At 69.7% G+C, this 54236-nt stretch carries 58 protein-coding genes and 1 tRNA gene (2 of these 59 cut by a window edge); 26 read left to right on the forward strand and 33 right to left on the reverse strand.

What is annotated here, in order from left to right; genetic code table 11:
- A protein-coding gene (locus ACYVO7_RS10575) for a motility protein A (protein WP_460449791.1) crosses the window boundary here: on the forward strand, positions 1-116 show its 3' portion. 652 nt of this gene lie to the left of the window's left edge; 116 of the gene's 768 nt are visible here — the last part of the coding sequence; its start codon lies beyond the left edge, outside the window; it ends in the stop codon at positions 114-116.
- Between the two features lie 22 nt (positions 117-138).
- Positions 139-960 carry an OmpA/MotB family protein gene (locus ACYVO7_RS10580; RefSeq protein WP_460449792.1) on the forward strand — a complete coding sequence of 274 codons (822 nt, stop codon included), beginning with the start codon at positions 139-141 and terminating at the stop codon, positions 958-960.
- A gap of 21 nt (positions 961-981) precedes the next feature.
- On the opposite strand, the gene ACYVO7_RS10585 is transcribed toward ACYVO7_RS10580, so the two are convergent.
- The 4 genes from ACYVO7_RS10585 to ACYVO7_RS10600 all read right to left on the reverse strand — a co-directional run bounded on the left by ACYVO7_RS10585 (position 982) and on the right by ACYVO7_RS10600 (position 5353).
- Positions 982-1491: a CAP domain-containing protein gene (locus ACYVO7_RS10585; RefSeq protein WP_460449793.1), complete on the reverse strand. Its 510-nt coding sequence runs from the start codon at positions 1489-1491 to the stop codon at positions 982-984.
- Entirely contained in the window at positions 1491-4073 is a 2583-nt protein-coding gene (locus ACYVO7_RS10590; protein ID WP_460449794.1) for a DUF3772 domain-containing protein, read from the reverse strand. The genes ACYVO7_RS10585 and ACYVO7_RS10590 overlap by 1 nt, the downstream gene beginning before the upstream one ends.
- A gap of 115 nt (positions 4074-4188) precedes the next feature.
- Positions 4189-4725: an inorganic diphosphatase gene (gene ppa / locus ACYVO7_RS10595; RefSeq protein WP_460449795.1), complete on the reverse strand. Its 537-nt coding sequence runs from the start codon at positions 4723-4725 to the stop codon at positions 4189-4191.
- A gap of 121 nt (positions 4726-4846) precedes the next feature.
- Positions 4847-5353 carry a GNAT family N-acetyltransferase gene (locus tag ACYVO7_RS10600; protein WP_406855523.1) on the reverse strand — a complete coding sequence of 169 codons (507 nt, stop codon included), beginning with the start codon at positions 5351-5353 and terminating at the stop codon, positions 4847-4849.
- Between the two features lie 205 nt (positions 5354-5558).
- Here ACYVO7_RS10600 and ACYVO7_RS10605 point away from each other — a divergent pair, with 205 nt between their 5' ends.
- Positions 5559-6281, forward strand: a complete 723-nt coding sequence (locus ACYVO7_RS10605; protein WP_460449972.1) for a protein tyrosine phosphatase family protein — start codon at positions 5559-5561, stop codon at positions 6279-6281.
- Here ACYVO7_RS10605 and ACYVO7_RS10610 read toward each other — a convergent pair.
- The 5 genes from ACYVO7_RS10610 to ACYVO7_RS10630 all read right to left on the reverse strand — a co-directional run bounded on the left by ACYVO7_RS10610 (position 6268) and on the right by ACYVO7_RS10630 (position 11960).
- A complete protein-coding gene (locus tag ACYVO7_RS10610; RefSeq protein ID WP_460449796.1) occupies positions 6268-8100 on the reverse strand; it encodes an ABC transporter ATP-binding protein in 1833 nt (610 codons plus the stop codon). The two genes, ACYVO7_RS10605 and ACYVO7_RS10610, sit on opposite strands and share 14 nt — an antisense overlap.
- Positions 8101-8229: 129 nt before the next feature.
- On the reverse strand, positions 8230-8865 hold the full coding sequence (locus ACYVO7_RS10615) for a 2OG-Fe(II) oxygenase family protein (protein ID WP_460449797.1): 636 nt from the start codon (positions 8863-8865) through the stop codon (positions 8230-8232).
- Positions 8866-8983: 118 nt separating this feature from the next.
- Entirely contained in the window at positions 8984-9274 is a 291-nt protein-coding gene (locus ACYVO7_RS10620; protein WP_460449798.1) for a hypothetical protein, read from the reverse strand.
- A 50-nt stretch (positions 9275-9324) separates the two neighbouring features.
- Positions 9325-11007 carry an acyl-CoA dehydrogenase family protein gene (locus ACYVO7_RS10625; protein WP_460449799.1) on the reverse strand — a complete coding sequence of 561 codons (1683 nt, stop codon included), beginning with the start codon at positions 11005-11007 and terminating at the stop codon, positions 9325-9327.
- 101 nt (positions 11008-11108) lie between these two features.
- Positions 11109-11960 (reverse strand): DMT family transporter, encoded by an 852-nt coding sequence (locus ACYVO7_RS10630; protein ID WP_460449800.1) that lies wholly within the window; start codon positions 11958-11960, stop codon positions 11109-11111.
- 238 nt (positions 11961-12198) lie between these two features.
- Between ACYVO7_RS10630 and ACYVO7_RS10635 the strand changes: the two genes are divergently transcribed.
- A complete protein-coding gene (locus ACYVO7_RS10635; RefSeq protein ID WP_460449801.1) occupies positions 12199-13089 on the forward strand; it encodes a YihY/virulence factor BrkB family protein in 891 nt (296 codons plus the stop codon).
- An 18-nt stretch (positions 13090-13107) separates the two neighbouring features.
- Here the strand turns inward: ACYVO7_RS10635 and ccrA are convergent, their stop codons facing one another.
- Positions 13108-14397, reverse strand: coding sequence for a crotonyl-CoA carboxylase/reductase (ccrA, locus tag ACYVO7_RS10640; protein WP_460449802.1), 1290 nt, complete (start codon positions 14395-14397; stop codon positions 13108-13110).
- 183 nt (positions 14398-14580) lie between these two features.
- Between ccrA and ACYVO7_RS10645 the strand changes: the two genes are divergently transcribed.
- Both ACYVO7_RS10645 and ACYVO7_RS10650 read left to right on the forward strand, forming a co-directional pair.
- Positions 14581-14883: a hypothetical protein gene (locus ACYVO7_RS10645; RefSeq protein ID WP_460449803.1), complete on the forward strand. Its 303-nt coding sequence runs from the start codon at positions 14581-14583 to the stop codon at positions 14881-14883.
- Between the two features lie 133 nt (positions 14884-15016).
- The gene (locus ACYVO7_RS10650) at positions 15017-17059 is read left to right on the forward strand and encodes a protein meaA (protein ID WP_460449804.1); all 2043 of its coding nucleotides are present in this window, start codon (positions 15017-15019) and stop codon (positions 17057-17059) included.
- 24 nt (positions 17060-17083) lie between these two features.
- Here the strand turns inward: ACYVO7_RS10650 and ACYVO7_RS10655 are convergent, their stop codons facing one another.
- Positions 17084-17983 carry an HpcH/HpaI aldolase/citrate lyase family protein gene (locus ACYVO7_RS10655; protein ID WP_460449805.1) on the reverse strand — a complete coding sequence of 300 codons (900 nt, stop codon included), beginning with the start codon at positions 17981-17983 and terminating at the stop codon, positions 17084-17086.
- Positions 17984-18087: 104 nt separating this feature from the next.
- On the opposite strand from ACYVO7_RS10655, the gene ACYVO7_RS10660 reads away from it, so the two are divergent.
- The gene (locus ACYVO7_RS10660) at positions 18088-18819 is read left to right on the forward strand and encodes a DUF429 domain-containing protein (protein WP_460449806.1); all 732 of its coding nucleotides are present in this window, start codon (positions 18088-18090) and stop codon (positions 18817-18819) included.
- Between the two features lie 4 nt (positions 18820-18823).
- Here ACYVO7_RS10660 and ACYVO7_RS10665 read toward each other — a convergent pair whose 3' ends face one another.
- On the reverse strand, positions 18824-19888 hold the full coding sequence (locus ACYVO7_RS10665; RefSeq protein ID WP_460449807.1) for an aspartate-semialdehyde dehydrogenase: 1065 nt from the start codon (positions 19886-19888) through the stop codon (positions 18824-18826).
- Positions 19889-20488: 600 nt separating this feature from the next.
- On the opposite strand from ACYVO7_RS10665, the gene ACYVO7_RS10670 reads away from it, so the two are divergent.
- From ACYVO7_RS10670 to ACYVO7_RS10680, 3 genes are all read left to right on the forward strand, one after another.
- Positions 20489-21217 carry a hypothetical protein gene (locus ACYVO7_RS10670; RefSeq protein ID WP_460449808.1) on the forward strand — a complete coding sequence of 243 codons (729 nt, stop codon included), beginning with the start codon at positions 20489-20491 and terminating at the stop codon, positions 21215-21217.
- Positions 21218-21320: 103 nt separating this feature from the next.
- Positions 21321-21617, forward strand: coding sequence for a hypothetical protein (locus ACYVO7_RS10675; protein ID WP_460449809.1), 297 nt, complete (start codon positions 21321-21323; stop codon positions 21615-21617).
- Positions 21618-21683: 66 nt separating this feature from the next.
- A complete protein-coding gene (locus ACYVO7_RS10680; RefSeq protein WP_460449810.1) occupies positions 21684-22886 on the forward strand; it encodes a lytic murein transglycosylase in 1203 nt (400 codons plus the stop codon).
- A 1-nt stretch (position 22887) separates the two neighbouring features.
- On the opposite strand, the gene ACYVO7_RS10685 is transcribed toward ACYVO7_RS10680, so the two are convergent.
- Positions 22888-23385, reverse strand: coding sequence for a DsrE family protein (locus ACYVO7_RS10685; protein WP_460449811.1), 498 nt, complete (start codon positions 23383-23385; stop codon positions 22888-22890).
- A gap of 155 nt (positions 23386-23540) precedes the next feature.
- On the opposite strand from ACYVO7_RS10685, the gene leuB reads away from it, so the two are divergent.
- Positions 23541-24653, forward strand: coding sequence for a 3-isopropylmalate dehydrogenase (gene leuB / locus ACYVO7_RS10690; RefSeq protein ID WP_460449812.1), 1113 nt, complete (start codon positions 23541-23543; stop codon positions 24651-24653).
- A 72-nt stretch (positions 24654-24725) separates the two neighbouring features.
- Here leuB and leuD read toward each other — a convergent pair whose 3' ends face one another.
- The 3 genes from leuD to ACYVO7_RS10705 all read right to left on the reverse strand — a co-directional run bounded on the left by leuD (position 24726) and on the right by ACYVO7_RS10705 (position 26172).
- Complete coding sequence (gene leuD / locus ACYVO7_RS10695; protein ID WP_460449813.1) at positions 24726-25331, reverse strand: 3-isopropylmalate dehydratase small subunit; 606 nt, start codon at positions 25329-25331, stop codon at positions 24726-24728.
- A 73-nt stretch (positions 25332-25404) separates the two neighbouring features.
- Positions 25405-25857 (reverse strand): metallopeptidase family protein, encoded by a 453-nt coding sequence (locus tag ACYVO7_RS10700; RefSeq protein WP_460449814.1) that lies wholly within the window; start codon positions 25855-25857, stop codon positions 25405-25407.
- A gap of 69 nt (positions 25858-25926) precedes the next feature.
- Positions 25927-26172: a hypothetical protein gene (locus tag ACYVO7_RS10705; protein ID WP_460449815.1), complete on the reverse strand. Its 246-nt coding sequence runs from the start codon at positions 26170-26172 to the stop codon at positions 25927-25929.
- A gap of 172 nt (positions 26173-26344) precedes the next feature.
- Between ACYVO7_RS10705 and ACYVO7_RS10710 the strand changes: the two genes are divergently transcribed.
- Positions 26345-26668: a hypothetical protein gene (locus tag ACYVO7_RS10710; RefSeq protein ID WP_460449816.1), complete on the forward strand. Its 324-nt coding sequence runs from the start codon at positions 26345-26347 to the stop codon at positions 26666-26668.
- Positions 26669-26758: 90 nt separating this feature from the next.
- Here ACYVO7_RS10710 and leuC read toward each other — a convergent pair whose 3' ends face one another.
- The 12 genes from leuC to ftsE form a co-directional block, all read right to left on the reverse strand.
- On the reverse strand, positions 26759-28162 hold the full coding sequence (leuC, locus tag ACYVO7_RS10715) for a 3-isopropylmalate dehydratase large subunit (protein WP_460449817.1): 1404 nt from the start codon (positions 28160-28162) through the stop codon (positions 26759-26761).
- A gap of 195 nt (positions 28163-28357) precedes the next feature.
- Positions 28358-28756 carry a 50S ribosomal protein L19 gene (rplS, locus tag ACYVO7_RS10720; RefSeq protein ID WP_460449818.1) on the reverse strand — a complete coding sequence of 133 codons (399 nt, stop codon included), beginning with the start codon at positions 28754-28756 and terminating at the stop codon, positions 28358-28360.
- Between the two features lie 252 nt (positions 28757-29008).
- A complete protein-coding gene (trmD, locus tag ACYVO7_RS10725) occupies positions 29009-29704 on the reverse strand; it encodes a tRNA (guanosine(37)-N1)-methyltransferase TrmD (protein WP_460449819.1) in 696 nt (231 codons plus the stop codon).
- Position 29705: 1 nt separating this feature from the next.
- Entirely contained in the window at positions 29706-30653 is a 948-nt protein-coding gene (locus ACYVO7_RS10730; protein ID WP_460449820.1) for a threonine/serine dehydratase, read from the reverse strand.
- Positions 30654-30658: 5 nt separating this feature from the next.
- The gene (locus ACYVO7_RS10735) at positions 30659-31366 is read right to left on the reverse strand and encodes a carbonic anhydrase (RefSeq protein WP_460449821.1); all 708 of its coding nucleotides are present in this window, start codon (positions 31364-31366) and stop codon (positions 30659-30661) included.
- Complete coding sequence (rimM, locus tag ACYVO7_RS10740) at positions 31363-31905, reverse strand: ribosome maturation factor RimM (RefSeq protein WP_460449822.1); 543 nt, start codon at positions 31903-31905, stop codon at positions 31363-31365. Before rimM ends, ACYVO7_RS10735 begins: the two co-directional genes overlap by 4 nt.
- Before the next feature lie 59 nt (positions 31906-31964).
- Positions 31965-32315, reverse strand: coding sequence for a 30S ribosomal protein S16 (gene rpsP / locus ACYVO7_RS10745; RefSeq protein WP_460449823.1), 351 nt, complete (start codon positions 32313-32315; stop codon positions 31965-31967).
- An 81-nt stretch (positions 32316-32396) separates the two neighbouring features.
- The gene (gene ffh, locus ACYVO7_RS10750) at positions 32397-33968 is read right to left on the reverse strand and encodes a signal recognition particle protein (RefSeq protein ID WP_460449824.1); all 1572 of its coding nucleotides are present in this window, start codon (positions 33966-33968) and stop codon (positions 32397-32399) included.
- Positions 33969-34198: 230 nt separating this feature from the next.
- Positions 34199-34966: a lysophospholipid acyltransferase family protein gene (locus ACYVO7_RS10755; RefSeq protein ID WP_460449825.1), complete on the reverse strand. Its 768-nt coding sequence runs from the start codon at positions 34964-34966 to the stop codon at positions 34199-34201.
- Positions 34967-35039: 73 nt separating this feature from the next.
- Positions 35040-35684 carry a YdcF family protein gene (locus ACYVO7_RS10760; protein ID WP_460449826.1) on the reverse strand — a complete coding sequence of 215 codons (645 nt, stop codon included), beginning with the start codon at positions 35682-35684 and terminating at the stop codon, positions 35040-35042.
- 145 nt (positions 35685-35829) lie between these two features.
- Entirely contained in the window at positions 35830-36846 is a 1017-nt protein-coding gene (locus tag ACYVO7_RS10765) for a cell division protein FtsX (protein WP_460449827.1), read from the reverse strand.
- Positions 36847-36855: 9 nt separating this feature from the next.
- Positions 36856-37518 carry a cell division ATP-binding protein FtsE gene (gene ftsE, locus ACYVO7_RS10770; RefSeq protein ID WP_460449828.1) on the reverse strand — a complete coding sequence of 221 codons (663 nt, stop codon included), beginning with the start codon at positions 37516-37518 and terminating at the stop codon, positions 36856-36858.
- 137 nt (positions 37519-37655) lie between these two features.
- Here ftsE and ACYVO7_RS10775 point away from each other — a divergent pair, with 137 nt between their 5' ends.
- From ACYVO7_RS10775 to ACYVO7_RS10785, 3 genes are all read left to right on the forward strand, one after another.
- Complete coding sequence (locus ACYVO7_RS10775; protein ID WP_460449829.1) at positions 37656-38426, forward strand: zinc-ribbon domain-containing protein; 771 nt, start codon at positions 37656-37658, stop codon at positions 38424-38426.
- Positions 38427-38504: 78 nt separating this feature from the next.
- Entirely contained in the window at positions 38505-39044 is a 540-nt protein-coding gene (gene hpt, locus ACYVO7_RS10780) for a hypoxanthine phosphoribosyltransferase (protein WP_460449830.1), read from the forward strand.
- A gap of 64 nt (positions 39045-39108) precedes the next feature.
- Entirely contained in the window at positions 39109-39483 is a 375-nt protein-coding gene (locus ACYVO7_RS10785) for a response regulator (RefSeq protein ID WP_460449831.1), read from the forward strand.
- Here ACYVO7_RS10785 and ACYVO7_RS10790 read toward each other — a convergent pair.
- Positions 39473-39979 carry a TspO/MBR family protein gene (locus ACYVO7_RS10790; protein ID WP_460449832.1) on the reverse strand — a complete coding sequence of 169 codons (507 nt, stop codon included), beginning with the start codon at positions 39977-39979 and terminating at the stop codon, positions 39473-39475. The genes ACYVO7_RS10785 and ACYVO7_RS10790 overlap by 11 nt on opposite strands.
- Positions 39980-40158: 179 nt before the next feature.
- On the opposite strand from ACYVO7_RS10790, the gene ACYVO7_RS10795 reads away from it, so the two are divergent.
- Positions 40159-41334: a trans-sulfuration enzyme family protein gene (locus ACYVO7_RS10795; RefSeq protein WP_460449833.1), complete on the forward strand. Its 1176-nt coding sequence runs from the start codon at positions 40159-40161 to the stop codon at positions 41332-41334.
- Between the two features lie 15 nt (positions 41335-41349).
- Here the strand turns inward: ACYVO7_RS10795 and ACYVO7_RS10800 are convergent, their stop codons facing one another.
- Positions 41350-42603 (reverse strand): class I SAM-dependent methyltransferase, encoded by a 1254-nt coding sequence (locus ACYVO7_RS10800; RefSeq protein ID WP_460449834.1) that lies wholly within the window; start codon positions 42601-42603, stop codon positions 41350-41352.
- A 314-nt stretch (positions 42604-42917) separates the two neighbouring features.
- Between ACYVO7_RS10800 and ACYVO7_RS10805 the strand changes: the two genes are divergently transcribed.
- Both ACYVO7_RS10805 and ACYVO7_RS10810 read left to right on the forward strand, forming a co-directional pair.
- Complete coding sequence (locus tag ACYVO7_RS10805; RefSeq protein ID WP_460449835.1) at positions 42918-43130, forward strand: hypothetical protein; 213 nt, start codon at positions 42918-42920, stop codon at positions 43128-43130.
- 236 nt (positions 43131-43366) lie between these two features.
- On the forward strand, positions 43367-44089 hold the full coding sequence (locus ACYVO7_RS10810) for a cyclic nucleotide-binding domain-containing protein (protein WP_460449836.1): 723 nt from the start codon (positions 43367-43369) through the stop codon (positions 44087-44089).
- 22 nt (positions 44090-44111) lie between these two features.
- Here ACYVO7_RS10810 and ACYVO7_RS10815 read toward each other — a convergent pair whose 3' ends face one another.
- Together ACYVO7_RS10815 and ACYVO7_RS10820 are read right to left on the reverse strand one after the other, a co-directional pair.
- The gene (locus ACYVO7_RS10815; RefSeq protein ID WP_460449837.1) at positions 44112-45320 is read right to left on the reverse strand and encodes an ABC transporter substrate-binding protein; all 1209 of its coding nucleotides are present in this window, start codon (positions 45318-45320) and stop codon (positions 44112-44114) included.
- 198 nt (positions 45321-45518) lie between these two features.
- Positions 45519-45593 (reverse strand) — tRNA-Gly (locus ACYVO7_RS10820).
- Between the two features lie 192 nt (positions 45594-45785).
- Between ACYVO7_RS10820 and ACYVO7_RS10825 the strand changes: the two genes are divergently transcribed.
- The 4 genes from ACYVO7_RS10825 to ACYVO7_RS10840 all read left to right on the forward strand — a co-directional run bounded on the left by ACYVO7_RS10825 (position 45786) and on the right by ACYVO7_RS10840 (position 48326).
- Positions 45786-46301 carry a prolyl-tRNA synthetase associated domain-containing protein gene (locus ACYVO7_RS10825; RefSeq protein ID WP_460449838.1) on the forward strand — a complete coding sequence of 172 codons (516 nt, stop codon included), beginning with the start codon at positions 45786-45788 and terminating at the stop codon, positions 46299-46301.
- Between the two features lie 107 nt (positions 46302-46408).
- Positions 46409-47317, forward strand: coding sequence for a thioredoxin (trxA, locus tag ACYVO7_RS10830; protein WP_460449839.1), 909 nt, complete (start codon positions 46409-46411; stop codon positions 47315-47317).
- A 109-nt stretch (positions 47318-47426) separates the two neighbouring features.
- Positions 47427-48098, forward strand: a complete 672-nt coding sequence (locus tag ACYVO7_RS10835) for an LON peptidase substrate-binding domain-containing protein (protein ID WP_460449840.1) — start codon at positions 47427-47429, stop codon at positions 48096-48098.
- Between the two features lie 12 nt (positions 48099-48110).
- Positions 48111-48326, forward strand: coding sequence for a Trm112 family protein (locus ACYVO7_RS10840; protein WP_406855568.1), 216 nt, complete (start codon positions 48111-48113; stop codon positions 48324-48326).
- A gap of 3 nt (positions 48327-48329) precedes the next feature.
- Here ACYVO7_RS10840 and ACYVO7_RS10845 read toward each other — a convergent pair whose 3' ends face one another.
- Positions 48330-49589 (reverse strand): FAD-dependent monooxygenase, encoded by a 1260-nt coding sequence (locus ACYVO7_RS10845; RefSeq protein WP_460449841.1) that lies wholly within the window; start codon positions 49587-49589, stop codon positions 48330-48332.
- Positions 49590-49743: 154 nt separating this feature from the next.
- Between ACYVO7_RS10845 and tesB the strand changes: the two genes are divergently transcribed.
- The 4 genes from tesB to ACYVO7_RS10865 form a co-directional block, all read left to right on the forward strand.
- Positions 49744-50604, forward strand: a complete 861-nt coding sequence (gene tesB, locus ACYVO7_RS10850; RefSeq protein ID WP_460449842.1) for an acyl-CoA thioesterase II — start codon at positions 49744-49746, stop codon at positions 50602-50604.
- A gap of 237 nt (positions 50605-50841) precedes the next feature.
- Positions 50842-51180, forward strand: a complete 339-nt coding sequence (locus tag ACYVO7_RS10855) for a P-II family nitrogen regulator (RefSeq protein WP_406855571.1) — start codon at positions 50842-50844, stop codon at positions 51178-51180.
- Positions 51181-51205: 25 nt separating this feature from the next.
- Positions 51206-52678 (forward strand): ammonium transporter, encoded by a 1473-nt coding sequence (locus ACYVO7_RS10860; protein ID WP_460449843.1) that lies wholly within the window; start codon positions 51206-51208, stop codon positions 52676-52678.
- 217 nt (positions 52679-52895) lie between these two features.
- A protein-coding gene (locus ACYVO7_RS10865) for a DNA translocase FtsK (protein ID WP_460449844.1) crosses the window boundary here: on the forward strand, positions 52896-54236 show its 5' portion. 1332 nt of this gene lie beyond the right edge of the window; 1341 of the gene's 2673 nt are visible here — the first part of the coding sequence; its start codon is at positions 52896-52898; its stop codon lies off the right edge, out of view.

Here is a 54236-nt window from a genome sequence, read left to right on the forward strand (position 1 = left end):
TCATCATCGACGGAATCCTGCAGATCCGCGACGCCAAGAGCCCGACGATCGTGCGCGAGATGCTGCTCGCCTATCTGCCCGACCACACACGCCACGACCTGGCCGAAGCGGCCTGACGGGCGACGAGGGGGCGAGGGGATGGCGCGCAAGAAGGCGGCCCACGGCGGCGGTCACGGGTGGTTCGTCACCTTCGCGGACCTGATGGCGCTGCTGATGAGCTTCTTCGTCATGCTCACCGCCATGTCGACCCAGGACCAAAAGAAGATGCAGGCGGTCGCGGGCTCGATGCGCGACGCCTTCGGCGTGCAGCGCGAATCGCGCTTCGCCGGCGTGATCGAGTCCGACGGCATCCCGACGCGGCCCAACCTGAAGAACATCAAGCAGGCCCCGCCCGAGCAGGGCTCCGACTTCACCGCGCCGAGCCAGTTCGACCGCCCCGACGACGGCATCGCGGTGACGTCCTTCGACCGGGCCTTCGCGCTCGCCGCGGCCTCGCTGCGCCAGGCGCTGCAGGACATGCCCGAGATCACCGAGGTCTCCAAGAACATCATCATCGAGGAGACCCGCGAGGGCCTCAACGTGTCCCTGGTGGACCAGGACGGCCGGGCGATGTTCCCGGACGGCTCGAAGGAGCCCTTCGAGCGCACCCGGCGGGTGCTGGCCGCCATCACGCCCGCCATCCGCAAGCTGCCGAACCGCCTCGCCATCAGCGGGCACACCTCCGCGTCGCGGCCCGGATCGCGGCCGGGCTGGACCGCGTGGGAACTCTCCGTCGGCCGGGCCGCGATCGTGCGCGAGATCCTGGCGGGATCGGGCCTGCCGGAGAACCGGTTCTCGTCCGTGGCCGGCAAGGCCGACACGGAGCCGATGTTCCCGGACAACCCCTATCTGCCGGCCAATCGGCGCGTCACCATCACGCTGCTGAAGGAAGCGCCGCCGCTCCCCGCCGGCCGGTTCTGACGCAAGAGCGCCCGCCGGCGCTCAGGACGGGCCGCTGCTGACGATGATGTCCCAGTAGACGCGGTACTTCGCCCCGGGCCGATCCACCGCCGCGATCCCCAGCCGTGCGCCGGACGGCGCGAGCAGCACCCTGTTGTGGGGCGGCGAGTCCCGCCAGCCCGAGAAGGCCTCGGCCAGCGTCCGATAGCCCGCCGAGACCCGCTCCGAGCGGCCCCCGACCGACGCCTTCTGCACACCGACATTCGGGGTTTCTCCCCAGGTCGAGGTGTCGTTGTCGGCCACCGTGGCGGCCTGGCGCCGGGCCTCCGCGACGAGGCCGGGGTCGAGCGCCAGCGGTCCGAGCCCGTTCTTGGCCCGGTAGGCGTTGATCATTGAGACCGCGGCCTCCTCGTCCAGCCGTCCGCCCTGGTCCAGGCGCTGGTAGAAGGTCGGCGTCGCCGAAGGCGCAGGACTTTCGGACGTCGTGCAGCCCGCCAGGCCCAGGGCGGCGAGAGCCGCCACGAGCCGGCGGGTCTTCTGAATGCGGTCCATCACGCCTGGGGGTCCTCTTCCTTGCGCGGTTCGCTTTCGGCGCGCCCGGCCCCGTTCGGCCCGGCCTCCTGGGTCCGCCGGGGGCGCGGCTGGCCGAAGGTGAGGCGCAGCGCCTCCACCTCGGCGCGAAGGTCGGAGATGCCCTCGATCTCGAATTTGGGCGGCCCGGGCGGCGTCCCGATGCCGAACTCGCGCAGCCGCCGGAACACCGCGAAGGTCAGGTCGCTCGACACGCGCGAGACCAGGTCGACGTCGCCCACGAAGCAGATGAGATCGAAGCTGAGTTCGTCGCCCTTGATGGTCTTGAACAGGACGCGCGGCGGCGGATCCTCCAGCACATCCTCATGCTCGCCGGCGACGCTGCGCAGCATCGCGGCGATCTGGTCCGCGTCGGCGTGCCGGGGCGCCGGAACCGAGATCAGCACGCGGCCGATCCGGTCGGAATGGACCCAGTTCTTGACCACGCCCGACACCAGATTGGAGTTGGGCACGATGAGGGTTCCGCGATCGAAGGTCTCGATCTGGGTCGCCCTGACATTGATCTTGCGCACGTGCCCCTGCTCGCCGCTGACCACGATCCAGTCGCCGACCCGGATGCTGCGCTCGGCCAGGATGATCAGGCCGGAGACGAAGTTGTTGACGATGGACTGGAGCCCGAAGCCGATGCCGACGGACAGCGCGCCGGCCACGATGGTCAGCTTGTCGAGGCTCAGCCCGAGATAGCTCACCGACACGGCCGACGTCAGCACGACGCCCAGATAGCCGATGCCCATCGTGATGGAGTTGCGCAGGCCCGCGTCGAGCGTGGTGTGCGGCAGGTACTTCGTCCGAAGCCAGCGCTGCACGGCCCGGGTGGCGAAGATGCCGATCCCGAAGAACACCACCGCCAGCAGGATGGTGGAGAGCGACAGGGTCACGCCGCCGACCGTCACGCCGAAGAACAGCGCGCGGACCGACGAGAACACATCGCCGGACTCCACCCCCCAGGGCGCGAGCAGCAGCAGCGCCGCGAGCCCGATCAGGGCGACGCGCCCCAGGCCCGACGACAGGATGCCGATCTGCTCGAGCGACCCGCGCGACAGCCCGACCGTGGACTGCATCAGCCGCGACGTCCGCCCCCGGTCCGAGAAGGCGCCCAGGACGAACTCGTCCAGCAGGGTCATCGACAGCATCAGTACCGCGGCGACGATGCCCACCCAGGCGATCTGCTCCGCCAGGAACCAGGCGAAGGAGACATAGCCCAGCAGCACCGCGACGGCGACCACCGACACCAGGAGCCAGCCCACCATCCTGAACGGGCCGGTGAGATCGGGCTCGGTCGACACATGCGGCCCGAACGCGGCCTCGTCGCAGGAATCGACGCTGCGGATGAGCTGCAGCGTCCGCGCGATCACGCCCGCCACCGCGATGGCGAACAGCCCCTTGGTGGCGACGGTGAGCTTCAGGCCGGCCGCGATGCTGGCGTACACCGTCTCCAGCACGCGGCTGGCGACCAGCAGCACCGCCACGATCGTGGCGAGGCGCGTCAGCCAGGTCGCGCGGTCGTCCGAGATGTTGTAGAGGCGCCAGTTCATCCGCCCCGGCGCCAGCAGTCCGTCGGCGAGGCCCTGCACGAAGCTGATGAAGGCCACGCCGCCCACCAGCGAGGCGAACACGGGTTCGAGCCGGTCGGGCAGCAGCTGCAGCGACCGCACGATCTGGAACAGCAGATAGGCCGCCAGCACCGGGGCCACCGCGCTGACCAGCGTGATGGTGGCGGCCGCCAGCGCCTTCTGGAACCGGTTGGGCTGGCCGGCGAGCCGGTCGCGCTTGACGAAGGCGAGCGAGAACCGCCGGACCGGCAGGATCAGGACGAGCGCGAGGGCGAGCGCGCCCGCAAAGGCCGCGGCGCCGGCCGGCGACAGACGCCGCCTCGCCCGCTCCATGGCGTCGCCCGCCACGATCGAGATCGCGCGGAAGTCGTGCGGGGCCGTCCGGAACACGTCGCTCCACAGCCCGGGCGAGACGATGCTCTCCGAGCCCTGGAACAGCCGCTTGGCGAAAAGTTCGCGGCGGCGGTCCACCACCTCCTTGTCGATCTGGTCCGACTGCACCAGCAGCGCGCGGGCGAGGCGGATGGTCTCGTCGACGTCGGCCAGGGCCGCCATGCGCTCGTCCCGCTCGCGCGAGACGTCGGCGCTCTCCGGCGCGGCCTTGTCGTCCGGTTTGGGGCCGAGCTCCTTCAGGCGGGACCGGATCGCGTCCGCCCGAGGGGTCAGGTCCGCCACCACCGCCCTCGCCGCATTGGCGAGCGGCTCGAGCGCCGGCCGAACGGCCTGGAGGGCCTCGTCGGTCTCCCGGCGGGAGACGCCCGCCTCCAGCTGATCGAGCTGCAGGCGGATCCCGTCGAGCTTGGCCCGCTGGGCCGTCGCGGTCGGGGGCGCCTGCTGGGGCGGCGCGGGATCGCCCTGGACGGCGGGCGCCGGTTCGTCCTGGGCGAACAGCCATTGCGCCCGCCCGTCGCGCGCCGACAACGCGAGCCCGCCGAGGGCGAGGGCGGCCATGATGGCGAGGAGCCGGACGGCCCGCAGGCTCAGCAGCATGTCGTCCTTTCGGTCGATGGGGCGGGAGGCCGCGATTCGAAGCTCCGACTGATCGTCGACGGATGCGACGCGAGCAAGGCGCGGCCGGAGGAAGCTCCGACGCCGGCCCGGCCGCTCAGTCCTTCTGGGCCTTGTAGCGCTCGACGCCCTCGAGGATCAGCCTGCGCGCCTCTTCGGCGTCTCCCCAGCGGACCACCTTGACCCACTTGTTGGTCTCCAGATCCTTGTAGTGCTCGAAGAAGTGCTTGATCTGGTCGATCGTGATCGCCGGGAGGTCCGTGTAGTTCTCGACGTTCTCGTAGCGGCGGGTCAGCTTGGGAGACGGGACCGCCACGATCTTCTCGTCGCCGCCGGCCTCGTCCTCCATGAACAGCACGCCGACCGGGCGCACGCTCATCACCGCGCCCGGCACGATGGCGCGGGTGTTGGCCACGATGACGTCGCAGGGATCGCCGTCGTCCGACAGCGTATGCGGGATGAAGCCGTAATTCCCGGGATAGCGCATCGACGTGTAGAGGAAGCGGTCCACCACCAGCGCGCCGGAGGCCTTGTCCATCTCGTATTTGATGGGCTCGCCGCCGATCGGCACCTCGATGATGACGTTGATCTCGTGAGGCGGGTTCTTGCCGATCGACACCGCGTCTATGCGCATCAGGTTTCTCCGGAAGGCCGGCTCTCGCGCCGGCGGCATGTGCAAGGTCCGCGGTATCTAGACGGAGGCCCGGGACGCGGCAAGGACGACTTTCCGGGCATGGACGGGTTCGAACCGAGCCTCAGCTCCACCCGAAGGCGTAGCGCTGACGCACCTCGGAGCCGAAATGCTCCTCCATTTCGCGGACCTTGATGCCCCCGAGATGGCGGTAGAACCCGATCGCGCGGTCGTTGTCGGCGAGCGACCAGACAATCAGCCCGCCCATGCGGTGGCCGATCAGGTCGCGGCGGGCTGCGTCGAACAGCCGCCGTCCGAACCCCAGCCCCTGGAACTCGGGCGAGAGATAGAGCTCGAAGATCTCGCCCCGGTACGGGGACACCGCCAGACGGTTGCGGCCGTAGCTCGCATAGCCGCGGACCTTGTCGTCGAATTCGAGCACCGCGATCCGCCCGCCCCGGGCGATGATGCGGCTCCACCATTGCGGGCCGCGCCGCTGCACCATGCGCTCCAGGTCCCGTCCCGGGATGATGCCGCGATAGGCTTCGCGCCACGCCGCGTCGTGCACGGCCGCGACCCCCGCGGCGTCGTCGGGCCTTGCGAGACGAATGGAGATGGCGGCCTGGGTCACATGGGAAGAATAGGCCCGCCGGGTTCGCGTCGTAAAGCCCGATCCGCGAGCCGGCCCGCCAAGCTCCAGCCCCGGCGCGGGGTGGGGATTGCGGCGGGCGCCGGCGGCTGGTATGGCGCGCAGCCATGACCTGCGGCGCGCCGGACCGCGCCGCGACGCCGGACAGACACCGCCGGACCGAAACCTCGCCGGAGCCGTGGCCGACTTGCTCAAGCGCTCGATGAAGCCGGAGGACCGCTATGCCCGCCGCATGGCGCGCATCGAACGCTGGGATCGCCCGATCGCCGGCCTGTGGGATCGTGTCCGAGCCTGGACCAACATGCTGGCGTCGGACCACGGCGTGTTCCGGCTGGCCTATCTCAACCGACATCAGGTGACGCCGAAATTCTGGCGCGCCGCCCAGCCGGCCCCGGCCGACATCCGCGCCGCCGCCAAGGCCGGCGTGCGCACGGTGGTGAATCTGCGCGGCGGTCGCCAGCACGGCTCCTGGCCGCTCGAGAAGGAAGCCTGCGAGCGCGAGGGGCTTGCTTTGGTCGACTTCGTCGTCCGCTCGCGCGGCGCCCCGGACCGCGAGTCGGTGCTGGCCGCCAAAGCGTTCTTCGACACGCTCGATTATCCGGCGCTGGTGCATTGCAAGTCAGGAGCCGACCGCGCCGGCTTCATGTCGGCGCTCTATCTGCTGATCCACGAGAACCGTCCGCTGGACGAGGCCGTGGCGCAGCTCGGCCTGCGCTATGGCCACTTCAGGTTCGCCAAGACCGGGATCCTCGACGCGTTCTTCGAAAAGTACCGCACCGAGGGGCTCGCGCGGGGCGTGCCGTTCCTGCAATGGGTCGAGACCATCTACGACCCGGAGGCGCTGGAGCGCGAGTTTCGTCCGAGCTTCTGGTCCGACGTCGTGGTCGACGGGCTACTCAGACGCGAGTGAGGCCGAATTCAGCGAATTCGGACGTCTCGCCCGCCTGGAGGCGGTGCAGCTTGGCGTAGATGCCGCCCTTGGCCAGCAGCCCGTCATGCGTGCCGGTCTCGGCGACGCGGCCGCGATCCAGCACGACGATGAGGTCGGCCTGCCGGATGGTGGAGAGCCGATGCGCGATGACCAGCGAGGTCCGGCCCCGCGTCAGAACCGCCAGCGCGTCCTGCACCAGGCGCTCGGACTCGGCGTCGAGCGCGCTGGTGGCCTCGTCCAGCACGAGGATCGGCGCGTCCTTCAGCAGCGCGCGGGCCAGCGCCAGCCTCTGGCGCTCGCCGCCCGACAGGCGCGAGCCGCGGTCGCCCACTCTCGTGTCGTAGCCCTGCGGCAGCGCCGCGATGAAGTCGTGGGCGGCCGCGGCCCTGGCGGCCGCCTCGATCTCCTGATCGGTCGCGCCGGGCCGCCCGAAGGCGATGTTCGCCTTGACGGTGTCGTCGAACAGCACGGCCTCCTGGGTGACCACCGCCACCTTGGACCGCAGGCTGGCCAGCGACACGTCGCGCACGTCGACCCCGTCGATGCGCACGGCGCCGTCCGACGCCTCGAAGAGGCGCGGCACGAGCGAGATCAGGGTCGACTTGCCGGACCCCGAGCGCCCCACCAGCGCCGTCATCTTCCCCCCCGGGGCGACGAGGTCGATGCCGTCGAGGGCGGCCGCGCCGGCCGCCGCCGGCTCGCGCCCGGCGAATTCATGGCCCGCATAGCGGAAGAAGACGTTCTCGAAGCGGATCTCGCCGTGCGGGACCTGGATCGGCGCCGCGCCGGGCCGGTCCACGATGGTGGGCCGCTCGTCCATCAGGGCGAAGACGCGCGACAGCGAGGCCACGGCCTCCTGCATGATGGCGTTCAGGTTCCCCAGCGTGCGCATCGACTGCGCGGCCAGCAGCAGCGCCGTGATGAAGCCGGTGAAGTCGCCGATCGTGGTCTGGCCCTTGATGATGCGCCAGCCGATGAACACCAGCACGCCCGCGACCGCGAAGCCGCCGCCGATCTCCAGGATGGGATCGAGCCGGGAGCGCTGGTTGGCGGACTTCATCTTGAGGCGCCGGATCTGCTCGAAGAACGCGCTGGCGCGGTCCTTCAGGTAGCCCTCGAGCCCATAGGTCTTGGCGGTGCGGATGCTGGAGAGGCTCTCCGACACCATGCTGGCCATCAGGGCCGTCTGCTCCTGGGTGGAGAGCGCCGTCCGGCGAAGCTTCTTGCCGATGCGCGCGATCGCGGGCGCGAGCAGCGGCAGGACCACGAGGGCGATGAGGGTCACCTCCCAGTCGATCCAGAACATGACGCCCACCACCGCGATCGCGGTGGCGACGTCGCGCAGGAACACCGTCGAGAGGCGGGTCAGGGCCTCGCGGATGAAGGCGAAGTCGGTGGTGAAGCGCTGCGTCAGCGCCGCCGGCGCCTCGCGGCCCAGCTGCGCCACGTCGGCGTCGATCAGGCTGGCGTAGAGGGCCGACTGCATGTCGGCCTCGATGCGGGTCACCACGCGGTTGGTCAGCACCGACTGGGCCAGCATGGCGAAGCCCTTCACGGCCGTCACCAGGATGACCACGAAAGGCACGATCTGGACGAAGCGCTTGTTCTGCTGGTCGAAGGCGTCGAAGGCCCGCTTGATGACCACCGGATAGAGGCTGCTCGCCCCGGCCAGGACGATCACGGTCAGCAGGATGAGCGACAGAGTGCGCCAGTGCGGCAGCATCCAGTCGACCCAGAGCCGGCGGAGATAGGGCAGGGCGTCCTGGCTGACGATGGAGCGAGCCGGCTTGTTGGCCATCGATTCCGTTGCTTGAACCTGAAATGAAAACCGCCGCGGGCTGCGCGGCGGTTCGGGATCCACGCAGGGCTCAGCCCTGCTCATAATCCATTTTCGCCCGGGGCGCGAACCCGCCGGGCGCGGCCGGCGTCAGCGGCCGAAGATGCCCTTGAAGAGCTTGGCCAGGCTGTTGCGCTTCTTCTTGCGCTCAAGCTCCGCCTCATCCTTCACCCAGGCGACCTGGACCACGCGGCGCTCGCCCGCGAAGGGCGGATGCCCGTGCCAGGAATTGTCCGCCCGCAGGAAGGCGAACAGCGTTCCCATGGTCGGCGGCACCTCCAGCACCATGTCGTCGAAATTCTCCGGCCCGCGCAGGACGCGCAGGCGGCCGGCTCCGCCGTCGTCCCAGTCGTCGTTCATGTAGACCAGCAGCGTCATGACCTTGCTGGGCCCGTCGGTGTGCGGGCGGCCGTCCTTGGCCTGGGAGATCTTTCGGATCGTCGTCAGGCGCGGATAGGGGCTGAGGTCGAGGCCGAACTTCTCCGACAGCAGCGCCGTGAGGGTCGGACCCTCCAGCTCGTCGATGAGCTGCCGGAAAGCCCCCTTCACCTCCACGTCGTCGACGGTCAGGAAGCCCGGCTTCGTGATGTTCGGGAATTCCTCCCGAAGCTGCGCAACCTTCTCGGGCTTCAGCGCCCCGGACGCGAGGAAGAAACTGTAGGGCTCACGCGATACGGGCGCCGTCCGGATCGCATCGAGATTGAGGATTTGGGTGTCCGCCGCCATGGTCACTCCCGAGGCTCAACCGATTTCAACCATGAGTGGTGTAGTCGGTGTGGGAGTGGCGCGCAAATCGCCATCGCATTGAAAAGTCGCAATCGCACGCCGGGGTGCGGAGGACCGGTCAATGGGCCTTGCAGCGCACCCAGACGGCGTGCGGATGCTGGTCCGGCGCCTGGAGGACGTCGGAACAGCGGCGGCCCTCGACGATGCGCTCGCTCTCCTGGCCGATGCGCCGCGGCGTGATCGCGCCGGTGGCGTCCGCCGGATCCTTGCGAATCGGGGCCGCGGCCGGCTGCGCGCCCTGCTGCGCCGGCGTCGGCGCCAGGCCGGCGGGACGGTCCTGCGCCGGGGCGGCGCCGGGGGCCGCGATCGCCAGCGCAGAGACAAGAACGATGTTGAGACGTGTCCGCATGGAGGCCTCCATGCGGGTTCAACGCATCATCGCCGGATGCGGTTCGACCGCTAGTTGGCCCCGTCCAGCAGGCGTCTCGCGATCACCTGGGCCTGGATCTCGGCCGCGCCCTCGAAGATGTTGAGGATGCGGGCGTCGCACAGCACGCGCGAGATCTCATACTCGAGCGCGAATCCGTTTCCGCCATGGATCTGCAGCGCGTTGTCGGCCGCCGCCCAGGCCACGCGGGCGCCGAGCAGCTTGGCCATGCCGGCCTCCACGTCGCAGCGCTTGCCGTCGTCCTTGGCCCGCCCGGCGAAATAGGTGAGCTGGCGCGCGATGTTCACCTCGACCGCCATCATGGCGATCTTGTCGGACACCCGCGGGAACGAGATCAGCGGCTTGCCGAACTGCACGCGCTCCTCGGCGTAGCGCAGCCCGATGTCGAGCGCCGACTGCGCCACCCCGACGGCGCGCGCGGCCGTTTGGATTCGCGCCGACTCGAAGGTCTGCATCAGCTGCTTGAAGCCCTGCCCTTCCACGCCGCCCAGCAGATTGGCGGCCGGGACCTCGAACCCGTCGAAGGCGAGCTCGTATTCCTTCATGCCGCGGTAGCCGAGCACCTCGATCTCGCCGCCGGTCATGCCCTTGGCCGGGAACGGGTCCTCGTCCGTGCCGCGCGGCTTCTCCCCGAGCAGGATCGACAGGCCCTTGTAGCCCGCCTCGTCCGGGTTGGTGCGCACCAGCATCGTCATCACGTCGGCGCGGACCGGGTGGGTGATCCAGGTCTTGTTTCCGGTCACCTTGTAGACGTCGCCCTCGCGCACGGCGCGGGTCTTCAGCGAGGCGAGGTCAGAGCCCGTGTTGGGCTCGGTGAACACCGCCGTGGGCAGCACCTCGCCGGAGGCGATGCGCGGCAGCCACTGGGCCTTCTGCTCCTCCGTGCCGCCGCCGATGATCAGCTCCGCGGCGATCTCCGAGCGGGTGCCCAGCGATCCGACGCCGATATAGGCCCGGGACAGCTCCTCCGACACGACGCACATGGAGACCTTGCTCAGCCCCAGGCCGCCATGCTCCTCGGGCAGGGTCAGCCCGAACACGCCGAGCTCGGCCAGCTTCTCGACCACCGAGAGCGGGATGTACTCATTCTTCAGATGCCATTGATGGGCGTGGGGAAGCACCTCGCTCTCGGCGAATTTGCGCATCTCCGCCCGGATCGCCTCGAGCGTCTCGTCGAGGCCCGCGTCGCCCATCGTGGCCGCGCCCTGGGCCTCCCGGATCCGCGCCACCAGCAGGGCGCGCTGGGCCGGCGTGGAGCCCTCCTGGATGACGGTCTCGATCGCCGCCGTCCGCCGCGCGGCGATCTGCGAGGCCGTCAGGCCGAGGGCAGGCAGACGCACGATCTCGCCCTGGCTCATCGGAATGCCGCCGAAGACCTGGGCGCAGTATTCGCCGACGCCGATCGCCACGAGCAGCTCCTCGGTCTCTCCGAACCGCGCTTCGGCCTGGAGCAGGCGGCCATAGGCGGCCAATTCGCGCACCGCCTCCGCATAGGTGGCCAGCCAGGCCAGTCCGTGGGCGGCGTGCTGCTCGCGTTCGAGCAGCGCCGCGGAGATCCGCCCGTCGTCCGTGACCCGCGCCCGGACGGCGTTGACCGCGTCCGCGGTCAGCCCGGCCAAGGCCGAAGCGGCGTCCTCGGCGAGCGACAGCCAGTCTCGGACATCCGGATCGGCGGCGGTGGCGAGGCGGGTCATCAGGGCTCCTCCGAGCGGTCTTGCCGTGCGGCGTGGATCGTACCGCAATGCAACATGGAGCGGGACCCCCTGTCCAGCAATGCCCCTTTCGGCGGACCCGCTCAGGCCTTGCGGGTCGCCAGGGCCACTCCGGCCGCGGTCGCCGCCATGCCGAGCGCCTGGATCGGGGCGAGCGTCTCGCCGAACAGCAGATAGGCCTCGATGGCGACCGCCGGCGGCACCAGATAGATGAGCGCCGCGGCGCGCGAGACCGCGCCGTGGCGGATGAGCAGGAGCAGGAGCCCGATCGCCCCGATGGAGAGGGCCAGGACCGACCACGCCATGGTGAGGACGACGGTGAGGTTCCACTCCACCCTGAGCGGCTCCAGCCATAGCGCCGCCGGCGCCACCACCAGGAACGCGCCCGCATATTGGAGGGCCGTGACGGTGCGCAGGTCGCCGGTGGGCACGAACCGCTTCTGGTAGAACGAGCCGAGCGTCACGCCCAGCATGCCGACGAGATTGACCCCGATCGGGCCGGCGACCGTGGCCAGTTCGCCGGGGCCGAGGCCGGAGAGCTTCGGCAGCAGCACGAGGCCGATCCCCACGAAGCCCAGCCCGATGCCGAGCCATTGGCGGGCCGAGATCCGCTCATGGACCAGCGTCGGCGCCAGGATGGCGGTGAGGATCGGCTGCACCGCCGCGATCAGGCCGGAGACTCCCGCCGGGAGCCCGCGCGCGATCGCCCACCACACGCCGCCGAGATAGACCGCGTGCAGCAGCGCCCCGGACGTCATGGCGTGGGCCACGTCGCGGCGCGTCGCCGGCCAGGCGGCGCCGGCCGCCCACGCCAGCAAGGCGACGACGACGCCAGCCAGCGCGAACCGGATCGACAGGAAGGTCAGCGGGTCGGCGTAGGGCGCGCCGAAACGCGCCGCGATCCAGCCCGTCGACCAGATGAGCACGAAGGCCATCGGGGCCGCGCGCAATAAGGCCGGAGAGGCGGGAGCAGGCGATGGGCGCGGAAAATCGGATATGACACAGAACTCCGGGCCGCGCTTCCCCGTATGGTGTTGGAGCATGCGCGTGAGGGCGTCGCTGGCGCCGAGCCGGGGTGGCCCTACACTGCAGGCGGGCAGCGGGCCTTCGATAGGTCAGGACGTGCGTTCGGTCGAGTCCCGGCGCCGGCGCGGGACGGAGTGAAAGGTTCAGATGCGGCGTTTGCCACGCATCATCTATGACGCTTACTGGCGCTTCGTCGAGGACGACGGGTGGGCCATCGCGTCCCATATCGCCCTGTCGGGGCTCATGTCGCTGTTCCCGTTCCTGATCTTCGTGACCTCTCTGGCCGGCTTCTTCGGATCGAAGCAGCTCGCCGACGAGGTCGTGGGGCTGCTGCTCGAGGCCTGGCCCTCGCGCGTCGCGGATCCGCTCAGCAGCGAGATCCACAACGTCATGAACAAGGCCCGCGGCGACGTCCTGACCGTGGGCGTGCTGCTGGCGATCTACTTCTCGTCCAACGGCGTCGAGAGCCTGAGGATCGGCCTCAACCGCGCCTATCGGCTCAAAGAGCATCGCGCCTGGTGGTTGCTGCGGCTGGAATCCATCGCCTATGTGCTGGTCGGCGCGGCGGCGCTTCTGTCGCTGGCTTTCCTGGTCGTGCTCGCCCCGGTCCTCTGGCAGACCGCGATCCTCTACGTCCCGCAGCTCCAGCCCTATTCCTACGTGATCACGGTCGGCCGCTTCGGCGTCGCGACGCTGATCATCGTTTCGGCGCTGATCATCCTGCACCTGTGGCTGCCCTGCGGCCGCCGCGCTTTTCGCGAGATCATCCCGGGCGTGGCCCTCACGGTTGCCCTGGCGCTCTCGTCCGGCCACGCTTTCGGCATCTATCTCGCGAAGGCGGCGAGCAACTACGCGTCGACCTATGCGGGTCTGGCGTCGGTCATGGTGGCGCTCGTGTTCCTCTACACGATCGCCTCCATCTTCGTGTACGGAGGCGAGTTCAACGCCGAACTCGCCCGGGTTCGGGAGCGCTATGCGGCCCAGCAGAAGAAGAGCTGGCTCCAGCGCGGCCGGGTCTTCATGCAGCGCAACCGCTGAGGCGGCGGCCGCGGCCGCTCAGCCCGGCTGGGCTTCGAGGACGTCGTCGAAGGTCCGCAGCCCGGTGCGCTGGGCGTTCACCAGCACGGCCATGTTGCCGGGCGCGTGCTGGTTCTTCCACATTTTGGTGTGCGCCAGCGGGATCTTGTCCCACGGGAACACCTCGCTCATGCACGGATCGATCCGCCGGTCGATGACGAACTGGTTCGCCGCCGCCGCCTGCTTGAGATGGGCGAAGTGGGACCCCTGGATGCGCTTCTGCCTCATCCAGACGAAACGCGCGTCGAAGGTGATGTTGAAGCCGGTCGTGCCCGCGCAGAACACCACCATGCCGCCGCGCTTCACCACGAAGGTGGAGACCGGAAAGGTCTGCTCGCCGGGGTGCTCGAAGACGATGTCGACGTCCTTGCGGCCGGTGATGTCCCAGATCGCCTTTCCGAACTTGCGCGACTCGCCCATGAAGGCGTTGAACTCCGGCGAGTTCACCTTGGGCAGCTGGCCCCAGCAGTTGAAGTCCTTGCGGTTGAGCACGCCCTTGGCGCCGAGGCCGAGCACGTAGTCGCGCTTGGATTCGTCCGAGATCACCCCGATCGCGTTGGCGCCGGACGCCGCGCAGAGCTGCACGCCGAACACCCCGAGGCCGCCCGACGCGCCCCAGACCAGCACGTTGTCGCCAGGCCGGATCGTATGCGGCGCATGGCCGAACAGCATCCGGTAGGCGGTCGCGAGGGTCAGCGTGTAGCAGGCGCTCTCCTCCCAGGTCAGGTGCTTCGGCCGCTGCATCAGCTGGCGCGACTGCACGCGGCAGAACTGCCCGAAGGAGCCGTCCGGAGTCTCGTAGCCCCAGATGCGCTGGCTCGTGGAGAACATCGGGTCGCCGCCATTGCACTCCTCGTCGTCCCCGTCGTCCTGGTTGCAGTGGACGATGACCTCGTCGCCCACCTTCCAGCGCTTCACCTTGCGGCCGACGGCCCAGACGATGCCGGACGCGTCCGACCCGGCGACGTGCACCGGCTGCTTGTGGCCGTCGAAGGGGGAGATGGGCTGGCCCAGCGCCGCCCAGACGCCGTTGTAGTTGACGCCGGCCGCCATCACGAGGACGAGCACCTCGTCGTCGCCGATCGCCCAGGTGGGGATGACCTCCAGCTGCATGGCGTCCTCAGGCGGGCCATGCCGGTCCTTGCGGATGGCCCAGGCCCACATCTTCGCAGGCACATGGCCCAGAGGCGGGATCTCGCCGATGTCGTAGAGGTCCTTGGGAGCGCCCCTCGACGGAGCGACGGACGGGGCGTTCGACGTTGCGGCCACGGCTGGGTTCTCCTCGCGTTTGCGGCGATCATGCCCGCGGTTGCTGCACTGCGCCATAGTGCGATCGGACAATTCGGCGGAAGGAAGGCCCGTCGTTAACCTCAAGTTCGTCAGCCTGGGCGCAACCTGGAGGTGTAGTTCACCCAGCGGCGATCCCGCCGCGTCTGGGACGGATGTCGCGGAATGGTTCGGCAACTCGGGTTCGTCAACATCCCCACCGAAGCCGTCTATTGGTTCGTCGGCCTCGTCGTCGTGGTCTCGCTCGTCATCGCCTGGGTGGTCGACGACATCATGCACGAATTCGCCTTCGGGGTGGTCGGCAACACCGTGCTTCTCACTGTCGGGGCGATCGGCGGCCTCGCTCTGTGGAACGAGTACGGCCTGCCGGTGAAGCAGACCGACCCCATGGTCATCGCGGCGGTGTGCATCGGCTCCGCCTTCGGCCTGATCCTGAGCCTGGCGCTCACCAGGCGCGCCGTGACCTGAACCGACCGGGGTCTCCGACCATTAGACGGGTGGCGCCGGGGTGGGCCTTGCCGCATCTTGCCGCATTGCACCATGATAGGCCGGCGACGCTCTCCCCCGTTCCGTGAGGGCGCCGGCTCCGGAGACCGCCCGCATGACCCCGGCCCGCCCCACTCAGGACCTCGGCCGCCCCGAGCGCGACAAGCCCTGGATCTTCCGCACCTATGCGGGGCACTCGACGGCCTCGGACTCCAACAAGCTCTACCGCGGCAACCTGGCGAAGGGGCAGACCGGGCTGTCGGTCGCCTTCGACCTCCCCACCCAGACCGGCTACGACCCGGACCACGCGCTGGCGCGCGGCGAGGTCGGGAAGGTCGGCGTCTCGATCGCCCATCTGGGCGACATGAGGGCGCTGTTCGACCAGATCCCGGTCGCCGAGATGAACACGTCGATGACCATCAACGCGACCGCGCCCTGGCTGCTGGCGCTCTATGTGGCGGTCGCGGACGAGCAGGGCGCCCCTCGGGCCGCCCTGCAGGGCACCACCCAGAACGACCTGATCAAGGAATACCTGTCGCGCGGCACCTATGTGTTCCCGCCCGCGCCGTCCATGCGGCTGGTGAAGGACGTGATCCTCTTCACCACGAGCGAGATGCCGAAGTGGAACCCCACCAATGTCTGCAGCTACCACCTGCAGGAGGCCGGGGCGACGCCGACGCAGGAGCTCGCCTATGCGCTCGCCACCGCCATCGCGGTGCTGGACACCGTCAAGGCGTCCGGCGAGGTCGACCAGAAGACCTTCTCGGAGGTGGTCGGCCGCATCTCGTTCTTCGTCAACGCCGGCATGCGCTTCGTCACCGAGCTGTGCAAGATGCGGGCTTTCGCCGAGCTCTGGGACGAGATCGCCCGGGACCGCTACGGCGTCGCCGACGAGCGCCACCGGCGTTTCCGCTACGGCGTGCAGGTGAATTCGCTGGGCCTGACCGAGCAGCAGCCCGAGAACAACGTCTACCGCATCCTCATCGAGATGCTGGCCGTCGTGCTGTCGAAAGGCGCCCGGGCTCGCGCCGTCCAGCTTCCGGCCTGGAACGAGGCGCTCGGTCTGCCGCGGTCGTGGGACCAGCAATGGTCGCTGCGCATGCAGCAGGTGATGGCCTACGAGACCGATCTTCTGGAATATGGCGACATCCTGGACGGCTCGGTCGAGATCGCCCGCAAGGTGGCCGAGCTGAAGGAGGCCGCCCTGGCGGAACTCGCCGAGATCGACCGCATGGGCGGCGCGATCGCGGCGGTCGAGACGGGCTACATGAAGCGCATGCTGGTCGAATCGAACGCCCGGCGCATCGCCGGGATCGAGGCGGGCGACCAGATCGTCGTGGGCGTGAACCGCTGGCGCGAGACGGAGCCGTCTCCGCTCACCGCGGGCGAAGGCTCCGTGCTCACCGTCCCCGAACAGGTCGAGATCGAGGCCATTGCGCGCATCCGCTCCTGGCGGAGCGGCCGTGACGCCCGGGCCGCCGAGGCCGCGATCGAGGAGCTGCGATCCGCCGCCCGGGAGGGGCGCAACGTCATGGAGCCGTCCATCGCCTGCGCCAAGGCGGGCGTGACCACGGGCGAGTGGGGCGAGGCCCTGCGCGAGATCTTCGGCCAGTACCGCGCCCCCACGGGCGTCACCACGGAGACCCGGACCTCCGCGGCCGAACGCGAGGTGCGCGTCATGGTGTCGGAGCTGGCCGCCGAGCTGGGCGAGACGCCCCGGCTCGTCGTCGGCAAGCCCGGCCTGGACGGCCACTCCAACGGCGCCGAGCAGATCGCCCTGCGGGGCCGCGACGTCGGGTTCGACGTGACCTATGACGGCATCCGCCAGACCCCCGCCGAGATCGTCGCCAAGGCGCGCGAGACGGACGCGCATGTGATCGGCTTGTCGATCCTGTCGGGATCGCACGTCCCGCTCGTCCGCGACGTGATGGCCCGCCTGCGCAACGAGGGGCTGGGCCATATCCCGGTCGTGGTCGGCGGGATCGTGCCGCCCGACGACGAGCTGGTCCTCAAGAACATCGGCGTGACCGCGGTCTACACGCCGAAGAACTACGTGATGGACGAGATCATGAAGGACATCGTCCGGATCGTCGCCAAGGCGCCCCGCTCCGCGCCGGAGGACGGCCGGAGCGCCGCAAGGCGGGCCGCCGGCCGCTGACGCCCCGAGACGCGGCGCGCGCTCTCAGCCGCGCGCCGCGATCGCGTCCGCGATGGCCACCACGCGCCGGCCGATCTCGGCGTGCATGCGCTCGACCATCTTGCCGTCGAGCTGCAGCGCGCCCTTGTCGCGGTTCGCGGGCTCCTGGAAGGCGGCGATGATCTTGCGCGACCAGGCCACCTCGTCCGCCGACGGCGCAAAGATCGCGTTGGCGGGCTCGATCTGGCTCGGATGGATCAGGGTCTTGCCGTCGAAGCCGAAATCGCGGCCCTGCTCGCACTCGGCCCGGAACCCGGCCTCGTCCGAGATCGCGTTGTAGACGCCGTCCAGGATGTCCAGCCCATAGGCCCGGGCGGCCGTCACCGCCGTCGAGAGCCATTGCCCGAAGGGCGCGCGATCCGGCGTGAACCGGGCGCGCGTCTCCTTGGCGAGGTCGTTGGTGCCCATCACGAAGCAGGCGAGCCGGTTGCTCGGATCCTGCGCGGCGGACGCGATCGCGCCCGCGTTGAGGATGGCGAGCGGCGTCTCCACCATCGCCCAGAGGCGCAGGGACGAGGGTGCGCCGGCGCTCGCAAGCAGGGAGGCGAGCCGGACGATCTGCGACGGCGACGAGATCTTGGGCGCCAGCACCGCGTCCGGACCGGCCGCCGCCGCGGCGCGCAGGTCGGCCTCGCCCCAGGGCGTGTCGAGGCCGTTGATCCGGATCACGACCTCCCGGCCGCCGAACCCGCCGGCCTTGACGGCCTCGGCCACCTGCGTCCGCGCCGCCGCCTTCGCGTCGGGCGCGACGGCGTCCTCGAGGTCGAGGATCACGCCGTCGACGGCCAGCGTGCGCGCCTTCTCGATGGCGCGGGCGTTGGACCCCGGCATGTAGAGCACGCTGCGGCGGGGACGGATCGGGGCGGCGGTGGGGGAGGCTGGCATGGAACGAGACCTGACAGGCTGCGACAAACACGGTTGCGCTGCAGCATAGACGCCGGAGGCAGGGCGCGCCATCGTCCTTCCGGCGAGTCGCCAAAGGGGGCGCCATGACGACATGGGTGGCGGGCGTGGATGGTTGCCCGGGCGGCTGGGTGGCCGTGACCTTGGCGCTGGACGGCGCGGCCGAGCCGCTGCTGACGGTCCATCCGACCTTCGGGGGCGTGCTGGACAGTCAGCCCGGGGCCGCCATCGTGGCCGTCGACATGCCGATCGAACTGCCGGACCAGGTCGGCCCCGGCGGGCGCGGCCCCGAGACGCTGCTCCGGCCCTTATTGGGCGCGCGCCAATCCTCGGTGTTCTCGGTGCCGTCGCGCGCCGCCGTGGAGGCGCTCGACTACCGCGACGCCTGCGCGGCCGCGCTGCGGACCTCCGTTCCGCCCCGCGCCGTCTCCAAGCAGTGCTACTTCCTCTTTCCCAAGATCCGCGACGTCGACGCCCTTCTGCGGGCCGACCCCGGCTTGCGCGACCGCGTCCGGGAGACGCATCCCGAAGGCGCGTTCATGCGCCTCAATGGCGGCGCGCCGCTGTCCCAGCCCAAGAAGGTGAAATCCAGCCCCTACGGGCCGGGCTTGGAGGAGAGGCGGGCCCTGCTCGAAAGGGCGGGGTTCGCGCGCGCCTTCCTGGAGGCGCGGCCGCCGCGCGGGGCGGCGTTCGACGACGTGCTGGACGCCTGCGCGTGCGCCGTCTCGGCGCTCCGCATCGCCCGCGGCGAGGCGCAGAGCTTCCCCTCGCCGCCGGGCCGGGACGCGCATGGCGTCCCGGTGGCGATCTGGATCTAGCCGATCAGGCGGCGAGCGCCCGGGGACGGAGCAGCTTGCGGTTGATGATCGCCTCGGCGATCTGCACCGCGTTCAGGGCCGCGCCCTTGCGCAGATTGTCCGACACGCACCAGAACGCGAGGCCGTTCTCGACCGTGGAGTCCTCGCGGATGCGCGAGATGTAGGTGGCGTCCTCGCCCGCCGCCTCGTGCGGGGTGATGTATCCGCCGTCCTCGTGCTTGTCGATCACGAGGCAGCCAGGCGCGGAGCGCAGGATGTCGCGCGCCTCGTCGGCCGAGAGCGGGGTCTCGAACTCGACGTTCACCGACTCCGAATGGGAGATGAACACCGGCACGCGCACGCAGGTCGCCGTCAGCTTGATCTTGGGGTCGAGGATCTTCTTGGTCTCGACCATCATCTTCCACTCTTCCTTCGTGAACCCGTCCTCCATGAAGACGTCGATATGGGGGATCAGGTTGAAGGCGATCCGCTTGGTGAACTTCTTGGCCGCGACCTCCTGGAGCGAGTAGAGCGCCTTGGTCTGGCGGTCGAGCTCCTCCATGCCTTCCTTGCCGGCGCCGGACACCGACTGGTAGGTCGACACCACGACGCGCCGGATCCTGGCGCGGTCATGCAGCGGCTTCAGCGCGACGACGAGCTGCGCGGTCGAGCAGTTCGGATTGGCGATGATGTTGAGCTTGTCCTTCTGGCCCATATAGTCGGCCAGCACATGGGCGTTGACCTCGGGCACGACCAGCGGGACGCGCTCGTCGTAGCGCCAGCACGACGAGTTGTCGATGACGAGGCAGCCGGCCGCGCCGATGCGCGGGGACCACTCCTTCGACACCGCCGAGCCCGCCGACATGAGGCAGATATCCGTGTTGGCGAAGTCGTGCCGCTCCAGAACCTGGACCTTCAGCACGCTGTCTCCGAACGAGACCTCCGTGCCCTGGCTGCGGCTGGAGGCCAGCGCGACCACTTCCGACACCGGGAACGCGCGCTCTTCCAGAATGGAGAGCATCTCGCGACCCACATTGCCCGTGGCGCCCACGACCGCCACGCGAAATCCATCGGCGACCTTCAAAACCATGGCGAGATATCCTGTTTCGTCTTGCGGTTTGGTCTCCCCCGGAGGTTCAGCCGCAGATCTTGCGGTCCCTCTTCCCCCGCCGGGGGAGTCTCCGGAGCGAGGAATAGCTCAGCGCGACGCGCCGCCTTTGGCGGCCGTCGTTTTGCCCGTCGTTTTGGTCGACATCGCAAAGCGCATGGCGTGAAGCTGTTCCCCGGCGAAATCGCCGATGCGGGAGCAGAAACACGGGCGGCGCCGTAAAGTCAATCTCTCCTGAAGGCGAGTGCGGGATCTTCCGGACCTGGGCGTTCGGCCGAGATCAGCCGTTAACGCTGTCGCTCAACCCGTCATTGACTCTCCGCCCTGAAAGTCCTGCCGTGGTAACGAACCCCAGAAAGAGATGGGTCAAGTTGAACGCAATCCGACAAGCAAATAAGCGCGGACCGGGGTTGCGTCATGGTTCAGGTTTCTTCGACTTACTCTGCGATCGCCCTTTCGATCCCGCATGAGGCGCACGCTCCAGGATCGACGTCTCGCAGACGCGCGCGGAAAGCGCGGCCCGGTCTTTCGACGGCGCGCCGGAGACTCGCGGGCCTCGCCGTCCTGGGGACGCTGGCCGCCATGCTGACCGCGCTCCTGCTCGGAAAAGCTGACGCGAACCGGCTGGAGCCCAGCGAAACGAGCGCGACCAGCGCCGCTCCGGCCCGGCCGTCCGCTGCCGCCTGGGTGAAGGTCAACCGGCCCATCCCGATGTTCTCGCTGGAGACGACGCTCCTCCCCCGCGACCCGCGCGGCCTCGTGGCCCGCCGGCATGTCGAGGGCGGCGGCCGGGAGGAGGTCCACAGCTTCGGCGCGGTCGGCTCTCCCGGAGGATTCGCCAGCATCGCCGCCTACCGTGCCGGGTCCGAGGCGGGCGCGCCCGGCACCTTGTTCCTCGAAGCGGCCCGGCGGGCGGCCGAGACCGGGCTGGCGGTGACCCGCAGCTCCGTTCCGACGCCGATGGCGACGAAGTTCGGCCAGGCCGAAACCGCCGACATCCTCCTGACGGCGGACGGCGTGGAGCATGCCTGCGTCGCCTGGCGCATCCTGGGCGAGGACGCTCAGCTCCGGCTCGCCGGCTGGCAATGCGGGGGAGCCGGCAAGGCCATCGACCGCCTGACGCTGGCCTGCGCGCTGGACAGGCTCGACCTGGTCGGAGCCGGCGACGACGCGGCCCTGAAGGCGTATTTCTCCCGGGCCGAGCGCAACCGCCTTCCGCAATGCGGCTCGAAGGCCGCGCCGGGCGGGCGCCGGGCGGCCTGGCTCGATCCCGAAATCGATCCGAGCGGGCTGCTGCGCTCGCAATCGTGAAGCGAAGGCGTGGCCATGATTGGGATCCGTCAAGGTCGTCCGGCGTTGTGGTCGTAAGATCCCATCGTCAAGACACCGCAACGCCGATCGAAGCGAGGAACCCATGTTTCGCAAAGCGACCGCCCTGGGCCTGATCGCCGCCGCCCTGCTGGCCACCGCAGCCGACGCGCAGACGCGCCGGCGGGTCAACGACATCACGGTCACCCAGCGCTCCTACCTGAACGCCGGCACGGTGGTGAAGCCCGGAACCGGCTACCAGCTGAACTACGTGTATGTCGGCCAGGGCCTTTCGACGCCGGTCTACTCGAACATCAACAGCCGGTTCGGCGGCGAGACGCTCCCCGGGCGGTTCGACCTGCCGAACTGCTGCGGAACCACGGTGGGCTTCGGCGCCTATTGACGCGATGGCGCGCGTCGAGCCTGCGCGGGATTCCGCTTCCGCGCGGGCTCGGCTAGCATGGCCCGCATGACCCTTCGAATCGCCTCCCTCCGGGCCGCAGCCCTGCTGACCGCCGGCCTCTGCGCCGCCCTCCCCGTTCCCGCCTTCGCGCAGGATTTCAGGGCGTGCCTCGGCGGATTGCGGGATTCCGTGGTCGCCCAGGGCGTGTCGGCCCAGACCTTCGACGCGGCCACGCGCGGGCTCGAGCCCGACATGAAGGTGATCGACTTCCTCAACGACCAGCCCGAGTTCAAGACGCCGATCTGGGACTACCTCGCCGCCCTGGTGGACGAGGAGCGGGTCGCCGACGGCCGCGCCATGCTGCGGCAGTGGAGCCAGGCGCTGGCGACGGCCGAAAGCCGCTACGGCGTCGACCGGCACGTCATCGTGGCGGTGTGGGGCGTCGAATCGGACTTCGGCAAGGCGATCGGCAAGCGGCCGCTGGTGCAGTCCTTGGCGACTTTGTCCTGCTACGGGCGCCGGCAGGCCTATTTCCGCACCGAGTTCGCCGCCACGATGAAGATCCTGAACCGCGGCGACGTCGCGCCGGACCACCTGACGGGGTCATGGGCGGGGGCCTTCGGGCACACGCAATTCATGCCCTCCACCTTCCTGCGGCTGGCCGTCGACCTCGACGGCGACGGACGGCGGGACGTGGTGGACTCCATCCCCGACGCGCTGGGCTCCACGGCGAACTACCTCGCCAAGGCCGGCTGGCAGACCGGCGGGACCTGGGGCTTCGAAGTCAGGTTGCCGTCCGGCTTCAACACGGGGCTGGCGGGCCGGACGAAGAAGCGCCCGATGGCCGATTGGGAGCGGCTCGGAGTGCGGCGCGCGGACGGACGCCCGATGCCGGGCGGCTCGGCGGGGCTCATGCTGCCGGCGGGCGCGAGCGGGCCGGCTTTCCTGGTCACCAGGAATTTCGACGCCATCTACGGCTACAACGCCGCCGAGAGCTACGCGCTCGCCATCGCGCATCTGTCCGACCGCCTGAGGGGCGGCGGTCCCTTCCAGACGCCCTGGCCGACCGACGACCGCGGCCTGTCGCGCGTCGAGCGCCGCGAAGTCCAGGCCCTGCTCAACCAGCGCGGCTACGACGTCGGCCAGCCCGACGGCGCGATCGGGACCAAGACCCGCGAGGCGATCGCCGACTTCCAGGTGAAGAAAGGCCTGAGCCGCAACGGCCGGGCCTCCGGCAAGGTGCTGGAGGCGCTCCGGGCCGCCCGGTGAGTCAGAGCCGCAGCAGCGAGTAGCCGGCCTGCTGCAAAGCCACGACCTCGGCCACGCCGGCGGGCACCAGGTCGGCCTGCGTCGCTCCGTAGAGGTCGTGCAGCGGCTGCTTGCGGCCCACCAGGGTGTTGCGGCAGATGACGAAGCGCACGCCTGAGCCACGCAGCTCGTCCACCATGCTGGCGATCTTCGCGTCGCCCTGGGCCAGGGTGAGCATGCTGGCGCCCTCGCCTTGCAGGACGACCACCATGCTCAGGCGGTCGGCCCCGACCGCGTTGACGTGGTTGCGCATCGACTGCAGCCGGGCCGCATGGTCCCGCCCGAACCAGCCGCCGCCCTGGACCACGTGGTAGACCACCTTCTGGGGCGCATAGGGCGCGTGGATGGCGGGCGGGACGTCCGCCACCGCGCCGCCCATGGACAGCGCCATCAGCGAGCCGCCGAGACCGAGCGCCACAAAGCCCGCCGCTGCGCCAAGAGTCTTGCCGGAAAGCATCATCGTCATCGTCCGCAAGGAGGATCGTTGTCCCTACTCTAATTGCCTGATGTTAAGCCCGGCTGAATCGCAGGCGCGGACTTCGCCGGGACATGGCCCTTGCCACGCGCCGGCGCGGCTCCTAAAGAGCCTGCCAGGACCAGCACAAGGGACGAAAGATGAGCAGCCACAACATCCTTCTTCTGCCAGGCGACGGCATCGGGCCCGAGGTCATGGGCGAAGTCCGGAAGCTGGTGACGTGGCTGGGCTCGCAGGGCGTGGCCCGCTTCGAGACCGAGACGGACCTCGTCGGAGGCGCGGCCTATGACGCCCACAAGGTCGCGATCACCGACGACGCCATGGCGCGCGCCACGGCGGCGGACGCCGTGCTGTTCGGCGCGGTGGGCGGCCCCAAATGGGACGCCGTCCCCTATGAGGCGCGCCCGGAGGCCGGCCTCCTGCGCCTGCGCAAGGATCTCGCGTTGTTCGCCAATCTGCGTCCGGCGATCTGCTTCCCGGCCCTGGCCGACGCCTCCTCGCTGAAGCGCGAGCTGGTCGAGGGGCTCGACATCGTCATCGTCCGCGAACTCACGGGCGGCGTCTATTTCGGCGCGCCGAAGGAGATCGTGACGCTGGAGAACGGCGAGAAGCGAGCCGTCGACACGCAGGTCTACACGACCCACGAAATCGACCGCATCGCCCGCGTCGCCTTCGAGCTCGCCCGCAAGCGCCGCAACAAGGTGACGTCGTCCGAGAAGCGCAACGTGATGAAGTCCGGCGTGCTCTGGAACCAGGTGGTCACCGCCCTTCACAAGGCCGAGTACCAGGACGTCGCTCTGGAGCACCAGTTGGCCGACTCGCTGGCCATGCAGCTCGTCCGCCAGCCCAAGCAGTTCGACGTCATCGTGACCGACAACCTCTTCGGCGACATCCTGTCCGACGTCGCCGCCATGCTGACCGGATCGCTCGGCATGCTGCCCTCCGCCTCGCTCGGCGCGGAGGATCCCGCCACCGGCAAGCGCAAGGCCCTCTACGAGCCCGTGCACGGCTCCGCGCCCGACATCGCCGGCAAGGGCATGGCCAACCCCATCGCCATGATGGGTTCGCTCGCCATGGCGCTGCGCTACTCCTTCGGCATGCTGGAGGCCGCCGACATGGTCGAAAAGGCCATCGCGAACGTGCTCGACTCCGGTCTGCGCACCAAGGACATCGCCGCCGCCGGCCAGAACGCCGTGTCGACGTCCGAAATGGGCGACGCCATCCTCAAGGAGATGCAGCGCCTGGCCGGCTGACGGTCTGGCCCTGGCGCACGAAAAAACCCCGCGGGCGACCGCGGGGTTTTTACTTTGACGCGTCCGTGAGGCTCAGAGCCAGGGCTGGCTCGCGGCCTTCTTCTGCTCATAGGTCTCGATCGCGCCGGCCTTCTCCATCGTGAGGCCGATGTCGTCGAGGCCGTTCAGCAGGCAATGCTTGCGGAAGGGGTCGAGGTCGAACCGCACCACGCCGCCGTCGGGACCCCGGATCTCCTGGGCGGCGAGGTCGATGCTGAGCGTCGCATTGGCGCCGCGCTTGGCGTCGTCGAGCAGCTTGTCGAGGTCTTCCTGCGACACGGTGATCGGCAGGATCCCGTTCTTGAAGCAGTTGTTGTAGAAGATGTCGGCGAAGCTGGTCGAGATGACGCAGCGGATGCCGAAGTCCAGCAGCGCCCAGGGCGCATGCTCGCGCGAGGAGCCGCAGCCGAAATTGTCGCCGGCCACCAGGATCTGCGCTTTGCGATAGGCGGGCTGGTTCAGCACGAAATCCGGGTTCTCCGTCCCATCCTCCCGGAAGCGCATCTCGGCGAACAGGCCAGCCCCGAGCCCGGTGCGCTTGATGGTCTTCAGGTACTGCTTGGGGATGATCATGTCGGTGTCGACGTTCATGATCTCGAGCGGAGCGGCGACGCCGGTGAGGGTGGTGAATGGCTGCATGGTTCGGATCCGAGCTTTGCGGATGGCGCGTGTGGGGCACGCTTTAGCAGGCTGCGCGACCGGTGGGTAGAGCCTACTCCGCAGCGGCCTCGATCCCAGCCATGTCGGCGTCGCTCAAGCCGAAATGATGCCCGATCTCGTGCACCAGCACATGGGTGACGAGATCGCCGAGGCTCTCGTCATGGTCGGCCCAGTAGTCGAGGATCGGACGGCGGTAGAGCCAGACCATGTTGGGGAACTGGCCGGTCTGGAGCGTCGCGCCGGCCTGGGCGAGGCCCGTGCCGCGAAACAGGCCGAGCAGATCGAACTCCGACTCGCAGTTCATCGCGTCGAGCGTCTCGTCGTCGGGGAAATCCTCGACCCGGATCACGACGCCGTCGCACAGGGCGCGGAACTCGGCCGGCAGCCGGGCGAAGGCGTCGGCCGCCAGCCGCTCGAAATCGTCGAGGCTGGGCGCCCGCAGGGCGGCGATCGCGGCGTCGGGCGCCGACGCGGTCTTGAGGCGGTCAGGGCGTGAGGCGGTCATCGTCGGGTCCCGGGAGGCTCCGGACAGATGGGAGCCCGAATGAGGAGTTCAACGGGCGATCGCGGGGGGTCAGCGGTTCAGGAAGGCCAGCAGTTCGAGCGCCAGGTAGCCGACGAACAGCAGCGCCAGCGCCCGGGCGATCCGCCGGCCCCAGACCTCGATCCGGTCGTCCTGCGGCGCGTCGGCGGCCGCGAAGTGCCGCGCGGCTTGCGCCAGCGCCGAACTCCCGAGCACGCCGCTCTCGGCCGACGTCCTGGCGAGCGCCTCCCGGGACTCGCGCTGGCGTTCCTCGTCGCTGGGCTTGCCTGTGTTCATGACGGACGCTCCAGGGCTTTTCGCCTCACCCGGCCAACCATCCGGCCTGAAAGGCCGTTCATGATGTTGAACCGCAGCTGAACACGCCGTTCCGCGTGCATTCAGCGGCGATGTTTCACTCTCTCACACAGCCGAATAGGGGCCGGCTGACGTCAACATGAGGACATGTATCATGATCTCCCCCCGCATTCTCACCCTTCAGGCCTTGGCCGCCGGCGCGCTGCTGGTCGGTGGGCTCGCCGGCGCGCAGGCTGCGCCGCTCCCGCCCATGGCCGCGGCTCCCGTCGCCCATGCCAGTGAAGGGCTGGCCACGACCGTCCAGTGGGGTCCGGGCTACGGCTATTACGGCCACCCGCGCCGGCACTATTGGGGCGGCGGCTACGGCTATGGCCGCCCCTATTACGGGCCGCCGCGCTGGGGCGGGCCGCGCTGCCGCGTCGTGCGTCGGTGGGACCCCTATTTCGGCGGCTTCCGCGTCACGCGCCGCTGCTGGTGACCATCCCCGGCCTGCGGGTCGGTCCTGACATGCGAAGCCCGGGCGCGAGCCCGGGCTTTTGCGTCAGCGGCGGCCGAAACGGCGTCGCGGTCAGCGCCACTCGCGGATGTCGACGAAATGTCCGGCGACGGCGGCGGCGGCGGCCATGATGGGCGACACCAGATGGGTCCGGCCCTTGAAGCCCTGCCGGCCTTCGAAGTTGCGGTTGGACGTCGATGCGCAGCGCTCCCCGGGAGCGAGCTTGTCGGCGTTCATCGCCAGGCACATGGAGCAGCCCGGCTCGCGCCAGTCGAATCCCGCGGCCTTGAAGATCCTGTCCAGGCCCTCTTCCTCCGCCTGCATCTTCACCAGGCCGGAGCCCGGGACGATCATGGCGCTCACATGCGGGCTGACCGTCTTGCCCTCGACCACCTTGGCGACCGCGCGCAGGTCCTCGATGCGGCCGTTGGTGCACGAGCCGATGAAGACCCGGTCCAGCTTGATGTCCTGGATGCGCTCGCCGCCCTTCAGGCCCATATAGTCGAGCGCTCGCGCGATGGCGGCCTTCTTCTGCTCGGAGGGGGCGTCCTCGGGCCGGGGCACGGAGCCGGTCACCGAGACGACGTCTTCCGGGCTGGTGCCCCAGGTCACGATGGGCGGCAGGCTGGCGGCGTCGAGCCGGATCTCGCGGTCGAAATGCGCGCCCTCGTCGGACACCAGCGTGCGCCAGTACTCGACCGCCATGTCCCACGCCATGCCGCTCGGAGCCTTCGGACGGCCCTTCAGGTAGGCGAAGGTCTTCTCGTCCGGCGCCACCAGGCCGGCGCGGGCGCCGCCCTCGATCGACATGTTGCAGATCGTCATCCGGCCTTCCATCGACAGCGACCGGATCGCCTCGCCGGCGTATTCGATCACGCTGCCGGTGCCGCCGGCCGTGCCGATCTCGCCGATGATGGCCAGGATGATGTCCTTGGCGGTGACGCCGGGCGGCAGCTGGCCGTCCACCGTCACCCGCATGTTCTTGGCCTTCTTCTGGATCAGCGTCTGCGTGGCGAGAACATGCTCGACCTCGCTGGTGCCGATGCCGTGGGCCAGCGCCCCGAAGGCTCCATGCGTCGACGTGTGGCTGTCGCCGCACACGATCGTGGTGCCGGGCAGCGTGAAGCCCTGCTCGGGGCCGATGATGTGCACGATGCCCTGGCGGGGATCGAGCTCGTTGAAATATTCGATGCCGAACTCGCGCGCGTTCTCGGCCAGCGCCTCGACCTGCGTGCGCGCCTCGGGATCCTCGATGCCGAGCCGGCGGTCGGACGTGGGCACGTTGTGGTCGACCACGGCCAGCGTCTTCTGCGGCGCGCGGACCTTCCGGCCCGTCATGCGCAGCCCCTCGAAGGCCTGCGGGCTCGTCACCTCATGAACGAGGTGGCGGTCGATATAGAGCAGGCACGTCCCATCCGGCTGCGTATCGGCGACGTGGTCGTCCCAGATCTTGTCGTAGAGGGTGCGCGGGGCCATGGCTCTGTCTCTGCTGGTGGAGAGCGTTCGGGGAACGCGAAATCCGCCCACATCTAATAGCGCTCGGCGCGAGGCGGAAGCCTTTTTGGGGCGACGGGCCGCAAGACGGCCCGTTCGCCATACGAAAACGCGGCCCGAGGGGCCGCGCTCCGCCGGACGGCGGCTTGGGCGCCCAGCGCCCGGCCGACGGCGGCCTTACTTCGCGGCGGCGGCCTTCGCCTTGTCGCCCTTGGGGGCGTCCTTGCGCTCGGCGATGCGGGCCGACTTGCCGCGGCGGTCGCGCAGGTAATACAGCTTGGCGCGGCGCACCTTGCCGGTGCGGACCACCTTGATGGACTCGATCAGCGGCGAGTAGACCGGAAACACGCGCTCCACGCCTTCGCCGTAGCTGATCTTGCGGACCGTGAAGCTCTCCTGGATGCCGCCGCCGTTGCGGGCGATGCAGACGCCCTCATAGGCCTGCACGCGGGTGCGCTCGCCTTCGACGACCTTGACGTTCACCTGGACGGTGTCGCCGGGACGGAAGTCCGGCACGCCGCGGACGGAAGCGAGGCGGTCGGCCTGCTCCTTCTCGATCTGCTGAATGATATCCATTGAACTCTCCATTCCGCCGATTACCGGCGAGCGCTTTGGAACGCTGTTTTCATTTGCCAGCGCGCCATACACCAACCACGACGGCGTGTCGACTCTTCAGCGCTCGATCCACCGCGCTCTTGGTCGAGCAGCCCGGCCGCGCAGTACGATTTTGGCTGTTTCCCGCAATTGCTCCATTGATGGGTATCGCGGGCATCCCACTTGCGCCCGCAGTGTTTGTATGCGGGTCCCTTATCCTGCTCAGCAGTGGCGTTAAGGCAAGCCTATCCGGCCAAGCAGGTCCGGGCGGCGCTCGCGCGTGATGCTCTCGGACTGCTCGCGCCGCCAGCGGGCGATGCGGCCATGGTCGCCCGAGAGCAGCACGTCCGGGATCGCCCGCCCCTCCCACTCGCGCGGACGGGTGTAGTGCGGGTACTCGAGCAGCCCGCCCTCGAAGCTCTCCTCCGCGCCCGACGCGTCCTTGCCCATGACGCCCGGCAGCAGGCGCACGCAGGCGTCCATGAGCACGAGCGCGGCGAGCTCGCCGCCCGAGAGCACGTAGTCGCCCACGGATACTTCCTCGAGCCCGCGGCCCGCGATGACGCGCTCGTCCACGCCCTCGAAGCGCCCGCACACGATCACGACCCCGGGTCCGCGCGCGAGCTCGCGTACGCGCGCCTGCGCGAGCCGGCGCCCGCGCGGGCTCATCAGCAAGCGGGGGCGCGGGTCGTCGGCGGGCGCGACCGCGTCGATCGCGGCCGCCAGCACGTCGGCGCGGATGACCATGCCGGCGCCACCGCCCGCGGGCGTGTCGTCCACCGCGCGATGGCGGCCGAGCCCGTGGGTGCGGATGTCGTACGCGTCCAGCGCCCACGCGCCGCGCGCCAGGGCGTCGCCCGCCAGCGACTGCCCGAGCGGACCCGGGAACATGCCCGGGAACAGCGTGAGCACGCTCGCGGACCAGCTCATGTCAGAGCGCCCCTAGCGTGGCCGGGTCCACGTTGCCCCCGCACAGCAGCACTCCGACGCGCTCGCCCGGGCGTGGCGCATAGGCGCCGCTCAGGAGCGCGGCCAGCGCGGCCGCGCCGCCAGGCTCGGAGGCGAGCCTGTAGTCCGCCCACAGGCGCTTCTGCGCGTCCCGGATGGCCGCGTCGCCCACGAGCGCCACGTGGTCGATCGCCTCGCGGGCGATCGCGAACGGCAGCGCGCCGACGCGCCGCGCGCCAAGCGAGTCCGCGGCCACGGAGTCCACGGGCACGTCCACGGGTTCGCCCGCCTCGAGCGCGGCGTGCAGGCAGCGCGAGCCCTCGGGCTCCACCGCGACCACCTTCACGCGCCCGCGCCAGTACGCCGCCAAGCCAGCCGCGAGTCCGCCCCCGCCGACGGCCACCAGCACGGTGTCGAGCGCGCCCAGTCCCAGCTGCGCCTGATCCTGCTCCCATTCGAGCGCGACCGTGCCCTGCCCTTCGAGCGTCTCGACCGCGTCATAGGGGTGGACCTTCAACGCCCCGCTCTCGGCCGCGAAGCGGTCGCAGGCCTCCTGCGCGTCGGCGTAGCGCGCGCCGCCCACGACCACATCCGCGCCCTGCGCCCGGATGGCGGCGATCTTCACGGGCGAGGAGATCTCCGGCACGAAGATCGTGGCCTTCAGGCCCAGGCGCTGGGCGGCCAGCGCCGTCGCGATCCCATGGTTGCCGCCGGACGCCGCCGCCACCCCGGCCGCCGGCGCCGTCCGGGACAGCAGGTTGTTGAACGCGCCCCGGGTCTTGAACGACCCTGCGTGCTGCGTCAGCTCCAGCTTGAAGGTGACGTCGGCGCCCGCGATTCCGTCGGCCCGCATCAGCGGCGTGCGGCGGACATGGGGACGGATGCGGTCGTAGGCGGTGTGGATCGCGGCGGGGGTGACCGGGAGCGTCATGGAGTTCAGCCGCAATGCATCAGCGAGAAGCGCCCGTCAGGGCCGGGCCCATAGGGCTCGAACTGGCGCGTGGCCGGGTTCAGGATCCGCAGGCGGCCGGTCGTCACGCCGAAATAGGCGCCGTGCAGGAAGAGGCGCTTGCGCTCCACCAGCGTGCGGACGCACGGGAAGGTGAGCAGGTTGGCGATGCTGTTCTCGACGGACGCCATGCCGAGGCGCTCGACATAGCTCTCGTCGTCATGCGAGCCGGGCCCGATGGCCTCGGCCGCGGGCGCGATCAGCTTGATCCAGCGGCCGATGAAGTCGCCCGGGGACAGCGGGCGCGTATAGGGGTCGCTCTCGTTCTCCGCGAAGGCGCGCACGCCGCCGCACAGCGCATGGCCCATGACCACGATGTGCTCGACCCGAAGCCCCATGACGGCGAACTCCAGCGCCGCGGAGGTGCCGTGCTGGTGCTCGTCGCCCGGTTCATAGGGCGGGATCAGGTTGGCGACGTTGCGCACGACGAAGATCTCGCCGGGCCGGGCGTCGAAGATCACCTCGGGCGAGACGCGCGAGTCGCAGCAGCCGATCAGCATGACTTTCGGCTTCTGGCCCGAGGCGGCCAATTCCTCGAAGCGCTCGCGCTCGCGCGGCAGCCGGTTTTCCGAAAAGGTCTTGTAGCCTTCCAGGAGCTGGGGCGGGAACCCCGCGTGGTCGACGTCGTCCGTCATACGGCCTCCTCGGGCGGTTCTTCTTCGCCGGACGTCTCGACCGGGGGACGGGCGACGATGCGGCCCGCCTTGAGGTCGACCACCGGCGCCGCCTCACGGGTGAAGGGAAGCATGAATGGCCGGCCTCCGGAAGCGGGCTGAATCTCCAGGATCTCGCCGGCGCCGAAATCGAGGACGGCCAGCACCGTCCCCAGGGCCTCGCCGTTCTCGGCCACGACCGCCAGGCCGATGAGGTCGGCGTGATAGAATTCGTCCTCGTCCTCGACCGGCGGAAGCTGGTTCCGCGGAGCGAAGAGGCGGGTGTTCGTCAGGGCGGCCGCCTGGTCCCGGTCGGCGACCCCGTCGAGGCGCACGACCAGCATGTCGTCCTTGACGGACCGGGCCGAGAGGATCCGGAACGACCGCTTTCCCGCCTCGTCGGTCAGGGGAGCGTAGTCGGCGATGGCGAGCGGATCCTCCGTGAAGGACTTCAGCCGCATCTCGCCCCGCACGCCGTGCGGCGCTCCGAGCACGCCCATCAGGATGAGATCGTCAGCCACACGCGCCTCTCGGGTCGCGGATCGCGGGCCGAAGGGGCCCGCGATCCGGTGGGTCGATGTTACTCGGCGGCTTCGCCGGCCGCGGCGGCCGCGGCGGCGGCGCGCTCCTGGGCCTTCTTCTTCGGCAGCGCCTTCTCGGGATTGTTCCGGGCGGCGCGCTTCATCAGGCCGGCGGCGTCCAGGAAGCGGGCGACGCGGTCGGTGGGCTGGGCGCCCTTGGTCAGCCAGTCCTTGGCCCGCTCGGCGTCGAACTTGACGCGCTCGGCCGAGTCCTTCGGCAGCATCGGATCGAAGGTGCCGAGCTTCTCGATGAAGCGGCCGTCGCGCGGATAGCGGCTGTCGGCGACGACGATGGAGTAGTGGGGACGCTTCTTGGCGCCGCCACGGGCGAGGCGGATCTTGAGAGACATGGCAGTAATCCTTCTAGCAGTGCGTTGAGGTGGTGGATCGTGGATGAGATCTCGGAAGCGGCGCCCCGGAGGACGCTTCGCTCACTTCTTCTTGCCCCCGAACGGGTTGAACCCGCCGCCGAGGCCCGGCAGGCCGGGAATCTTCGGGCCGCCCAGGCCGGGCAGGCCCGGACCCTTGGGACCGCCGGTCAGGCCCGCCGGAGGCGTGGCCGGGAGCCCGCCGCCCATGCCGGGCGGCATCGCGCCTGGCGGCAGCTGGCTCTTCAGCTTCTCCAGCATCTCGGGGGTGACCTGCGGCATGCCGCCCCCCATGCCGAACATGTTGGCGAGGCCCGCCATGGGCCCGCGCTTTCCGCCCTGGCCCATCATCTTCATCATGTCGGCCATCTGGCGGTGGGTCTTCAGGACGCGATTGACCTCCTCGACCTTCGTGCCCGAGCCCGCCGCGATGCGCTTCTTGCGCGACGCCTTGAGCACGTCCGGGTTGCGGCGCTCGGCGGCCGTCATCGAGTTGATGATCGCCACCTGGCGCTTGATCACCTTGCCGTCCAGATTGGCGCTGGCGATCTGGTCCTTCATCTTGGCGATGCCGGGGATCATGCCCAGCAGGCCGCCCATGCCGCCCAGATTCTCCACCTGGGCGAGCTGCTCGCGCATGTCGTCCAGGTCGAACTTGCCCTTGCGCATCTTGTCGGCGATGCGAAGCGCCTTCTCCTGGTCGATCGACTGCGCCGCCTTCTCGACGAGCGAGACGATGTCGCCCATGCCCAGGATGCGGTTGGCGATGCGCGCCGGATGGAATTCGTCCAGCGCGTCCATCTTCTCGCCGACGCCGACGAGCTTGATCGGCTTGCCGGTGACGGCGCGCATGGACAGGGCCGCGCCGCCGCGGCCGTCGCCGTCCACGCGCGTCAGCACGATTCCGGTGATGCCGACCCGTTCGTCGAAGGCGCGCGCGGTGTTGACGGCGTCCTGGCCGGTGAGCGCGTCGGCGACGAGCAGCACCTCGTGCGGGTTCGTGATCGCCTTCACGTCGGCGACTTCGGCCATGAGCGCCTCGTCGACCGTGGTGCGGCCGGCGGTGTCGAGCATCACGACGTCGAAGCCGCCCAGCCGGCCGGCCTCCATGGCGCGCCGGGCGATCTGGACTGCGGTCTGCCCGGCCACGATGGGCAGCACCTCGACGCCCACCTGCTTGCCGAGCACGGCCAGCTGCTCCATGGCGGCGGGCCGGCGCGTGTCGAGGGAGGCGAGCAGCACCTTGCGGCGCTCGCGCTCGGAGAGGCGCTTGGCGATCTTGGCCGTGGAGGTCGTCTTGCCCGAGCCCTGCAGGCCGACCATCAGGATCGGCACCGGCGGCACGGCGTCCAGGTTGATCGGATCGGCCTGCGATCCGAGCGTGTCCACCAGCGTGTCATGGACGATCTTGACGACCATCTGGCCGGGGGTGACGGACTTGACCACCTCGGCCCCGACGGCGCGCGCCCGCACCTTGTCGGTGAAGCTGCGCACGACCTCGAGCGCCACGTCGGCCTCGATCAGGGCGCGGCGGACCTCGCGCAGGGCGGCGTTGACGTCGTCCTCCGTCAACGCGCCGCGGCGCGTCAGCTTGTCCAGAATGCCTGAGAGCTTGTCGGAAAGGCCCTCGAACATCGTCACCCGCCTTTGCTGGAGCCGTGATGGACGGCGACCAAGCGCATGGATTGCGGCGACCTCAAGTCCAAAGCCGAACGCGCCCGAGGGCGCATCGCGCTGTCGGGCGTTGACCTCCGGGCTCCGGGCCCGGGCGGCGGCTCAAGGACGAGACATCGTCGATGAAGCCGCAGCGGATAGAAGATGTGGCCGCCGGAGTCAAGGTCGGCGGCGCCGGAGCCGCCTGCGGCTCAGGTCCGGGCCGGGCGGGGCGGCAGGACCGGCGCGTTGGGGCCGAGCTCGGCCAGGCCCTCGGCCAGCAGCCTGTCGGAGGCCTCCTCGATCCGGGCCTGCAGCGCCGCCGCGAACTCGTCGCGCGGCATGTCGGGCGGGAGCGGCGGCAGGATCTCGACGATGACCGTGCCGCACCGGTGCTGCAGGCTGCGGCGCGGCCAGAACAGGCCGGAGTTCAGCGCCACCGGCAGGCAGGGCACGCCGAGGCGCTCATACACATGCACGACCCCGTGCCGGTACTGCGGCGGCGCGCCCGCCGGACGCCGGGTTCCTTCCGGGAAGAACAGGATCTGCCGGCCGTCATCGGCGCGGACCTCTTCCCGGGCCTTCTCGTTCAGCTGCTTGAGCACGCTCGCGCCGCCGCGCCGGTCCACCGGCAGCATGCGGGCCTTGAGGGCGAACCAGCCGAAGAGCGGGATCCAGGTGAGCTCCTGCTTGAGGATGAAGCAGGGATCGTCGAACAGCCCGATCAGCGCGAAGGTCTCCCAGATCGACTGGTGCTTGGCGGCCACCAGAAGCGGGCCCTTCGGAATGTTCTCGCGTCCGCGGACCTCCAGCCCGATCCCGCCGATCACCCGGCAGATGAACACGAAATAGCGGCCCCATCCCCGCACATAGGCCATCAGGAACCGCCGCGGCAGCACCAGCGTGGGCAGCGCCAGCACCATGTGGATCACGAGGCTGACATAGAGGACGACGTTCAGGAGCAGGGAGCGCAGCGTCATGATGGGTCCGTCGAGCCGGCCGGAGACGCGCGGCGACCCTGCTTAGAATCATTCGGCCCCGAGTGGAACCGCTTCAGCGCAGGGCCGAGACGGCGGCCGGCCGATCCGCCCTCGCCGAGCCCATGTCCTCGTCGCGCACGCCGAGCTGGATCCGCGTCACGGCGGCGACGAACTTGACGTATTCCAGCGCGAGCAGCTTGACCATGCCGGGCTCGCGCCACCACGACGCCAGGTCGAGCTTGTCGGTCACCACCGGATGGGGAAGGAACTGGGCCTCCGGCATCGCGTGGCCGAGTTCCGCCAGCGTGCGCGGCATGTGGTAGGTGGAGGTGACGATCAGCAGGCGCCGGAAATTGTGCCGCCGCGCCCAGTTGCGCGTCTGCTCGGCGTTCCCGATGGTGTTCAGGGCTTGGTAGTCGAGGTCCACGCAGCAGGCGAAATAGGCCCGGAACTCCGGCCGCTGCCTGGCGATCTCCTCCTTGGTGGTCTTCTCGTTCACGCCCGTGATCAGGAGCCGTTCGCCCCGGCCGCGCGCCAGCAGGTCGACCGCGTCCGCGATGCGCTCGGCGCCGCCGGTCAGCGCCACGATCCCGTCCACCCGCGCGGCGGCGGCCTTCTCGTTGCGGTCGAGACCCTGCACGAACAGGAAAAACCCGGCCGAGAGGGCGAGCCCGGTCAGGATGCAGCATGTGATCAGAAGGTTTCGCGCCAGTCTCATCATGGTTTCAAGCCGGGGCGGTGGCGCGCATGCGGTCGGCGCGCCAGGGCCGAGACGTTCCTCCCGTTCAGTCCGCTCGGACCAAGGATTGAGTCATCATGGTTACAAACCGTTAACGCGGATAGCGGCGAAGCCGCGCATGAAATCAGGATAGCTCGCGCAGGGTTCGCCTGACCGTCAGGCGCGACACGACTGCGGTCACCGCCGCGACCAGCAGCGCGATGGCCGCCACGGCCAGAACGCCGCGCCAGCCGATGGAGAAACGGCCGAACAAGGCTTCCAGTTGCGTTCCCTCGGGCGTCGCGACCCAGGCGGCCGCGAACCAGCCCGCCGCGACGAAGAAGACGAGCGCCGCCGCGCCGCCCAGCGCGCCCCCGCGAAGGCCCAGCCGCAGGAAGTGGCGCTGGAACTCCGACGCGATATAGGCGTCGCTCGCGCCGACGAAATGCAGGACTTCCACGATCCCGCGATTGCCGTCCATGGCGCCGCGCGTGGCGAACGCCACCGCCATCCCGGTCGCCGACAGGACCAGCGCCAGGATGCCGACCCCGAGCAGCACGAAGGTGTTGGCCATCGTGGCCAGCCGCTCGACCCAGAGCCGGTGATCGTCGAGGCTCGCCCCCTTGACGCCGCTGGCCAGGCTCTGCCTGAGCGCGCCGAAATCGACGCGCGCTGCGGGCGCGATCTTAAGCACCACGAGACGGGGAACGGGAAGCTCCTCCAGATTGAGGCCCGATCCCAGCCAGGGCTCGAGCAGCCGCTCGGATTCCTGCTTGGTGTAGATGCGGACGTCCGAGACGCCCGGCGTCGCCCTGGCGAGGTCTGCGGCCCTGGCGACCTCGTCGTCGATGGCCCGGCCGGGACCCGGCCTCACCTGAATGGTGACCTCGCGCGACACCTGGCTGCGCCAGTCGGCCGACGCCTCCGAGAGAAGCTGCGCCGCGCCCGCCGTCAGGCCGGCCAGGAAGGTCATGATCGCGATGACGGTGACGAGCGCGCGGCCTGCGATCGAGGCGGCGGGCACCAGCGGCTGGTTGCGGCCCAGCGGCCGCTCGGGCTGGGCGCCGTCCCCATCCGCGGCCGCGGCCGCCTCATGTTCCACGCCGTCGGTCGCGTAGGGCCGCCGCACGACCTCGTCGTCGGAATGTCCGGTCTGGCTCATGCGCTGACGCTATTCATAGATGTGCAGCCGGCCATCGCCCAGCACGAGACGCCTCGCCTGATCGAACTGGTCCATGAGGGCGAGGTCGTGGGTGGCGATCACGATCGCGGTCCCGCTCTTGTTCAGCTCGACGAAGAGCCGAAGCAGCCGGCGCGCCAGCGAGGGATCGACATTGCCGGTGGGCTCGTCGGCCAGCAGGAGGTCCGGGCGAACGATCAGGGCGCGCGCGATCGCGGCGCGCTGCTTCTCGCCGCCCGACAGCACCGGCGGAAGCACGTGCATCCGCTCGCCGAGCCCGACCCAGCGCAACAGCTCCACCACCTCGGCCCGGTAGCTGGCCTCGTCCCGCCCCTGCACGCGGAGCGGCAGGGCGACGTTCTCATAGGTCGTGAGGTGCTCCAGCAGCCTGAAATCCTGGAATACGACGCCCATGCGCCGCCGCAGGGTCGTCAGCGTGTCCTTCTGCAGCGTGGTCACGTCCTGCCCGAACAGGTCGATCAGCCCGCGCGTCGGCTTCAGGGCGAGCAGAATGAGCCGCAGCAGCGTCGTCTTGCCGGCCCCGGACGGCCCGGTGAGGAACTGGAACGACTGCGGCTCGATCGAAAAGGTGATGTCCCGCAGCACCTCGGGCCCCATCCCGTACCGCAAACCGACATTCTCGAAGCGGACCACGCGCTCTCTCGCCCCTTGTGGATGACAGCCCGATCGGATCGGCCTGGCCGGATCCCTTTACCATTCATTAAGGCTGCCGGACGACCAATGAGTGGCGGGCAGGGGGCGGTCCCCTTCCCGAGTGTGCCTGATTCGCCATGCTGATCGTCTGTCCGTCTTGCGCAAGCACCTATTCGCTGACCTCCGAACAGCTCGGAGAAGGTCGGCAGCTGCGCTGCGCCAAGTGCCGCCAGCTGTGGCACGCGACCCCGGCCGACGCCATGCCCGAGAGCGACGCCGCCGCACCGGGCCAGGCGGATCCCTCGACGTCGCTGGACGCGCCCGTAGTCTCGCAGGAGGCTCGCGAGGCCCCGCGCGCCGACCATGAGCCGACCGCGGCGCAACCGGCCCCCGCGCCCGACAAGCGCCGCCCCGCATCCGGCCGCCGCAGGACCGACAGGCCGAAGCGGACCGGCCGCGGCCTGCGCCTCTCGACCGCGCACGCCGCCGCCGCCGCGCTGCTCGTGGCCGCCGCGCTGGCCGTGACCCAGCGGGCCGCGATCGTCAGGATCCTGCCCCAGACGGCCAAGCTCTACGCCGCGGCCGGCGCGCCCGTGAACCTGCGCGGCCTCGAATTCGGAGACCTCAGGTCCGAACTGGTGATCGACCGCGACCAGGCGATCCTCGTCGTGGAAGGCCAGATCAAGGGCGTCTCCGCCGGCGAGACGCAGGTCCCCAAGGTCACGGTGAGCCTGCGCGGCGCCGAAGGCCGCGAGATCTACGCCTGGACCTCGGACGTCTCGCGCAGCACGCTGGGCAAGGGCGAGAGCACCACCTTCCGGACCCGCCTGGTCTCCCCGCCGGCCGAGGGACGCGACGTCGTGGTCCGGTTCGCCGACCGCGACTCCCACGCGACCCTCACCCGGTGATAGGGTGCGCGACTCGACCGGGGCGACCATGCGGGGGATGGACCATGCGAAACCAAGCGCAGCGCGGGACGACGCGCCATGACTGAAAGCCGGCGCGTCCGCGTCCTGTTCGACGAGGCGACCATCGCCGCCCGCAACGAGGAGATCGCCCGCGGCATCGCCGCCAGGGAGCCGGCGGACCTGCTCGTGATCGCCATCCTGAAGGGCAGCTTCATGTTCGCGGCCGACCTGATGCGGGCGCTGCATCGCGCCGGCATGACGCCGCAGGTGGAGTTCATGCACCTCTCCAGCTACCGCGCCAGCACGGTGTCCTCCGGCCAGGTCTCGATCCTGCGGGACGTGGAGAGCGACGTTCGCGACCGCGACGTCCTGCTCGTCGACGACATCCTGGAGTCGGGGCGGACGCTGGCCTTCGCCAAGGACCTCCTGGCCGCCCGCGGGGCGCGGGTGATGACCTGCTGCCTGCTCGAGAAACCCAGCAAGCGCGCCGTTTCGATCGAGCCCGATTTCGTCGGCTTCTCCTGCCCGGACCTGTTCGTGGTCGGCTACGGCATGGACGTCGCCCACTCCTATCGCGAACTGCCCTTCATCGGCGTCGTGGAGAGAACGGACGCCTGACCCACCCGGCGCGCACCCGCACGCGTCCAGCGCCGAAGAAAGACGAAAGCCCAAGGGACACGACATGGCTCGCATACTGATCGCGGACGACGAGGAGCCCCTGCGGGGCTTCATCTCGCGTGGGCTGCAGCTGGACGGCCACACGGTCGAGGCCGCCTGCGACGGCGCCGAGGCGCTCGACATGCTGACCGCTCCTGGGGCGGACTACGACCTGCTGCTCACCGACATCCGCATGCCCATGATGGACGGCATCGAGCTGGCCCTTGCGGCCGCCAAGGAACGGCCCGGCCTGCCGATCCTGCTCATGACCGGCTACGCCGACCAGCGCGAGAGGGCCCGCAACCTCGAAGCCCTGATCCGGGACGTGCTGACCAAGCCTTTCTCGCTTTCCGACCTGCGCGGCGCCGTCCGCGAGACGCTCCTGGTCGTCACCAGTTGAGCAGCAGGATCGCCGCGTTCAGGACGGACGCGAACGCCACCCAGCACGCATAGGGAACGAGGATCCAGCCTGCGGGCGGGTCCAGCCGCCGGAACAGCGCGACGGCGGCGATGATCGCGATCTCCAGCGCGATCACCACCACGAGCCCGAGCAGCAGGTTGTGCATGCCGAAGAAGGCCACGGACCAGAAGGCGTTCAGGGCGAGCTGGGCGAGAAAGGCCGCGATAGCGGCGCCGCGGCCCGGCGTCTGCGGTTCGGTCTGCAGGATGCGCCAGAACGCATAGGCCATCGTCAGGTAGAGCACGCTCCAGACCGGCCCGAAGATCCAGTTCGGCGGATTGAACGACGGCTTGATCAGCCCCGCATACCAGGTCGGGATGCTGGGAAGCGTCGCCATGCTGCCCACGGTCCCGGCCGCCGCCACGAGGGCGAGCGACAGCAGGCCGGCGAGAACGGGATTGAGCGGCGCGCGGCCGCGGATGTCGGACGATGTCATGAAGCCTCCGGACCCGCATGTCGTGCGCCGGGCCCGATTGGCAAGGGGCGTCTCCGGCCCGACGCGGCCGCGAGGGGCCTTGTGGTCGCGCGCCCGCTCTGTTTCAGTCCCGCCCGCATCCCGCGCATGGCCCGCTCCCGCCCTGGGAGTCCCTCGCGGGACCGGCCGAAGGAAGACCGATGACGACCAGCAAGCCCCCCCGCCCGGCGCCCCCGCGTTGGGCGAAGCGCACCCTGACCGCTCAGGCGATGGGCCACACCGATCCGATCACCAAGGCGGTGGTGCCGCCCATCCACGTCGCCACGACCTATCTGCGCGACCCGGACAACCAGTACACGTCCGGCTACGTGTACGGGCGTCCCGACAACGCCACGGTGCGGGAAGCCGAAGGCGTGATCGCGATGTGGGAGGAGGCCGAGGAGGCCCTCGTCTTCTCGTCCGGGATGTCGGCGGCGACCTGCGTGTTCCTGGCCCTTTCGCCTGGCGACCATGTCGTGGCGCCTACCGTGATGTACTGGGCGCTGCGCAGCTGGCTCCTGAACGACGCCAGGCATTGGGGCCTCGTCGTCGATTTCGTCGACACCAGCGACGTCGACGCGGTCCGCAACGCCGTGAAGCCGGGCAAGACGAAGCTCGTCTGGCTGGAGACGCCCTCCAATCCGCTCTGGTCGATCAGCGACATCGCCGCGATCGCGTCCATCGCGCATGGCGCCGGGGCGAAGGTGGCCGTGGATTCGACGGTGGCCACGCCGGTGTTCACCCGGCCTCTCGCGCTGGGGGCCGACATCGTGATGCACGCCGCCACCAAGTCCCTGAACGGGCATTCCGACGTGATCGCCGGCGCCCTGGCCACCCGGAGCAAGGATGCGCTCTGGACGCGCATCGTGGGCAATCGCAAGAGCCTCGGCGCGATCCTGGGGCCTTTCGAGGCGTTCCTGCTGATTCGCGGCATGCGCACCCTGGACCTGCGCGTTCGGGCCGCAGCCGCCACGGCGGCGGACCTGGCCCAGCGCTTCTCCAACCACGCGCATGTGTCCGCGGTGCTGTATCCCGGCCTGCGCACGCATCCGGGGCACGACATCGCGGCGCGCCAGATGCAGGGCGGCTTCGGCGGCATGCTGTCGATCCGCGTCAGGGGCGGGGAGGCGAGCGCCGTGGCGACGGCCGCCAGCGTCGCGCTGTGGAAGCGGGCCACCTCGCTGGGCGGCGTCGAAAGCCTGATCGAGCATCGCGCCTCGATCGAGGGCGCCGGGACGCCATGCCCGCCGGATCTCTTGCGCCTGTCGGCCGGGATCGAGGATCCCGACGACCTCTACGCCGATCTCGACCAGGCGCTGCGCCGCGCCCACGGGTGACCCGCCGCCGGGCTGCTACTCGGCGGCGATCTGGGCCGGCGGCGCGACGGCGTTCGGGATCGGATGCCGGGCTTCGAACGCCTCGATGTAGTCCCGCGTGAGCGGGACTGCGTCGATCGACTTGGCGACCTGGATCTGGAAGACGACGTGGCCGCCATGCCGGAACGTCGCCTCGCTCCCGGCCAGGTAGAACTCCCACATGCGGCAGAACCGGTCGTCATAGACCTGGCGGATGGCGTCCCGGTGGGCGTTGAAGCGGGCCCGCCAGTGCCGCAACGTCTCGGCGTAGTGCAGGCGCAGCACCTCCACGTCAGTGACGTAGAGGCCGGCGCGCTGCACGGAGGGCAGGATCTCCGACAAAGCGGGCGAATAGCCGCCCGGGAAGATGTATTTCTGGATGAACGCGTTCGTCGCTCCGGGGCCGTCGGCGCGGCCGATGGTGTGCACCAGCCCGACGCCGTCATCCGTCAGCAGGTCCGCGATCTTGCGGAAATAGGCGTCGTAGTGGTTGACGCCGACATGCTCGAACATGCCCACCGAGACGATGCGGTCGAAGCGCCCCGTCTCGGCCCGGTAGTCGCGGAGCGCGAAGCGAACCCGGTCCGCCACGCCCGCGGCTCGGGCGCGCTCGGTGGAGACCCGGTGCTGCTCTTCCGACAGCGTCAGGCCGGTCACGTCATGGTCGCCCAGCGACGCCAGGTAGAGCCCGAGCCCGCCCCAGCCCGAGCCGATGTCCAGGATCCTGTGTCCGGGCTCGAGCAGGAGCTTCGCCGCGACATGGCGCTTCTTGCGCGCCTGGGCGGTTTCCAGCGTGTCGCCCGGAGAGGCGAAATAGGCGCAGGAGTACTGGCGGTCTTCGTCGAGGAACAGCCCGTAGAGCCGGTCCGACAGGTCGTAGTGATGCGCGACGTTGCGCCGGGAGCGGGGAGCCGGGTTGAACTGCGACAAGCGTCGGCCCTGGACCCTGACCGCGTTGGCGATCTGCGCCAGGATCCCGCCCGGCAGCCCCCATTTCGAATTGGACAGCACCAGATCGAGGACGTCGTAGATCGTCGCGCCCTCGACCGTGATCCGGCCGTTCATGTATCCCTCGCCCAGGGCCAGCTGAGGGTTGAGGACAAGTTTCACGGCCGTTGCGGCGTCATGGATTCGCAAGGTGACCGACGGCGCCGACCCGGTCCCGAAGACCACCGCGTGACCGCGGGCGTCGACGACCCGGAGCGTGCCGGTTTCGATCAGTTTACGACCGAGCAGGCGCAAGATACGCATCGCAGACCTCGTCAGAGCTCAGCGCGCGCAGGCTATCGGGCACCCGAGTCGGACAGCGGCCTGCGCCGCGCCTTTCCCAAACCTCTCCAATTTGACGTCTAAACGGGCTTGATTGCACGCTATGAGCGAAACCGCGCAGGCGGCGCGCCAGATTGCAGCCTGTTGCACCCGCGTTTTGAGGTATTTCGAAATTATACGTATTTGGGTGGATTACATCTTCTGTTAAGTGACGGGGTTGAATGCTCTCATCCCCCCGGAGCGCCGGGCGCCCCCCTGCTTATCCCCGCTCCTGCCTTGATTGATGAAGTTCGTCCATGAAAATTCTACAACCTTCTGATCTCTTCGCCGCTAGTCTGGCCTTCTGTCACGAGCAGACCCGCATCGCCGAATTGTCCAGCGGCCACGAAACCACGCCGTGCCAGCAACCCTGCGAAAGTTGCTTGGCGGCGATGCGCGCTGCTCTTCAGGTCATCGCCGACAAGGCAGAGTTCAAGCTGGAGACGGAATATCACAGCTCAAAGCATTGAACCGGCGCATAGATCGAAACAGACATAGTCTACTGGTCCTTCACGATACTTTTACATAAAACCCAGGAGCCGTATCAAGGAGTTTAGCGGCAAGCGCCAGAACGAGCCAATTTGAGCTTCTCTTGTTGCGCGAGGAGCATCGTCATATTTTTAGTTGACCCCTCCCTCAATCGCGCCTACTTTGCGTCTTGCTAAAATGTATTGTTCCTGTTTGCCTAAATTCAATCTGGACCGCCGTGTCTAACATCATCGCCGACCTCATCAAGAACGCTCCGATGTTTAAGGGGCTTTCGGACGAGACGCTCCTGACGCTGACGCAGGGCTCCTTCGTCCAGCGCTATCCAGCCAGTGTCGCCATTTTCGACGAGGGGGAGATCTCGCCCTTCATCTATGTGCTGCTGGAAGGTCAGATCGAGCGCTTCTCCGTCCATCGGGGACGGGAATCGGGCCTCGGATTCCTGAACGCCGGCTCCGTCTTCATCATCTCGGCCGCGATCACCCAGTCGGAGAACACCTATTCGGCGAGGACGCTGGTCAACAGCCGCTTCGTCCTCATGCCGGCCCAGAACGTCCGGGCGATGTTCAACTCCGACCCGCAATTCGCTCGCAACGTGGCGCAGGATCTCGCCGAGTGCGAGCACGAGACCTTGGCGGAACTGAAGAATCAGAAGCTCAGGACCATGGCGGAACGGCTCGCCAACTGGATCCTGCGCACCGTTCCGGCCGATTCGGCCGGCCGCTGGATCCGGCTGCCGATGAGCAAGCAGGCGCTCGCCCTCTATCTCGGCACCACGCCGGAGAACCTGTGGCGCAGCTTCGTCGCCCTGGAGCCTTACGGAGTGGGCGTGCGGCGGCGCGAGGTCTCGGTCTCGGATTTCGCCAAGCTCGCCGAATTCGCCGGACCCAACCCGATGATCGACCGCTCCTGGCGCAATCTCGAGCGTCATCAGCAGCTCTGAGCCTGCCACTCTGCGCTGGCGTTCAGCCGCCTCCGGGCGGGCAGCCGCCGGCGCTCTCCGGACGGAACGCATCCTCGCCCGCCACCGTGGCCAGGAGCCTGTAGTAGTCATAGGGACCGCGGCTCTCGGCCGGGGACTTGACCTCATAGAGGCGCAGCTCGTGCACGGCCCTGCCGTCCCGTCGGATCGTGACAGGCCCGAACAGCGGGTCGACGAAGGGCGAGCGCTTCATCTCCGCCGCCACGGCCGCGCCGTCCAGCGTATGCGCCGACCACACGGCCCGCAGATAGGCGAGCGTCGCCGAATAGACCCCGGCGTGGTCCTCGGTCGGCATCCGGCCCCCCATCACGCGCCCGAACCGGGCCGCGAAGGCCCGCGCGGCGTCGTCGTGGTCCCAGTAGAAAGGCGATGCGAAACGCATCCCCTGCGCGGTGGCGAGACCGAGCGCGTGCACGTCGGAGATCTGCACGAAGAGGGCCGCCAGCGTCATGGTTCGCGTCAGGCCGAACTCGTTGGCCTGCTTGACGGCGTTGATCATGTCCGCGCCCGTGTTGGCCAGGGCCAGCACCTTGGCGCCGGATCCCTGCGCCGCCACCAGGAGCGCCGAGAAGTCGGCCGTCGCGAGCGGATGGCGGCTGGCTCCCCGGCTGGTCCCGCCGGCGGCCTGGAGCGCCGAGAGCGCATCCCGCTCCAGCGCGTGCCCCAGGGCGTAGTCCACCGTCAGGAAGTACCAGGACGTCAGGTCCCGGGCCGCCAGGGCCCGGGCCGTGGCGGCTCCCTGCGCCCAGGTGTCCGAGACCCACTGCACCGTGGTCGGGGCGCAGCTCCTGCCCGTCAGGTCGGACGTCATGGCGCTGGACGCGAGAGCGACGCGGTTGCGCTCCCTCATGAGCCCCGAGACGGCCAGCGCCACGGCCGAATTCGGCAGGTCCACGATGGCTGACACGTCGTCGACGTCGACCCAGCGCCGCGCGATGGCCAGCCCGACGTCCGGCTTGTTCTGGTGGTCGGCGAACACGACCTCGACGCGGGCGTCCGGGTGGGCGCGCCCGAAATCCTCGACGGCCAGACGCGCCGCCGCCACCGAGCCGGGCCCGACCTGGTCGGAGAAGGGCCCGCTCATGTCGGTCAGCACGCCGATCCTGACGACGCGGTCCACCTGGGCCAGCGCCTCGCCGGGCGACGCCAGCCCGGCGAGGAGCAGAAGCGCCAGGATGGCTCGACGTCGCATCGGCATCGTCCTGTGAGTCGGCGGAATCGCGCGGGATCGTTGGGGCCCACCATCGGACAAGCCCGCGCCGCCGTCCATGGCCAAGCCGCCGTCGGATGTCGCGCCCGCGACTCAGCACGGAGCGATCGCGACGGCCCTGAAAGCGAAAAAGCCGCCTTGCGGCGGCCTTTCGGATCCCTCCGGGGCATGGAGGGAAATTGGAGCGGGCGAAGGGATTCGAACCCTCGACCCCAACCTTGGCAAGGTTGTGCTCTACCCCTGAGCTACACCCGCATCCGCCGGTGGCGTCGCCGCCGGCGGGCCGGTATATGCCGCAAACCCGGGAGCGATGCAACAGGGTCCGCGCATCTTTCTGCATGGCGCGCCGCGGCGGCCGCGCCGGGCGGCGCTTGTGGGAGCCGCGCCGCCTGCGTAAGAACCACCGGTCACCCTGTCGCCCTGCCGCATCGCCGATGAGAGACCCGGATGCCCGCCTCCCCTCAGGATCTGTTCGCCTTTCTGGACTCGCTGGACATCCCGTCGGAGACCGTCACGCATCCCGCCGTCTTCACGGTCGAGGAATCCAAGCGCCTGCGCGGCGAATTGCCGGGCGCGCACGTCAAGAACCTGTTCGTGAAGGACAAAAAGGGCCGGCTCTTCCTCGTCTCCGCCCTGGAGGACACCGTCATCGACCTGAAGAAGCTGCACGAGCGGGTCGGCGGCGCCGGGCGCGTCTCGTTCGGATCGGCGGAGCTGCTGATGGAGGTCCTGGGGGTGGAGCCCGGCTCCGTCACCCCCTTCGCGGTCCTGAACGATTCCGGGAAGCGGGCCACCGTGGTCCTCGACGCGAGGCTGATGGAGCATGAGCGGATCAACGTGCATCCGCTGGTGAACACCATGACGACGGGCGTGAGCCGCTCGGGCCTCGTCCGCTTCCTCGAGGCGACAGGCCACGCGCCCCTGGTCGTCGAGATCGGAACGCCCCGCGGCGAGGCCGACTGAGCGCCTGTCGCTTGGCGTTGCCGTTTGCCGCATGGCGGCCCATCTTAGGGGCGAGTTGACCGGCCGGCGGCCGGCGGAGCCGGAGCGCCCGGCGGGAGAGACGAGTGATGGCCTTCGAAGCGATGACACCTGCGCAGCAGGGCGCCGACACCCTGGTTACGGATACGACCACGGCGGGTTTCCGCCAGGACGTGCTGGCCGAATCGACGAAGCGGCCCGTCCTCGTCGATTTCTGGGCGCCCTGGTGCGGGCCCTGCAAGCAGCTCACGCCCGTGATCGAGAAGGCCGTCAAGGCCGCGGCCGGGAAGGTCAAGCTGGTCAAGATGAACATCGACGAGCACCCGCAGATCCCCGGGCAGCTCGGCATCCAGTCCATCCCGGCGGTGATCGCGTTCCAGAACGGCCAGCCGGTCGACGGCTTCATGGGCGCGCTGCCTGAGAGCCAGGTGAAGGCCTTCATCGAGCGGCTCGTCGGCCCGCTCGGCCCGGGCGCCGCCGCCGAACTGCTCGAGGAGGCGGCCGCCCTGCTGGCCGGCGGGGACGCCGAAGGCGCGGCGCAGATCTATTCCGAGGTGATCGCCCAGGAGCCCGACAACGTCGCGGCGATCGCCGCCCTCGCCAAGCTGCATGTCGACGCGGCCGATTTCGAGGGCGCGCGCCACATCCTCGCGATGGCGCCCGCCGGCAAGGAGAACGATCCCGCGCTGGCCGGGGCGCGCGCCGCCCTGGATCTGGCCGAGAAGGCCGGCGCCTTGGGCGACCTCGCCGAGCTCGAGCGCCGCGTCCAGGCGGATCCGGCCGATCACCAGGCGCGCTTCGACCTGGCGGTCGGGCTCGGGGCGGCCGGCGAGCGCGCCGCCGCGACCGACCACCTCATCGAGATCATCAAGCAGGACCGGGCCTGGAACGACGACGGCGCCCGCAAGCAGCTGATCCAGTATTTCGAGGCCTGGGGTCCGATGGATCCCCACACCGTCGCAGGACGGCGCAAGCTGTCGGCGTTGCTGTTCCGATAGTCCGGAAGGTCGACGACCAGAGACGCCGCGCTATCTGGGGTCGAGCATCGGGAGCGTGGCGCGGCGGACCGGCTGTCGCAGGGTCCGGCGCTTCCCGCCGGAGGTGGGCATGAGCATGAACGCGACGTACCGCAACGCGGCCGACCTGCCATCGGTGATCCCGATCTTCCCGCTTCCGGGCGCCCTGCTCCTGCCGCGCGGCGAGATGCCGCTCAACATCTTCGAGCCGCGCTACGTCGCGCTCATCGACGACGCCATCAAGGGCGCGCGGGTGATCGGCATGATCCAGCCCGACGTCGAATCCGAGATCATGCCGAAGACGCCGAGCCTCCACGCCGTCGGGTGCGCGGGCCGGATCACGCAGCTGGCGGAGACCGGCGACGGGCGTTACCTCGTGACCCTGACCGGCATCGCGCGGTTCCGCGTGCTCGAGGAGTTGCTGGTCACCACGCCCTATCGCCAGTGCCGGGTCGATTTCGCCGCATTCCCGAGCGACTACGAGGCGCGGGCCGGGGAGGCGGAGGTGGACCGCGAATCGGTCATCCGGACCTTGAAGGCCTTCGTGGAGGCCAATGACCTGTCGATCGACTGGAAGGGCATCAAGGAGGCCTCCAACGAGGCGCTCGTGAACGCCCTGTCGATGATGAGCCCCTTCGAGACGCGCGAGAAGCAGGCGCTGCTCGAGGCGCCGGACCTCAAGAGCCGCGCCGAGATCCTCGTCGCCATCACCGAGATGGACCTGGCCCGCGGACAGGACGGCTCCGAAACTCCCCTGCAATGACGGACGAGACGCATGACCGACCGCCCCGCAGCCGACGAACGGCAACCCGTCGCGACCAGGATCGACCCGAAGCTGCTCGAAATCCTGGTCTGCCCGCTCACCCGCGGCGGCCTGGACTATGATGCGGCCCGCCAGGAGTTGATCAGCCGCTCCGCCAAGCTGGCCTACCCGATCCGCGACGGCATCCCGATCATGCTGCCCGAGGAGGCCCGGCGCCTCGACGATTGACGCTCAGAGGGCCTCGCCCCGCAGGAGCCGGGACGATCCCGCCGCCACGCCCGCGGCGCGGCCGATGAAGAAGCGCTTCAGGCCCGGCAACCGGTCGACCATCGACAGCCCGAGATCCCGCACGGCCCTGACGGGCGGCAGGTCGTTCGAGAACAGCCGGTTGAGGACGTCCATCGCCCCGCCCATCAGGACGGTGTCGAAACGCCGCTCGCGCTCATACGCGTCCAGCACCGTCGAGGAGCCCAAATCGAGCCCGAGTCCGGCCGCCTCCACGATCGCCTCGGCCAGGGCGGCGACGTCGCGCAGGCCCAGATTGAGGCCCTGGCCGGCGATGGGATGCACAACATGGGCGGCGTCCCCGACCAGCGCGAGCCGGCGCGCGGCGAAGCGCCGCGCCACCATGAAGGTCAGCGGATAGGCGACGGGCCGCTTCTCCAGCGTCAGCAGGCCGAGCCGCAGGCCGAACCGCCGTTCGATCTCGCCCAGGATGTCCTCGTCGTCGAGCCCGAGCAGGGCCGGAACGCTGGCGGAGGCCTCCGTCCATACGATGGAGCTGCGCCGGCCGGGCAGCGGCAGGATCGCGAAGGGACCCGACGGAAGAAAGTGCTCCTCGGCCCGCCCCTCATGGTCGCGCTCGTGCCCGATCGTGGCCACGATGCCGGATTGCCCGTAGGGCCAGGAGACCGCTCCGACGCCGGCCTGCTCGCGCAGGGGCGACCGCGCCCCATCGCACGCGACCGCCAGCGACGCCCGCAACGCGCCGCCCCCCGCTAGCCGGATCTCGGCGATGTCGGCGTCCGCGTCGACCGCCGCCACCGTCTCCGGCCGCAGCTTGACCCCGAGTTCCTGCGCGCGCGCCGTGAGGCGCCGCAGCAACAGCCCATGATCGACCATGTGGGCGAAAGGCTCGTCCGGCCCGACCTCGCCGCTGAAGTCCAGGAAAACGGGCCGGACCGGATCGGAAACGCGGCTGTCGGTGATCGCCATGGAACGGATCGGCTGCGAGCCTCCCGCCAGTTCGCCGTCCCAGACGCCCAGCGTCTGCAGCATGCGGCGCGGCCCGGCCGCCACCGCGAAGGCGCGATCGTCGTCCCGCGGCGGACCGGCCAGGCTCGGGTCGCACACGGTGACCGACAGGCGGCCCGACAAGGCGCTCCTCAGGGCCAGTGCCAGCGTCAGGCCTGCCGCGCCCGCGCCTGCGACCACGATGTCGGCGCGGTCGGAGCCGGCTCCGGACGAACGGACGGCGGTGGGCTGGGGCATTCGGGCCTCGCGGCTGGGACGTCGCTTCTCTACTCCGAAGGCGGGGCTGGAACAATGCGGCCCGAGGCCGCCGCGCCTCCGGCGGCGGGGTCTGGCGCAGCCCGGGGGCCGGATGCCATAAGAGAGCGAGCCACCTTGGACCCTGAGACCCCCCATGACCCAAGCCGTCGCCGATCTCCTGGCCACGCTCGACCTCGAGCCGCTCGAAGTGAACCTGTTCCGCGGGCGCAGCCCGCAGGTCGGCTGGCAGCGGGTCTTCGGCGGCCAGGTGATCGGGCAGGCGCTCGTGGCGGCGTGCCGCACCGTCGAGGGCCGTCGGCCGCACTCGCTGCACGGCTATTTCATCCTGCCGGGCGACCCCGCCGCGCCCATCGTGTACGAGGTCGAGCGGGTGCGCGACGGCAAGAGCTTCACCACCCGCCGGGTGAAGGCGATCCAGCACGGGCACGCCATCTTCACGCTCTCGGCGTCCTTCCACGTCGAGGAGAGCGGGCTGGAACACCAGATCGGGATGCCGGCCGCGCCGGCGCCCGAGGACCTGCCCGACGACGCCGAGATGCGCCGCAGCGTCATGCCGAACATGCCCGAGTCGGTCCGCGGCTACTTCGAGCGCGAACGGCCCATCGAGCTTCGCCCTGTCGACTTCGGGCGCTACCTGGCGCCCGGCCCGCGCGACCCCGTGTTCAGCGTCTGGATCCGCGCCACCGGCCGACTGCCGGACGATCCCATCATCCACCAATGCGTGCTCGCCTACGCCTCGGACATGACGCTGCTCGATTCGGCGCTCGTGGCGCATGGAAAGAGCGTCTTCGATCCCGACATCCAGGCGGCCAGCCTCGATCATGCGCTGTGGTTCCATCGGCCGTTCCGGGCCGACGAGTGGCTGCTCTATACGCAAGACAGCCCGTCCAGCGGCGGCGCGCGCGGCTTCTCCCGCGGCTCCATCTTCACCCGCGAGGGCGTTCTGGTCGCCTCCGTCGCGCAGGAAGGCCTCATCAGACAACGGCGACCTTGAGAGGCGCTAGCGCGGCGCCCAATCGAGCGTCTTTTGATTAAGTTATAGGCGCCGCTCCGGCCTCCCGATCGCGATCGACGCCGGCCCGTCCCGCCGGCGCCGCATCCGCAGGCGCGAATCACTCTCCTGCACGGCCGAGTCGACGATACCCCGAAACTGGCACGCCGCTTGATTGGCGTCAGGCGGCTCGAACCGCGCGTCTGCACGCGCCGGTGGCGTAACGGGGATCCGACACTCATGAAGATCGTGATGGCCATTATCAAGCCGTTCAAACTCGAGGAGGTTCGCGACGCGCTGACCGCCATCGGGGTGCACGGACTCACGGTGACCGAAGTCAAAGGCTATGGCCGGCAGAAGGGCCATACCGAAATCTATCGCGGCGCCGAATACGCCGTCAGCTTCCTTCCGAAGCTGAAGATCGAGGTCGCCATCGCGTCCGATCTCGTCAGCAAGGTGATCGACGCCATCTCGGCCGCGGCCAAGACCGGCCAGATCGGCGACGGCAAGATCTTCGTTTCACCCATCGAGCAAGCCGTCCGCATTCGCACCGGCGAACGCGACGCCGACGCGCTCTGATTTTTCCGGACAGGAGTCTCTACCGATGAAGTTGTCCACCACAGTCAGGGCGAGCGTTTTTGGGGCGTCGCTCGCCACGCTGACGAGCGTCGCCGCGTTTGCGGCCGATGCGCCCGTTCCCAACAAGGGCGACACCGCCTGGATGCTCGTCGCCACCGCGCTGGTGCTGATGATGTCGGTCCCCGGACTGGCGCTGTTCTATGGCGGTCTCGTCCGCAGCAAGAACATGCTGGCCGTGCTGACCCAGGTCTTCGCCATCGTGTCGATCGTGGCGCTGCTGTGGGTGTTCTACGGCTACTCGCTCGCCTTCACCAATGGCGGCGGCCTGAACGACTATGTCGGCGGCTTCTCGAAGGCCTTCCTCAAGGGCGTCGACGTCAACGCCGTCGCGGCGACCTTCTCCAACGGCGTGGTCATCCCCGAGCTGGTCTACATGGCCTTCCAGATGACCTTCGCCTGCATCACGCCCGCCCTGATCGTCGGCGCCTTCGCCGAGCGCATCAAGTTCTCGGCCCTGATCCTGTTCGTGGTCCTCTGGGTGACGTTCATCTATTTCCCGATCGCCCACATGGTCTGGTACTGGGGCGGACCGGACGCCATCGGTGACGCGGCCAAGGCCGTGGCGGCCGCCGGCGCCGACGCGACCGCCAAGGCGGCGGCCGAAGCCAAGCTCGCCGAGGTCCAGGCGGACGCCGGCTTCCTGTTCAAGATGGGCGCGCTGGACTTCGCCGGCGGCACCGTCGTGCACATCAACGCCGGCATCGCGGGCCTCGTCGGCTGCGTCCTCATCGGCAAGCGCGTCGGCTACGGCAAGGAGCTGATGGCTCCCCACTCGCTGACCATGACGATGATCGGCGCCTCCCTGCTGTGGGTCGGCTGGTTCGGCTTCAACGCCGGCTCGAACCTCGAGGCGAACGGCACCACCGCTCTCGCCTTCGTCAACACCTTCGTGGCCACCGCCGCGGCGGCCGTTTCCTGGCTGTTCGTCGAATGGGCCGCCAAGGGCAAGCCCTCGCTGCTCGGCATGGTGTCGGGCGCGGTCGCCGGCCTCGTGGCGATCACCCCGGCGTCCGGCTTCGCCGGCCCGATGGGGTCGATCGTGCTGGGCCTCGCGGCTGGCGCGGTGTGCTTCTTCTTCTGCTCCACCGTGAAGAACGCCATCGGCTACGACGACTCGCTCGACGTCTTCGGCGTCCACTGCGTCGGCGGAATCCTGGGCGCGATCGCGACCGGCATCCTGGTCTCCCCGGACCTCGGCGGCGTCGGCCTCGTCGACTACGCCCTGAAGCCCGGCGAGGCGGCTCCCGGCGAATACGTCATGGCCACGCAGGTCATGACGCAGCTCAAGGCCGTGGCCCTGACGCTGGTGTGGTCGGGCGTCGGCTCCGCGATCCTCTACAAGGTCGTGGACGTCATCGTCGGCCTGCGCGTCACGCAGGAGAAGGAGCGCGAGGGCCTCGACATCGCCGAGCATGGCGAGCGCGCCTACAACTACTGAGAGCTGGCGCGGAGGGGCGCTTCGATCCCCCTCCACATCCTCCCAAACTGGGCGGCGGGTTCACCCGCCGCCCTTTTTTCTTGGCCGCTTCGCCGCCCTGAAAGCGCCGGTCCGGACGGACGATGGTTAAGCAGGCTTTAACCGCGCCGTTCCTACGGTGGATGACCGGGCCTGCGCGATGCGCGGGTCCACCCCCTGTGCACGCGGATCCCGGCTGATGCGGACGACACGAGCGAGCGGTTCGAATTTCGACCACCTCTCGGAAGCCCTGCGAGAATTCATGTGGCGCCGGGCCGCCGAGCTCACCGGGCTCGCCTTCCTGGCCTCCGCCGGCGCCTGCGCGATCGCGCTCGTCTCCTGGTCCGTGCAGGACCCGAGCCTGAACCACGCCATCAATGGCCCCGTCCGCAACCTACTGGGCCGCCCCGGCGCGATCGTGGCCGACGTCCTGATGCAGATCCTGGGGCTCGCCGCCATCGCCGTCCTGGCCCCCCCGGCGCTGGCCGGCGTGCGCCTGCTGTCGGGCAAGCGCCTGCGCCGCGGCCGCATGCGGGTGCTGCTCTGGGTGGTGGGTTCGCTCGCCGCAGCCGGGGTCGCCAGCTCGCTGCCCACCACGGCGCGCTGGCCGCTGCCGACCGGCCTGGGCGGCGTGATGGGCGACTGGCTGCTCTCGGCGCTGCGCTACCTTCCCGGAAGCGGGCACGGACCGGTGAAGCTGGTCCTCATGGCGGCCCTGGGCGTCGCCGCCATCCTGACCCTCTCGGCGGCGGCCGGCCTCGGATTCGACCGCGACGATTCGCCGGAGGCCGAAGCCCGGGAGAGCCGCGCGTCCCGCGCAGAGGAGTTCGACGACGAGGACCGCGGCAGCGAGCCCGGCCTCGCCATCGTGTCGGTCGGCGCCGTCATTCATGGCCTGCTGAGCCTCAAGGGCGCCATCCTGCGCTCCTGGCGCCGCCGTCAGCAGCGCCCGAGCTTCGCCGCCCGCGTACGCGCGGCGATGCCGGCCCATGAACCGGATGAACTGGACGACCTTCCGCCGCGCCCGGCCGGGCGCGTGGAGCCCGGCTTCGCCCGCCAGGCCTCCCCCCGCCAGCCGCCGGGGCGCGAAGGCGCGGTGCGCGACGCGCCGGCCCGCGAGGCCCGGTTCAGGGACGAGCCGCCCGCCTCCCGCCGCGACATTCGAGACGAGGACGAAGACGACGACGGCTTCGACCAGGACCATGGCGGCCCGGTGATCGACGGCGTCGCGGCCCCGCGCGTCGCCGCGCCGGCGCCCGCCCCCAAGCCCGGCAAGCGCCTCGCCAAGGAGGCCCAGCCGTCCCTCCTGGACCGCGACGGCTACCAGCTGCCGCCGCTCGCCCTCCTGGCCGAACCGAAGAAGAACGCCGCGCCGGCCGTCTCGATGGAGGCCCTGGAGCAGAACGCGCGGCTCCTTGAAGGCGTGCTGGAGGATTTCGGCGTCCGCGGCGAGATCATCAAGGTGCATCCCGGCCCGGTCGTCACCCTCTACGAGCTGGAGCCGGCCCCCGGCATCAAGTCCTCGCGCGTGATCGGCCTG

The sequence above is a fragment of the Alsobacter sp. SYSU BS001988 genome (assembly GCF_054796215.1).

Coding starts and splice junctions, on each gene's coding strand:
- ACYVO7_RS10680 (WP_460449810.1), top strand. CDS start 21,684: ATGACCCTTCGAATCGCCTCCCTCCGGGCCGCAGCCCTGCTGACCGCC.
- ACYVO7_RS10655 (WP_460449805.1), bottom strand. CDS start 17,983: ATGCCAGCCTCCCCCACCGCCGCCCCGATCCGTCCCCGCCGCAGCGTG.
- ACYVO7_RS10795 (WP_460449833.1), top strand. CDS start 40,159: ATGACGACCAGCAAGCCCCCCCGCCCGGCGCCCCCGCGTTGGGCGAAG.
- ACYVO7_RS10625 (WP_460449799.1), bottom strand. CDS start 11,007: ATGACCCGCCTCGCCACCGCCGCCGATCCGGATGTCCGAGACTGGCTG.
- ACYVO7_RS10760 (WP_460449826.1), bottom strand. CDS start 35,684: ATGAGACTGGCGCGAAACCTTCTGATCACATGCTGCATCCTGACCGGG.
- ffh (WP_460449824.1), bottom strand. CDS start 33,968: ATGTTCGAGGGCCTTTCCGACAAGCTCTCAGGCATTCTGGACAAGCTG.
- ACYVO7_RS10585 (WP_460449793.1), bottom strand. CDS start 1,491: ATGGACCGCATTCAGAAGACCCGCCGGCTCGTGGCGGCTCTCGCCGCC.
- ACYVO7_RS10785 (WP_460449831.1), top strand. CDS start 39,109: ATGGCTCGCATACTGATCGCGGACGACGAGGAGCCCCTGCGGGGCTTC.
- ACYVO7_RS10685 (WP_460449811.1), bottom strand. CDS start 23,385: ATGATGCTTTCCGGCAAGACTCTTGGCGCAGCGGCGGGCTTTGTGGCG.
- ACYVO7_RS10765 (WP_460449827.1), bottom strand. CDS start 36,846: ATGAGCCAGACCGGACATTCCGACGACGAGGTCGTGCGGCGGCCCTAC.
- ACYVO7_RS10630 (WP_460449800.1), bottom strand. CDS start 11,960: ATGGCCTTCGTGCTCATCTGGTCGACGGGCTGGATCGCGGCGCGTTTC.
- ACYVO7_RS10635 (WP_460449801.1), top strand. CDS start 12,199: ATGCGGCGTTTGCCACGCATCATCTATGACGCTTACTGGCGCTTCGTC.
- ACYVO7_RS10755 (WP_460449825.1), bottom strand. CDS start 34,966: ATGACGCTGCGCTCCCTGCTCCTGAACGTCGTCCTCTATGTCAGCCTC.
- ACYVO7_RS10825 (WP_460449838.1), top strand. CDS start 45,786: ATGCCCGCCTCCCCTCAGGATCTGTTCGCCTTTCTGGACTCGCTGGAC.
- ACYVO7_RS10675 (WP_460449809.1), top strand. CDS start 21,321: ATGTTTCGCAAAGCGACCGCCCTGGGCCTGATCGCCGCCGCCCTGCTG.
- ACYVO7_RS10815 (WP_460449837.1), bottom strand. CDS start 45,320: ATGCGACGTCGAGCCATCCTGGCGCTTCTGCTCCTCGCCGGGCTGGCG.
- ACYVO7_RS10855 (WP_406855571.1), top strand. CDS start 50,842: ATGAAGATCGTGATGGCCATTATCAAGCCGTTCAAACTCGAGGAGGTT.
- ACYVO7_RS10660 (WP_460449806.1), top strand. CDS start 18,088: ATGACGACATGGGTGGCGGGCGTGGATGGTTGCCCGGGCGGCTGGGTG.
- rplS (WP_460449818.1), bottom strand. CDS start 28,756: ATGGATATCATTCAGCAGATCGAGAAGGAGCAGGCCGACCGCCTCGCT.
- ACYVO7_RS10670 (WP_460449808.1), top strand. CDS start 20,489: ATGCTGACCGCGCTCCTGCTCGGAAAAGCTGACGCGAACCGGCTGGAG.
- trmD (WP_460449819.1), bottom strand. CDS start 29,704: ATGAGCTGGTCCGCGAGCGTGCTCACGCTGTTCCCGGGCATGTTCCCG.
- leuD (WP_460449813.1), bottom strand. CDS start 25,331: ATGCAGCCATTCACCACCCTCACCGGCGTCGCCGCTCCGCTCGAGATC.
- ACYVO7_RS10580 (WP_460449792.1), top strand. CDS start 139: ATGGCGCGCAAGAAGGCGGCCCACGGCGGCGGTCACGGGTGGTTCGTC.
- ACYVO7_RS10705 (WP_460449815.1), bottom strand. CDS start 26,172: ATGAACACAGGCAAGCCCAGCGACGAGGAACGCCAGCGCGAGTCCCGG.
- leuB (WP_460449812.1), top strand. CDS start 23,541: ATGAGCAGCCACAACATCCTTCTTCTGCCAGGCGACGGCATCGGGCCC.
- rpsP (WP_460449823.1), bottom strand. CDS start 32,315: ATGTCTCTCAAGATCCGCCTCGCCCGTGGCGGCGCCAAGAAGCGTCCC.
- ACYVO7_RS10805 (WP_460449835.1), top strand. CDS start 42,918: ATGAAAATTCTACAACCTTCTGATCTCTTCGCCGCTAGTCTGGCCTTC.
- ACYVO7_RS10835 (WP_460449840.1), top strand. CDS start 47,427: ATGAGCATGAACGCGACGTACCGCAACGCGGCCGACCTGCCATCGGTG.
- leuC (WP_460449817.1), bottom strand. CDS start 28,162: ATGGCCCCGCGCACCCTCTACGACAAGATCTGGGACGACCACGTCGCC.
- ppa (WP_460449795.1), bottom strand. CDS start 4,725: ATGCGCATAGACGCGGTGTCGATCGGCAAGAACCCGCCTCACGAGATC.
- trxA (WP_460449839.1), top strand. CDS start 46,409: ATGGCCTTCGAAGCGATGACACCTGCGCAGCAGGGCGCCGACACCCTG.
- ACYVO7_RS10845 (WP_460449841.1), bottom strand. CDS start 49,589: ATGCCCCAGCCCACCGCCGTCCGTTCGTCCGGAGCCGGCTCCGACCGC.
- ACYVO7_RS10840 (WP_406855568.1), top strand. CDS start 48,111: ATGACCGACCGCCCCGCAGCCGACGAACGGCAACCCGTCGCGACCAGG.
- ACYVO7_RS10775 (WP_460449829.1), top strand. CDS start 37,656: ATGCTGATCGTCTGTCCGTCTTGCGCAAGCACCTATTCGCTGACCTCC.
- ACYVO7_RS10610 (WP_460449796.1), bottom strand. CDS start 8,100: ATGGCCAACAAGCCGGCTCGCTCCATCGTCAGCCAGGACGCCCTGCCC.
- ACYVO7_RS10800 (WP_460449834.1), bottom strand. CDS start 42,603: ATGCGTATCTTGCGCCTGCTCGGTCGTAAACTGATCGAAACCGGCACG.
- ACYVO7_RS10645 (WP_460449803.1), top strand. CDS start 14,581: ATGGTTCGGCAACTCGGGTTCGTCAACATCCCCACCGAAGCCGTCTAT.
- ACYVO7_RS10730 (WP_460449820.1), bottom strand. CDS start 30,653: ATGACGCTCCCGGTCACCCCCGCCGCGATCCACACCGCCTACGACCGC.
- ACYVO7_RS10790 (WP_460449832.1), bottom strand. CDS start 39,979: ATGACATCGTCCGACATCCGCGGCCGCGCGCCGCTCAATCCCGTTCTC.
- ACYVO7_RS10700 (WP_460449814.1), bottom strand. CDS start 25,857: ATGACCGCCTCACGCCCTGACCGCCTCAAGACCGCGTCGGCGCCCGAC.
- ACYVO7_RS10615 (WP_460449797.1), bottom strand. CDS start 8,865: ATGGCGGCGGACACCCAAATCCTCAATCTCGATGCGATCCGGACGGCG.
- ACYVO7_RS10860 (WP_460449843.1), top strand. CDS start 51,206: ATGAAGTTGTCCACCACAGTCAGGGCGAGCGTTTTTGGGGCGTCGCTC.
- tesB (WP_460449842.1), top strand. CDS start 49,744: ATGACCCAAGCCGTCGCCGATCTCCTGGCCACGCTCGACCTCGAGCCG.
- hpt (WP_460449830.1), top strand. CDS start 38,505: ATGACTGAAAGCCGGCGCGTCCGCGTCCTGTTCGACGAGGCGACCATC.
- ACYVO7_RS10620 (WP_460449798.1), bottom strand. CDS start 9,274: ATGCGGACACGTCTCAACATCGTTCTTGTCTCTGCGCTGGCGATCGCG.
- ACYVO7_RS10650 (WP_460449804.1), top strand. CDS start 15,017: ATGACCCCGGCCCGCCCCACTCAGGACCTCGGCCGCCCCGAGCGCGAC.
- ACYVO7_RS10735 (WP_460449821.1), bottom strand. CDS start 31,366: ATGACGGACGACGTCGACCACGCGGGGTTCCCGCCCCAGCTCCTGGAA.
- ACYVO7_RS10665 (WP_460449807.1), bottom strand. CDS start 19,888: ATGGTTTTGAAGGTCGCCGATGGATTTCGCGTGGCGGTCGTGGGCGCC.
- ACYVO7_RS10590 (WP_460449794.1), bottom strand. CDS start 4,073: ATGCTGCTGAGCCTGCGGGCCGTCCGGCTCCTCGCCATCATGGCCGCC.
- ACYVO7_RS10710 (WP_460449816.1), top strand. CDS start 26,345: ATGATCTCCCCCCGCATTCTCACCCTTCAGGCCTTGGCCGCCGGCGCG.